Here is a 57,671-nt window from a genome sequence, read left to right as displayed (position 1 = left end):
AAAAGATACGCAGCCTGGAAAAAGAGATCAAACATTATCAGAAAGAAATCGAGATAAACAGTAAGAAACTGAACGATCTTCATACCGACAAAGAGGGTCTGGAACGCTTCGCCCGTGAAGAGTATTTCATGAAGAAGCCGAATGAAGACGTCTATATCATCAAAAAGAAATAATGAATCAAAAAGCAAGAACAATCATTTTCAGTATTGCCGGATTACTGATACTGGCAGGTGCAATCCTATTCCTGACCAAATGGTTTTTGGCTCCTTATCTGTTTGCCGTTGGAGCGGCAGGTATGGCAGTCTGCCACCTGACTCTCTCCACTAAAGATATGGAGTTTCGCGAACGCAGGTTACACCGTTTCAACGTGATTGCCTCCGTCCTGATGATCTGTGCATCCGGTCTGATGTTCAAAGATATGAAAGAGTGGATTATCTGCCTGACAATTGCAGCGGTACTGCAGCTCTATTCATCATTCGTTTCCGGAAAGCAACAAAAATAATCCCTTCCATTTTTCCCCACTCTGTTTTATAATGTGGGGAATTTCACCCACATATATGGGGAGATAACCCCATTGTAGTGGGGAACTTTACCCACCTAAGTGGGTATTATTCTCTACATAACTATAAAAAAAACGGAATGACATAAAAAAAGCCGTTGCAATATAATGCAACGGCTTTTTTGTATATCGTTAGATACTGCTTATTTTCCGGTTGAATAGCTTTTATTCAATAAGTCGATCAGCTCGTTGGTAATATCATAAGAGTCACCGGCTAACAGAATATTATCTTCAGCTGTATTGCTGAAAATCACCTGATATCCTTTTTCTTTATTGTACACTTTTAATTTAGAAACTACAGTGTCACGCAGTTGTTCGTTCAACTTCTGACGTTCCATCAGCAAATCTTGTGACAGTTTTGCATCCAGGTCTTTTAATTCCTGTTCTTTTTTCATCAGACGTTCCTGCTCCTGCTGAGCTCTTTCGCGAGTAAGGAAAGCGTTATTTTCCATTTTACGATAAAATTCCTGTACTTCGGTCTGTAAAGTCCGTGCCTGCTGTGTTACATTAGCACGTGAATTTTCTTCTTTTTTCAAGAGCTGTTCATTCAAGTCCTTGAAATAGTTATAATTAAGCAAAAGTGAATCTACATTGACATAGGCAATAGGAAGTAAGTTTATGGAATCACCTTCTCCTGATGCAAATGTTTTTGTAACTGTTGATTCTTTCTTGTCGGAGAATTGCATAACGAACAATATCACGACAGCCACCGCGAGCACACCATTAATTACGTAGTTAATGTTCTTCATAAAGTGTAAATTAAATCCTTATTTTATTCTTCTATTTCTTTTACTCTATCATATAGATTCTTTTGCTTCGCCTGTTCGCGGTCTTGTGTCTTGGCACAATGTATACCTTTTTTACCCAGTGCTCTGTTGCCTCCGACATGTGTATTCGGGAATCTTCCTCCCTTCTTGAATATCACTTTTATTGCAAGCAACACAACACAAATAACAAGAATTATGACCGTAAGCAATATCGTTGTAAGCATTTTCTCTATATTTGTGGACGCAAATATAAGAGTTTAAGTGATTATAAAGTATCTTTTTGGTATTTAATTCTACTTTTTTTCATACACAACTCGGAAAACGATCACATTATTAACTATATAGTAATAACTATAATATATTGTAACATTATGAAGATTACTGACTTAAAGCCTGAAATCGTTTGGAAGTTCTTCCATCAGGTAACACAAGTGCCCCGCCCTTCAAAGAAGGAAGGCAAAATGATCCAGTTTCTGGAAACGTTCGCAAAAGAGTATAAAATCGCTATAAAGAAAGATGCTGCAGGAAATATCCTGATGTCGAAGCCTGCAACGCCCGGAAAAGAGAACCTCCCGGTTGTTGTGCTTCAGTCGCATATGGATATGGTTTGCGAGAAAAATAACGGTACTGCACATGATTTTGACAACGATCCGATCGAAACAATTGTTGACGGTGACTGGTTGCGTGCAAACGGAACAACACTCGGTGCCGACAATGGTATCGGTGTAGCTGCCGAACTCGCTATCCTGGCTTCCGATGATATCGAACACGGGCCGATAGAATGCCTGTTTACGGTTGATGAAGAAACAGGCCTGACAGGAGCTAAAGCGCTTGAAAAAGGGTTTATGACAGGCGAAATCCTGTTAAACCTGGATAGCGAAGATGAAGGCGAAATCTTTATGGGTTGTGCCGGAGGAAAAGATACACAAGCTGTTTTCCATTATGAACCGCTTGCCACTTCCCCCAACATGCAATATTTCCGTATTGATGTGAAAGGCCTGAATGGCGGTCACTCCGGTGGCGAGATCCATAAAGGACTGGGTAATGCCAATAAGATACTGGTTCGTTTCTTATTCTTAATGCAGCAGCAGTTTGATTTTGCTCTTTGTTCTATTGACGGAGGAAACCTGCGCAATGCGATTGCCCGCGAAGCACATGCTGTAGTCGGTTTGCACCCGGAAGATAAAGAGAAAGTACGCGTTATGCTGAATCATTTTGCTGCTGACGTTGAAAATGAGCTGAAACATGTAGATCCGAATGTACAGTTGGTAATGGAATCGGCCGATCAGCCTGCAACACGCATCGATACTGAGACTACCCAAAAACTGATCTACTCGCTGCATGCCTGCCCACACGGTGTGATCGGTATGAGCCATGATATCGAAGGTCTGGTGGAAACCTCCACTAATCTGGCTTCAGTTAAAATGAAAGAAGGCAACACAATCGTGGTCGGAACCAGCCAACGCAGTTCCATTGAATCATGCAAGATCGCAGTTGCAAACCAGGTTGCTGCCACTTTCCTGCTGGCAGGAGCTAAAGTAACTCATGGCGATGGCTATCCGGGATGGGCGCCGAACCCGGATTCTAAAATTCTGAAAGTAGCACAGGAATCTTACAAACGTCTATTCAACAAGGATGCCAAGATCATGGCTATCCACGCCGGACTGGAATGTGGTTTATTCCTCGAAAAATATCCTAATCTGGATATGATTTCTTTCGGGCCGACATTAAGAGACGTTCACTCTCCGAACGAACGGATCGAAATTAAGACCGTAGGTTTATGGTGGGCTCATCTTTTGGAATTATTAAAAAGCATCCCGGCAAAATAAACTTTAATATTTCACGTTATAGAAAGAGGATTAACACTTTGACCGTGTTTTTCCTCTTTTTTTATGTTAATGCCTGAAAACTTTCTTTATAAATGGTTTGTTTATTGAGAAACAAGAACACAAAGGCATATATTTTAACATTCAGAGAAAATGAAAAAGATTACCGCGCCGTTGCTCATAGTATTTACCATATTACTCAACCTGTTGGCTGGATGCGACGGGCTGGACGAAAACTATTCGACCAATCCGAATCATCGGTTGAGTTTCTCTACGGATACATTATCATTCGATACTGTTTTCACAACTATTGGTTCAGCAACGAAACAATTCATGGTTTACAACAGAAACGACCAACCACTAAACATTGAGAGAGTTATTCAAGCATCACCTGCTACCAGTGGGTTCCGCATTAATGTAGACGGACGTAAAGGAGACAACTTCGATAACGTTCGGATAGCCGGCAAAGACAGTCTGTACATCTTTGTAGAAGTAACTGTCAATCCGAACGGAAAAGATCAGCCACTATTGGTTCAGGACTCGATCGTATTCTTCTTTAACGGGGTTAAACAATCCGTTCTGCTGGAAGCATGCGGACAGGATGTCAACCTGATCAAGGGGGGAAAAGTATTGACGGAAGATACTAAACTTACTGCCGAACGTCCCTACCTTATATATGACAGTCTGACTATCGACGAAGGTGTAACCGTAGAGATTGAAGAAGGAGCAGGTTTCTACATGCATGACAAAGCTAAAATAATTTCAAAAGGAACTATCATAGCCAATGGCACGATGGATAAACCGATCGTTTTCCGTGGCGACCGTCTTGATTTCATATTGAATGATCTGTTACCCTACGACCGGACACCCGGACAATGGGAAGGTATTATATTCAAACAGGAAAGTTTTGACAATGTATTTAATAATGTAATAGTACGCAACGGAAACAACGGCATTTATTGTGAACCTTCTGATCCGGAAAAGTCAAAACTGAAGATCAACAATTCACAGATTACCAACATGGACGGTTTTGCTTTCAAAGCGATCAACAGTAATATAGAAGCGACAAACAGTGAGTTTACAAACGCTACAGCTGACGTCGTTTTACTAGCAGGAGGCAAATACAGTTTCACTCATTGTACAATTGCCAACTACATGACTCTAAAGAAACGAAACTCACCTTCTGATGGGAAAGAAGATAATAGCTATACATTAAGCCTCCTCACCGACTACAACTCTGTATCATATAATATGGAACAGGCCTATTTTGATAATTGCATAATAGATGGAAACCACTCTGCAGGAAAGAATCTGGAAAGCGGAGAACTGAGAATTAAACTTGGAACGATTTTGCAAAGCAACAATCAAAATTATCAGTTTAATCACTGCGTTATAAAATTGCAGGAGATGAAAGACGACAAGTTCAAAGATATCATCTTTGTCACAGAAAAAGATGAAAACAAGATGGAATATAGAATGACAGGCGGAGATAAGAATAAATATATGTATGATTTCCGTCCTGACAAAGAGACAACACCCGGTGTCGGCAAAGCTGATCTCTTTGTTACACAAAAGTATCCTATCGACCGTTATGGCGTTAACCGTCTCACAAACGACGGCCCCGATATCGGTGCTTACGAATATGTACCAAAGGAAGAAGACAAATAAAAACAATCAGATATGATCAAAACCTTAACTATCATTATTTACGTTTTATCATTCATCACGCAGCCCATAAGTGCCCAGCTTGATTTCAGAGTGATGAGCTATAATGTCGAGAACCTGTTCGACACCAACGATAATCCGGATAAAAACGATAATGATTTCCTTCCAACCGGAAATCGCCACTGGACACGCGGACGTTATTATCACAAACTTCAACAGATAGCCAAAGTAATCAGTGCTGCCGGCGAATGGAGCACTCCGGCTTTGGTCGGACTCTGCGAAGTGGAAAATGACTCTGTATTGATTCACCTTCTCAACCGGACACCGCTAAAGATGCAACATTATCACTATTGTATGACGCACGGCTCCGACACCAGAGGTATCAACACGGCTCTCCTTTACCAACGGGATAAATTCGGATATATAGGACATCAGGAGCATCCGGTAATCTTTACCCGCAAACAACATAAACACACCCGCAATATCCTCCATGTATGGGGAAAAGTTTTGACTTCGGATACATTAGATATCTTCGTCTGTCACCTTCCCTCCCGCTACGGTGGAGAAAAAGAAAGCGAAGCAGACCGCTTTGATGCCGCCCGTACTTTGCGAAACCTTTGCGATTCGCTGATGCAAATCCGTGCGACTCCGCAATTACTTATCATGGGAGACTTTAACGATACGCCCGAAAACAGCAGTATCACCCGGATTCTATCCGCACACCCCGTTAGCACAGCCCCCGACGCATCTTCCCTTTATAATCTTTTTGCAGACCGCCATACGCTTAATTTCCCGGGAACTCATAAATACCAGGGAGAATGGAGCCAGCTCGACCAGATCATCGTCTCCGGAAATCTGATCGATAAAGAATCACGTATGTACGTCATCCCCGAAAGTATCCGGATATTTACTCCCGAATTTCTATTCACCAAAGACAAAACCTGGCACGGCAATCGTCCGGCACGCACCTACTACGGTTTCAAATATGAAGGAGGCTATAGCGATCATTTACCCCTTATTACCGACTTTTTACTATCTTTGCCTATCGAAGATTGAATAAAAAGAAGATATGAAGATACATCATATATTGGTAGGATTCTGCTTTTTAACCGGAATTACAACCGTCACAGCGAAAGCTCAACAACTTAGAAAGCCAATGGATATTCCTGTCCTTTTAAGTGGGAATTTCGGAGAACTGAGAAGCAACCATTTCCATTCCGGAATAGACTTCAAAACACAGGGCGTAGAAGGGAAACCGATCCATTCCGTACAAGACGGATATGTCTCGCGTATCTCGGTCAGCCCGTGGGGATACGGAAACGGTTTATATATCACCCATCCGGACGGAACGACGACCGTTTACGGTCATTTACAAAAATTCTCCGGCAAAATAGCGGCTTACGTCAAAGAAAAGCAATACGAACAGGAAAGTTTCAATGTAAACCTGACGCTCACACCGGAAGAACTACCAGTAAAAGAGGGTGAGCTAGTTGCCCTGAGTGGAAATACAGGAAGTTCCGGTGGCCCGCATCTTCACTTTGAAGTACGCGACACGGAAACAGAAGAGCCGATGGACCCGATCGATTATTATAAAGACCTGATACAAGACACTCGTCCTCCGCAAATACAGGGAATCATGGTCTACCCTATGCCAGGAAAAGGTGTAGTAAACGGTAGCCGGCGGAAACTGGAACTTAAACCGGTAACGGCAAAAAACGGCAAGCAAACACTGACCGGCAAAATCGAAGCATGGGGTGAGATCGGCCTTGCCGTAAAAGGATACGATTACATGGACAACACCACTAATATATATGGTATCAGGGATATTACACTTATGGCCGACAGCCAGGTGATCTTCCGAAGTGACCTGAATCGTTTTGCCTTCGATGAAACCCGGTACCTGAACAGTTTTACCGATTTTGAAGAATGGAAAGAGCACCGTTCGTTCTATATAAAGAGCTTTGTCGATCCGGGCAACCGTCTCCGCTTTATCGAAAGCGTCAAACGGGGAATCCTGACAATCGACGAACCGCGCACCTATCATCTGACCTACCGCCTGGCGGATGCCTTCGGCAACACGACGCAACTATCCATCCGGATAGAAGGGAAAGAACAGCCAATTCCTGAAATTGATACAGACAACACGGAATTATTCCATTGGTGGAGCGACAACCGTTTCGGAGCTAAAGGAATCCGGCTGGCAATCCCCAAGGGAAATCTTTATGACGACCTGTATTTCCGTTACACGGTCAAAGAAGACAGCACCGCTTTAGGAGCAACACATACATTACACAACAAACCGGTCGCCCTGCATAAATCGGCCAAGTTATCCTTACGGCTACAAACCGATACGCTTGAAAACAAACAACAATATGGAGTCGTACGCATACTGAACGGGCGCAGATCGTGGACAGGAGGAGTTTACCGCAACGGATGGATCGATGCCGACATCAAAGAACTGGGAACTTACTCACTCGGACAAGACATTGTACCTCCTACCATTACCCCTCTCAATCCGGCGACATGGGTTAGTAAACAAGCCATTTCGTTCAGGCTATCCGACAATCTGAGCGGCGTACAAACCTATCGGGGAGAAATAGACGGACAATACGTTCTTTTTGAGATGAATAGCCGTTCCGTCATCACTTACCACTTCGACAAAGAGCGCCTGACAAGAGGAAAACACACATTGAAACTGGATGTAACAGATGCCTGCGGAAATCAATCATCTTATACATATCCGTTTACGTGGTAAAAAAGAACTTTTCTTTTTTCTTGAAAATAAGGACACGAGCCATTGTTTAAATCAATTAATTTGTATCTTTGTTTTCTCGATAACTTAAGAAATAACATATATATTAAATGCAAGATATTTGGGTATGGAAAACAACGAACTGTTAGAAATGGTAAGAAGCAAAGCGCAAAGCTGGCTTACTAAAAGTTATGATGCCGAAACAAAAGCACAAGTTCAGGCTCTGCTGGACAACGAAGACCCGACAGAACTGATCGAATCGTTCTACAAAGACCTTGAATTCGGAACTGGAGGCTTAAGAGGTATTATGGGAGTAGGTACCAACCGTATGAACATCTATACTGTAGGTGCTGCCACTCAGGGACTGTCAAACTACCTGAAAAAAGAATTTTCAGGACTTGACCAGATCAAAGTCGTTATCGGCCATGACTGCCGTAACAACAGCCGCAAGTTTGCCGAAATATCGGCAGATATCTTCTCTGCCAACGGTATTAAAGTGTACATGTTCGAAGATCTTCGTCCGACTCCGGAAATGTCTTTTGCAATCCGTAAACTGGGATGTCAGAGCGGTATTATCCTGACAGCTTCCCACAATCCGAAAGAATATAACGGCTATAAAGCTTACTGGGACGACGGCGCACAGATGATCGCTCCGCACGACCGTAACACAATTGCCGAAGTTAACAAGATCCGTAATGCCAGCGATATCAAATTCAAAGGCAATAAGGAACTGATCGAAATTATCGGTAAAGAAATAGATAATCTGTATATCGACGCTTTGACTACAATTTCCCTTTCACCGGAAGCAATCAAACGTCATCACGATATGAAGATCGTTTACACTCCGATCCACGGGACAGGTGTACAGATCATTCCGGATACATTGAAAGCATTCGGATTCACAAACGTAATCCATGTCCCCGAACAGGATGTGGTAAGCGGTGATTTCCCTACAGTTGTTTCTCCGAACCCGGAAGAACCGGCTGCTTTGGCAATGGCTGTTGAAAAAGCAAAAGAAACAGATGCCGACCTGGTACTGGCTTCAGACCCGGATGCCGACCGTGTAGGTGCTGCCGTTAAGAATAATGACGGCGAATGGGTATTGCTGAACGGTAACCAGACAGCCTTGATGTTCGTTTATTACCTGATCACACGCTGGAAAGAACTAGGCAAAGTAAACGGTAAGGAATACATTGTAAAAACAATCGTTACAACCGAACTGATCCGCACGATAGCAGAACGCAACGGCGTTGAATTATACGACGTTTACACCGGTTTCAAATGGATTGCCGACGTAATGAAGAAAAACGAAGGCAAGAAGAACTATATCGGTGGCGGTGAAGAAAGCTACGGTTTCCTTTGTGAAGACTTCGTTCGCGACAAAGATGCTGTTTCTGCATGTGCTATCCTGGCTGAAATTGCCGCATGGGCCAAAGACCAGGGCATCACAATGTACCAGTTATTACAGAACATCTACGTACAATACGGTTTCTCAAAAGAAAAAGGTATCTCTGTTGTAAAGAAAGGCAAGAGCGGTGCTGAAGAAATCGAAGCAATGATGAAGAACTTCCGTGAAAACCCGTTGCAGGAAATTGCAGGTTCTAAAGTGTCTTTGTTCTACGATTACGCTTCACTGAAAGGTTACAGCTATATTGACAAGGAAACAATCACTTTGGATATGCCGACAACTTCCAATGTGCTGCAATATTTCACAGAAGACAACACGAAAGTTTCCATCCGTCCTTCCGGAACAGAGCCGAAGATCAAATTCTACTGCGAAGTTCACTCTAAGGTGAAAAGCCTGGAAGATCTGCCTGAAGCAGAAAAAGCGGCTGAAGAAAAGATCAACCAGATCAAAGTATCTCTGGGCATCTGATCAGAGAGTTGATTTAAAATATAACGGGGCAGGAAGTATTACTTCTTGCCCCGTTTCTTTTTCTAAAGATTATCCTTTCCAAAGCAAAGGGGTAAAAGGGAAGCCGCACTCGGGGCCACCATCACATCCTTCGTCCCGCAAAGCAATACTTTTACAGGTTTTCCATATCGTTGCTCCGTTTCGAGCAATACCTGCCGGCAAGCACCGCAAGGCGAAATACTTTCCACCTGCTTTCCTCCCGTTGCCGCAGCTATTGCCAGAGCAATGACCGGAATATCCGGATACTGGTGTCCGGCATGGAATAAAGTAACCCGCTCGGCACATAATCCGGAAGGATAAGCGGCATTTTCCTGGTTACTTCCCGTCACAATCGTACCGTCAGCCAGCAAAGCCGCGGCACCGACATGGAATTTGGAGTAAGGCGCATACGATTGTTCCGTCGCTTTCAATGCGGCATGAACCAAAGGTAGTTCTTCATCCGGCACTTCATTCAGGGGATAAACAGTAATCTTAGTTTCCAGTCTGATTTCTTTCATAGGATCAATTATTAGATAAACAAAGATAGTAAATTTGTATCTTTGCCGGATAAATTACAAATAAATCCATCTCAGGATATGCAAATCTCTTTACTCACACCCGATAAAGACCCGATGGGCGCGGCTATTTCCGATTATTATGCAAACGGAAAAGCAACTAAACTCCGTGTATTCTCTTCTATGTTCGATGAAGATGAGATCCCGGTGAAACAATTATTCCGTAACTTCGATGAAATGCCGGAGGCAGAGCGAGAAGCGCTCCGCATAAGTACGGGTAAAATCCTGGACGTGGGAGCCGGTAGCGGATGCCACTCGCTAGCCCTGCAGGAAATGGGAAAAGAGGTAAAGGCTATCGATATATCCCCGCTTTCAATAGAAACCATGCAGAAAAGAGGTGTGAAAGACGTTGCCCTGCAAAACTTCTTCAGCCAACAATTTACCGGTTCGTTCGATACGATCCTGTTATTGATGAACGGTTCGGGAATTGTCGGCAGGATCGCTAATCTTCCGATCTTCTTTCAAACGATAAAAAGACTGCTTGCTCCGGGTGGATGCGTTCTAATGGACTCTTCAGACCTGCGCTACCTGTTCGAAGACGAAGACGGAAACCTCGATATCGACCCTGAAGACGATTATTACGGCGAAGTAGATTTCCGTATGCAATACAAAAACATCAAAGGCGATAGCTTCGACTGGCTGTACATAGATTTTCAAACGCTCAGCCTTCATGCTGCCAACAATGGGTTTAAAGCGGAGATGATAAAAGAGGGGGAACATTTTGACTATCTGGCCAAAATCCACCGGATATAGACTAGTATTTTATAGATTATTTTGAAGTAATATATCCCCAGCTTCATTATCTTTGCGAAAATAAATACTTTAGAGGACTCATTTTATGAAATTAACGATACGGATTATTTGCCTGTTATTTTTTATTACAACATTCGCGGAAGCTGCTACCCAGCGCAAAGTACCTTCCTACGAAAAGTATATAAAAACCTATAGCGACTTGGCCGTACAACACCAAAAGAAATATAAAATCCCCGCCAGTATCACACTGGCACAGGGGCTTCTCGAATCCGGAGCCGGACAAAGCGACCTGGCACGGCGTTCGAACAACCATTTCGGCATCAAATGTCATTCCGACTGGCGGGGTGGACGCGTTTACCATGACGACGACCTGCGCGGCGAATGCTTTCGCAAATACAAACGGGTGGAAGATTCATACGAAGACCATTCCAAGTTCCTGCTACGTTCGCGCTACGAACGGTTGTTCGATCTGAAAATAACAGACTATAAAGGCTGGGCCAGAGGTCTGCAAAAATGCGGTTATGCTACCGATCGCGCTTATGCCAACAAATTAATCAAAGTGATCGAAGATTACGAACTCTATCGTTATGACACGGGTAAAGGGCATAAAATATCACAAAAAGAAAGAGAAAAACAGAAATATCCTAAACTGAGATACACCATATACAGGACATTCGGCCTGTTGTATGTATATGCCAAGGAAAACGACAGCTTCGACCGGATCGCACAAAGCCTGGACTTTAAGGTCAAAGACCTGAAGAAGTTCAATGAAGTACCCGAAGACTTCCCGTTGCAGAAAGGCGATATCGTCTATCTGGAAAAGAAGAAAAAGAAGGCCGACAAGCCTTATTACGACCATGTTGTACAGATCGGAGAATCTATGCATAGTATCTCCCAGAAATACGGAATACAAATCAAGAGCCTGTATAAGATAAATAAAAAAGACAAAGATTACATTCCTGAAGAAGGAGATGTACTAAAACTTAGATAAGTAAGACAAAAAAATAGTATCTTTGCGGCCAAATACGTAAAAACAATGAGTGACCAACGTTACAACCTGCGCGGTGTATCCGCTTCAAAAGAAGATGTTCACAATGCAATAAAGAACATCGACAAGGGAATATTCCCTAAAGCATTTTGTAAGATCATCCCCGATATATTAGGCGGTGATCCTGAATATTGCAACATTATGCACGCTGACGGAGCCGGAACAAAATCATCCCTGGCTTACATGTACTGGAAAGAAACCGGTGACTTGTCTGTGTGGAAAGGTATTGCACAGGATGCACTGATCATGAACATCGACGACCTGCTGTGCGTGGGCGCAGTCGATAATATCCTTGTTTCATCCACCATCGGACGTAACAAGCTCTTAATTCCCGGAGAAGTTATCTCGGCAATCATCAACGGTACAGACGAACTGCTGGCCGAATTGCGTGAAATGGGCGTTGGCTGTTATGCCACCGGCGGCGAGACTGCCGATGTAGGCGACCTGGTTCGCACAATCATTGTAGACAGCACCGTGACCTGCCGCATGAAACGGGCAGACGTTGTTGACAACAGCCGAATAAAGGGTGGCGACGTCATTGTCGGCATGGCCTCTTATGGACAAGCCTCTTATGAAAAAGAATATAACGGCGGAACAGGCAGCAACGGTTTGACCTCTGCCCGTCACGACGTATTTGCCAAATATCTGGCTGAGAAATATCCGGAAAGCTATGATGCTGCCGTTCCCGACGAATTAGTTTATTCGGGCGGGCTGAAGCTGACCGACAAGATCGAAGAACTGGGTATCGATGCCGGTAAACTGGTATTATCCCCCACCCGCACATACGCGCCGGTAATCAAAGTGTTACTGGACAAACTGCGTTCTGAGATCCACGGGATGGTACATTGTTCAGGCGGTGCACAAACCAAAGTAATGCATTTCGTAGAAAACAAGCGTGTGACAAAGAACAACCTGTTCCCTGTCCCACCCCTCTTCCGTATCATTCAGGAACAAAGCGGAACCGACTGGAGCGAAATGTATAAAGTGTTCAACATGGGACACCGCATGGAAATATACCTGTCGCCCGAACATGCAGAAGAAGTGATCGCGATTGCCAAAAGCTTCAACATTGATGCACAAATTGTAGGCTTCGTAGAAGAAGCGGATAAGAATGAATTGATTATTGAAAGCGAAAAAGGTCGCTTCATATATTAATCTGATAAATGGCTGATAATATATTAGGAAGACTAGACGGACTGGTAAGCCGTTTTGAAGAGGTCGGAACACTTATTACCGACCCGGCAGTGATTGCCGATATGAAACGGTTTGTTAAACTCAATAAAGAGTACCGCGATCTGGAGAAGATCGTGGCTACCCGAAACGAATATGTCAATACACTGAATGGCATAAAAGAAGCACGGCAGATGCTTGACACGGAGCAGGATCCCGAAATGAGGGAGATTGCGCGCGAAGAGCTCGAAGCCTGCAATGCCCGTATCCCGGAACTGGAAGAAGAAATCAAACTGCTGCTTGTTCCGAGCGATCCCGAAGACGACAAGAATGCGATCGTTGAAATACGTGGCGGAACGGGAGGCGATGAAGCTGCCCTTTTTGCCGGCGACCTCTATCGCATGTACATGAAATACTGCGAAACCAAAGGTTGGAAAGTCGCCTTGTCGAGTTGTAGCGAAGGTTCATCGGGCGGATACAAAGAAATCATTTTCACCGTTAGCGGTGAGAAAGCATATGGCACACTTAAATATGAATCGGGCGTGCACCGTGTTCAACGTGTGCCCAGTACCGAAACCCAGGGACGTGTTCATACATCTGCTGCCACGGTAGCAGTACTTCCCGAAGCGGATGAATTTGATGTTGAAATCAACGAAGGTGAAATTAAGTGGGATACTTTCCGCTCAGGTGGTGCCGGTGGACAGAATGTGAACAAGGTAGAGTCGGGCGTACGTTTGAGGTATGTCTGGAAAAATCCGAACACCGGCGTAAGCGAAGAGATCCTGATCGAATGTACGGAAACGCGCGACCAACCGAAAAATAAAGAACGGGCCCTTACACGCCTGCGTTCTTTCATATATGACAAAGAACATCAGAAATACCTCGACGACATTGCCAACAAACGTAAGACAATGGTTTCGTCGGGCGACCGATCCGCGAAGATCCGTACATACAATTACCCGCAGGGACGTATTACAGATCATCGTATTAACTACACGATTTACAATCTGTCTGCTTTCATGGACGGCGATATACAAGCCTGCATCGACCAACTGACTGTTGCCGAAAATGCAGAACGCCTGAAAGAAGCCGAATTATAACAATTTCATTATTTGACACGAAACAAGATGAACAAGCAACAATTATTCGAGAACATCAAAAAGAAACAATCCTTCCTTTGCGTCGGATTGGATACAGATATAAAAAAGATCCCGCAGCATTTACTTTCTGAAGAAGATCCGATCTTTGCTTTCAACAAAGCGATCATCGATGCTACCGCCGATTATTGCGTAGCTTACAAACCGAACCTGGCTTTCTACGAAAGTCTGGGCGTAACAGGTATGCTTTCTTTCGAAAAGACTGTCGCTTACCTGCGCGAGAACTATCCGGATCAGTTCATCATTGCCGATGCAAAACGCGGTGATATCGGTAACACATCCGAAATGTATGCCCGCTCTTTCTTCGATCATATCAAGGTAGATGCCGTAACGGTTGCTCCTTATATGGGTGAAGACAGCGTGAAACCGTTCCTGATCTATCCGGAAGCCTGGGTGATCCTACTGGCATTGACATCGAACAAAGGCTCACAGGATTTCCAGATGACAGAAGATGCCAACGGCGAACGTCTGTTCGAAAAAGTACTGAAGAAGTCGCAAGATTGGGCTACCGACGAACAAATGATGTATGTTGTCGGTGCTACGCAGGGAAAAATGTTCCTTGATATCCGTAAGTATGCCCCCAATCATTTCCTGCTGGTTCCGGGTGTCGGAGCACAGGGAGGCAGCCTTCACGAAGTGGCTCAATACGGGATGAACGACGAATGTGGCCTGTTGGTCAACTCTTCCCGTGCGATCATTTATGCTGATAAATCAGAAAATTTTGCCTCATTTGCCCGCAAAGCAGCAGGGGAAGTACAGCGTGAAATGGCAGGATATCTGCATGATAAGGGAATTATTCCCTGCAAAGCATAGGCTATCCCAATTATTTTCACCATTTTTGCAAACTGCTTTATTCTTAGTGGAGCAGTCTCAATTCAAATACAATTAACAAAATAAGTAATGGAGTTATCAGCCCAACAAATAGCGGACTTTCTTGGCGGAACCGTGGAAGGCAATCCTGAAGTGAAAGTCAGCAACTTCTCAAAAATAGAAGAAGGACAACCCGGAACATTATCATTCCTGGCCAATCCTAAGTATGAACAATATATCTATAATACGGAAGCTAGCATTGTACTGGTGAATAACGACTTTTCTCCGGCTGAACAAATTACAGCAACTTTGGTTAAAGTTGAAAATGCATACGCTGCTCTTGCCATGTTACTCAACCTGGTAGAACAGTCGAAACCGAAAAAAGCCGGAGTATCTTCGGCTGCCTTTATTGCAGCCTCGGCTACATTGGGAGAAGATTGCTATGTCGGCAATTTTGCCTATATCGGAGAAAACGTAAAGCTGGGTAAGAACTGCCAGATATTTCCTAACGCATACATCGGTGATGGTGTTACCATTGGAGATAACTGCATCCTCTACCCGCATACAACCATATACAACGGATGTAAAATCGGAAACAACTGTATCCTGCACGCCGGTTCGGTGATCGGTTCGGACGGTTTCGGTTTTGCTCCCGAAGGAGAGAATTACAAGAAGATCCCGCAGTTGGGTAATGTTGTCCTGGAAGACAATGTCGAAGTGGGAGCCAATACGACCATCGACCGTGCCGTAATGGGCTCGACCATCATTCATCGTGGCGTGAAGCTGGACAACCTGGTTCAGATTGCCCACAACGTTGAAGTAGGCGAAAATACAGTAATGGCAGCCCAGGTAGGTATCGCCGGATCGGTAAAGATCGGTAGCCATTGTATGTTTGGCGGACAGGTCGGCCTGGCAGGACATATCCATATTGCCGACCATGTGGTATTCGGTGCGCAATCGGGTGTAATCAGCGACATCAAGGAAGCCAAAACGGTATTAGGTGCCCCGGCCATCGACGCGAAAAACTTCATGCGCTCGAGTGCCGTATTCAACCGCTTGCCGGATATGTACCGCACACTCGGACAGTTGCAACGCGAGATCGAACAATTAAAGAAAGAAATCAATAAATAATATACGTATGCAGAAACAAAAGACGCTAGCCAAGAGTTTCTCGATGCAAGGTAAAGGCTTGCATACCGGACTGGATATCCAGATAACGTTCAATCCGGCACAGGAAAACCACGGGTACAAAATTAAACGTGTTGACCTGGAAGGACAACCTGTTATCGATGCACTGGCAGAAAACGTGGCCAGTACACAACGAGGCACTGTTCTCTCTAAGAACGGTATCCAGATCAGCACTGTTGAACACGCAATGGCAGCTTTATATGCCTACGAAATCGACAACTGCCTGATCGAAGTAAACGCTCCCGAATTCCCTATCCTGGACGGTAGCTCACGTTTCTTCACCGAAGAAATTCAGAAAGCCGGCATCGTTGAACAGAACGCGCCGAAAGATTATTACATCGTAAAACATAAGATCGAAGTAAAAGACGAAGAGACAGGTTCTTCACTTATCATCCTTCCGGACGAAAAGTTCAGTGTAAACGTACTGATCTCCTTCGACTCTCCTGTATTGTCCAATCAGTTCGCCACCCTGAACGACCTGAGCGAGTTCCCGACCGAACTGGCTGCTTCACGTACATTTGTCTTTGTCCGCGAAGTGGAAATGCTCCGTCAGAACAACCTGATCAAAGGAGGCGACCTCGACAATGCAATCGTTATCTACGACCAGAAGATGCCGCAGGAAACGTTGGACAAACTGGCTGACGAACTGGGCATTCCTCATAAAGACGTGCACGAGTTGGGCTATATCAACAACAAACCGTTGGTATTCGACAACGAGCCGGCACGCCACAAACTGATCGACGTGCTGGGTGACCTGGCTTTGATCGGCAAACCTATCCGCGGACGCATCATTGCCACCCGCCCGGGTCATAAGATCAACAACCAGTTGGCGCGTATGATCCGCAAAGACATCAAATTAAACGAAGTACAGGCTCCGATCTACGATCCGAATGCAGAACCGATCATGGATATTAACCGTATCCGCGAACTGCTTCCCCACCGTTATCCGTTCCTGCTGGTCGATAAGATCATCGAGATTGGCGGTGACTATATCGTCGGAATTAAAAATATCACAACGAACGAACCGTTCTTTACCGGACACTTCCCCCAGGAACCCGTTACACCGGGCGTACTGCTGGTTGAAGCAATGGCACAGACAGGTGGTTTGCTTGTATTGAATTCTGTTGACGAACCGGAACGTTATTCTACTTATTTCATGAAGATAGATGGCGTGAAGTTCCGCCAGAAGGTAGTGCCGGGAGATACATTGATCCTGCGTCTGGAACTGCTGGCTCCTATCCGCCGCGGTATCTCCACTATGAAGGGTTACATCTTCGTGGGCGACAAGTTGGTTTGCGAAGCTGAATTTATGGCTCAGATTATCAAAAATAAATAATAATAGAAAGAAGAAGGCAATGAATCAATCCCCTTTAGCAGTCGTACATCCCGAAGCAAAGATCGGTCAGAATGTAACGATAGATCCTTTTGCAGTGATTGAAAAGGATGTAGTAATAGGCGACAATTGTCACATTTATTCACACGCAGTCATTCTCGACGGGGCCAGAATAGGAAACGGTTGTTCCATCTTCCCGGGAGCTGTAATTGCCGGTATTCCACAAGACCTGAAGTTCAACGGAGAGCAAACAACCGCAGAAGTAGGTAACAATACCACTATCCGCGAGTGCGTTACGATCAACCGTGGAACAGCGTCGAAGGGTAAAACCGTAGTCGGAAACGATTGCCTGATCATGGCATACTCTCATATCGCTCACGACTGCGTACTGAAAGATCATATCATCATCGGGAATGCTTCCCAGATAGCCGGAGAAGTGGAGATTGACGATTTTGCTATTGTCAGCGGCGGCAGCCTGGTTCACCAGTTCACCCGCATATCCAAGCATGTGATGGTTCAGGGCGGTTCCCGCATCGGAAAAGACATTCCGCCTTATACCCTGATCGGCCGCGACCCGATCGTTTACTGCGGTATCAATATCGTAGGATTACGTCGCCGCGGATTTACCAACGAGCAGGTCTTCCTCATCCAGGATATCTATCGTACATTATATACCCGCGGACTGAACAACACGGAAGCATTGAAAGCGATCGAAACAGAATACGAACCCAGCGTAGAAAGAGATCTGATACTCAACTTTATCAAGACTTCTGAACGCGGTATCGTAAGAGGTTCCATCGACGAGTAAACGATAGGAAAAACAAACGATTTCAGAGGGCTGTCAACTCCTTGCGGGGTTAACAGCCCTTTTGTTTTACATTACTCAATTTGCAAACTTCTTTTTTTATATCGTTATATGTTGGTTTTGATATTTTTTACTACTTTTGAACCAACAAAAAACTAAAAAGACTATGGTATTTAGATTCCTCATTCTATCAGACGAAGTAGATGACTTCAAACGCGAGATCAAGATTGACGCGGAAGCTACCTTCCTCGATCTCCACGACGCCATCCTGGATTCGGTTGGTTACACGAAAGATCAAATGTGCTCTTTCTTTATTTGTGACGACGACTGGAGCAAGAATACGGAAATTACATTGGTTGAAATGGACACCACTTCAGAAGTGGATAATTATATAATGGGTGATACCCGTCTGGAAGAACTCCTTGAGGACGAACACCAGAAACTAATGTTCGTTTTCGACTATATGACCGAACGCGCTTTCTTCATGGAACTTCGTGAAATTGAGCCGGGTAAAGACCTCGACCAGGCAATTGTCAGCAAATCGATCGGTCTACCTCCCACTCAGACTGTCGACTTCGACGAGTTTGACGCTAAAAGTGCGACGACTGATATCGGTGAAGATTTCTACGGTGATTCTGAATACGACATCGACGAACTGGATAAAGGCGGTTTCGAAGGCTTAGGCGACGGGCCGATGGAAAATCCGTACGACGACGAGCGTTTTTAATTAATGAATTCCCTTGTCATATTACTAGGGCCGACAGGAGTCGGAAAGACGGAACTGAGCCTGCGCATAGCAGAACATTTCGGTTCGCCTATCATTTCCTCCGACTCCCGTCAGCTATATAAAGACCTGCCTATCGGTACAGCTGCCCCCACCCCGGAGCAAATGGCAAGAGTAAAACACTATATGGTCGGCACACTCGACCTGACAGACTATTACAGTGCCAGCAACTTTGAAGAAGACGTTATCTCCCTGCTTAACACACTTCACCAGACGACCCCTACGGTTGTCATGACCGGTGGTTCCATGATGTATATCGATGCCGTATGCAAAGGGATCGACGACATTCCAACCGTTACCCCCGAAATACGTGAAGCCATTTACGCCCAGTTCGAACGCGAAGGCCTGGAGCAGATCCTTGCCGAACTGAAGGAAGCAGATCCGGTTCATTACGACGAAGTAGACCGCATGAACTACAAGCGGGTAATCCATGCCGTCGAAATCTGCCGCATGACCGGAAAGCCTTATTCTTCTTTCCGTACCAATATAAAGAAAGAGCGTCCCTTTAAAATCATCAAAATAGGATTGACCCGCGATCGTGACGAGTTATGCGACCGTATCAACCGCCGTGTCGACCAGATGATGGCCGACGGATTACTGGAAGAAGCCCGCAAAGTATATCCTTACCGCCACCTTAACTCACTCAACACAGTCGGCTACAAAGAACTGTTCAACTATTTCGACGGAGAATGGTCGCTTGACTTTGCCGTAGAAAAAATCAGACGCAACTCCCGCGTTTACGCCCGCAAACAAATGACCTGGTTCAAACGGGACGAAGAGATTGAATGGTTCCATCCGGAAGATGAAACAGAGATCCTGAATTCTATCGAGAAAAAGTTATAAAACCAGACTTCGACATCTGACACATCCATACTTATACCAAATCTCTGCCTTCATCCTTCACCAAAGGCTAAAAGCTATTTTATATTTTAGTGAATAAATAATAATCCAGGAGTAAGTTCTTACGGAACTATGGTTTATTTGTGGCAAATATATGAAATATTTATTTAATCATGTTTCATTATTAAAAAATACACACATAAAGAGGAATGTTTTTTAACACATTCTTATTTATAACTCTGAAAAAGCCCTACTATTTCTCCCCTCAACTCAATATTCATTGGCTCTAGCAAGATAAATTCCATCTAAAGGAAGAGTTTCGCCATAGTTCCGTAAGAACTGTGGTTTACATAAATCCTAAATGCCAAATCTAAAAGGTAAACACCGTTTTGGTTCATGGGAAGGGAATATTTAAACATCAAATATTATTTTTAATCTAAATTTCCATGCGAAAAAAATTAAACTTAGTTAGCTTTATTCTACTGGTGGGAACATTAGCTTCCCCAGGAACAACTTTTGCCGGGACTACACCGGCAGAGCCTAATACCAGTATTTCCCAACAAACGGGAAGAGTGACATGTGTTGTGGAAGATGCCCTAGGCCCTGTAACCGGAGCATCTGTGATCGTGAAGGGGACAACAACAGGCAATGTATCCGATACCGACGGTAAGGTTGTTTTAGAAGGCCTAAAACGCGGAGACATCATTCAGGTTTCTTTCGTCGGTTACATCACACAAGAGATTCCCTATACCGGACAGGCAAATATCAAGATCGACCTGAAAGAAGATTCTCAAGCTTTGGAAGAAGTTGTTATCGTTGGTTACGGCGTTCAGAAAAAAGAAAGTTTAACGGGTGCTTTGCAAACCCTGAAAGAAGAGAAACTGACCGACATTACAACCCCTTCAGTTGAAAACATGCTAAATGGTAAGGTATCAGGAGTGTACGTAGCCCCGGGTTCCGGACAGCCGGGTTCAAGCGGTGCAGTTGTGGTACGCGGTAAAGCGACATTAAGTGGTTCGACAGCTCCACTTTGGGTAATCGACGGTGTGATCGTTGGAGACGGTGCCGGATTACTGAATCCTTCGGACATTGAAACTATGACTATCCTGAAAGATGCTGCTTCTACCGCCATCTATGGTTCGGAAGGGGCAAACGGTGTTATCCTTATTACAACCAAAGCGGCCAAGAGCGGCAAGATACAGATAAACGCTTCTGCCAAACTAGGTATCAGCACGTTGAACAACGGGAAACTGGAAATGATGAATGGAGCGGAACTATATGACTACTACGCCTCTTTCAACAATCCGGAAATGGTTGCTTTCCCTCGCTGGAACTCGGAATTGCGTAACTCCAATTTTGATTGGTGGGATCTGGCCACACAATCCGGTTTTACACAAGATTATAACATATCACTCTCAGGAGGAAACGACCAGCTTAGTTCATACTTCTCTGTCGGATACTACGACGAAGAGGGAGCTGTAAAAGGATACGACTATTCGCGCTACACCTTCCGCTATCGTTCAAACTATAAACCATTCAAATGGTTGACTATTAAACCTTCTGTTTCAGGAGCAATGCGTACGGTAGAGGATGCACAGTATTCCGTTACATCTATGTACTCCATGTTTCCGTGGGACAGTCCTTATAAAGAAAACGGCGAATTGGTTCCCGACCGTTACCAAGGATGGGTCAACAGCCAGCAGACAAACTACCTGAACGATCTTTCGTATGGCAATCATACTGATTATAAGACTTACGAGTTCCTTGGTAACTTGGATTTCGATATTAAGATTACAGATTGGTTGACATTCCGTTCAGTAAACAGTTTCCAATACACAAATTATTATTATCAATCATATAGCGATCCGCGAAGCAATGGAGCCTCCGGCGTAAATGGTCGTATCGAAGAATACCAAAGCAATACGAGCCGCCGCTATACCAACCAGTTGTTGAACTTCAACAAAATGTTTGGCAAACACTCGGTAGATGCCGTATTGGCTTACGAGTTCAAAGACTATCAAGGAAAAGCCATCAAGGCTATAGGAACAGGGTTCGCTCCTGGATTTGAGGTGCTGGATGTAACTGCCTTACCTGAAAAAGTGGGAGGAAGCCTAACTGAATCGGCAGTTCAATCTTACTTCTTCCGCGGAAACTACTCATACGATAACCGTTATGTGGCAGAGCTATCTCTTCGTCGCGACGGAGCATCCAACTTCGGTTCAGACGCCCGTTATGGTAATTTCTATTCAGTTAGTGGTGGCTGGAATATCAGTCGTGAACATTGGTTCAATGCAAAATGGGTAGACGCACTCAAAGTTCGTGCTTCATACGGTATCATGGGTAACCGCCCGGGTGATTATTATCCGCAATATGCCCTTTATTCAATTTCAGCCAACTATGATGGCATACCGGGTACATTGATCAGCCAAGTCGGCAATCCGAACTTAACTTGGGAAGAAACAGCCACATTCGGTATCGGCGTGGATGCCAACTTGTTTAATAACCGCCTGCGCATCGTATTCGATTACTATAATAAGTACACGACAGACGTACTTTACAAGACCCCGCTATCTGGTCTTACAGGTGTAACCAGTCGTTGGCAAAATATTGGTGAAATCAGTAACAAAGGTATCGAACTTACTATAGGTGGTGACATTATCCGCACTAAAGACTGGAGCTGGAGCCTCGAAGCCAACGTGGGACACAACAAGAATACAGTAGAAAAGCTGTATGGAGACGATCCGAATATGGAAGTCATTATTGGCGGTGGTATCGGTATTGCCGGTGAAGCATCGAAAATTCTGAAGGTAGGCTATAGCAGTGACGCATTCTATGTAAAAGAATGGGCTGGCGTAAACCCGGAAAACGGAGCTCCGCAATGGTACACTACCGCAGAAGACGGCAGCCGTGTCATAACAGATGATTACACAAAGGCCGACCTTGTGATCAGCAAACCATCTACACCGAAACTGTTTGGTGGATTCAGCACCTCATTAAGCTGGAGAAACATTGATCTGAATGCCGTATTCGGTTTCTCTCTCGGTGGTAAGATCTATAACTATTCCCGTCAAGAATATGATGCTGACGGTACTTACACCGACCGCAACCAGATGAAATTGAAAGATGGATGGAATCGTTGGGAAAAACCTGGCGATATCGCAACACATCCTGTTCCATCTTATAATAATCAATCAAAAGCAAACAGCCCTTCCAGCCGTTATCTGGAAGATAGCGATTATCTGAAACTGCGTTCGCTTACTATTGGCTATAACCTAAGTCTGCCCAAGTATTACATCCAGAATATGCGCATCTTCTTTGCTGGTGAAAACCTGTTCACAGTCACCGGTTATTCGGGTGTAGATCCGGAAATACCAGCTAAAGCCAATGACGACGGAACAATTTCTGTTATCGGCTCTGCCGGTCCTTCAGTTTATCCGTCTACACGCAAATTCATGTTCGGTCTTAATTTAACATTCTAAACTAGCTAATTAAATATGAAAACTAATATAAAGAAATTCTTTCTGGCAACTGTTTGCATAGGAACACTGTTGACTTCCTGCGATATCGAACGATTGCCTAATGGAAGCATGGCGGCCGAAGACATAACTTCGGACCCGAATAAAGCACTCGACGGCTTAGTGCGTGGCGCCTATGCCCAATTGAAAACATGGTCTGACCCGATGCACCGCCTCGGTGAATATGCGGGCGACAATATGATGATTCGAGGCTCATCCACGGATGCATTCTACGAATTCATCTCTTTCTCTCGTACTGCCGAGAATTATCGACTGGATGCCTTCTGGAATTCAGGCTACAAAGCCATAGCCCAGACTTCCAACATCATCAAAATGATTGAAGAAGGACAAAGCGAAGACATAGACAACAAGTTGGGCGAATGCTACTATATCAGAGGTATGATGTATTTCTACCTTACTCGTGCCTACTCCCGCCCTTATTATCAAGCGCCAAATAAAAATCTGGGGGTACCTATCGTCAACGGAACACCAGATGATCTTGAGAATTTGCAATTACCAGACCGTTCAACGGTTGAAGAAAGTTATGCACAAGCTATTGCCGACTTGCGCAAAGCAGAAAGCATGCTGACTATCAACGAAGGTCCGGCCTACGCATCCATCGGAGCTGCTCAAGCCATGTTGTCACGCGTATATTTATATATGAGCGGTACTTATTCAAATCCTAACACACAATATGCAGACTCGGCTGTTTACTATGCTACGCAAGTAATCAACTCCGGTGTTTATCAGTTGTTACCACATAACGAGTTTATGAACTACAACACCTATACACCGGAAAACAATAAAGAGTCTATCTTCGTTGTAAAACGGGTAGCTTCCGAATTCTCCGGCTTCGACCATTATTACGGCATCGGTGGTATGTATGCCAATATCGGCGGTATGGGTTGGGGCGAAATGTTCGCCAGTGCCAAATATATTGACTTGCTGAACGAAACAGGCCGCAACGACTGGCGTCCTGACCGGAAGAAGATTGTAGATGCACGTGCAAACTTCATTGAGCCACAGTATGTGATTGATGATAACGGCAAATACACAGAAGTTTTCCGCTTTATCAAGAAAGTATACAACGCAAGTGGTGAACACACAAACTTCAACTACGTGCAAGCAACTTTAAACAAGAACGGCAACCAATACAGCTGTACGGAAGTTGTTGAAGGAGAAGAAAAAACTTATCCGATGACTGTAGTAGACGAAGCACAGCAAATCTACTCGATATCTTATTCTGACGGAGAAACCTACACAGGTGTTATCGACTATCAGATGTCGTTAAACCGTGTTTATCCCGAGTTTTATATCACAAAATGTTCGCGCGAAGGTGAAGACTCACATCTTCATTCTCCAATCATCTCCCGTTTGGGCGAAATCTATCTTAACCGTGCGGAGGCATATGCTAAGCTAGGACGTTACAGTGAAGCATTAGCCGATCTGAACACTATCCGCGAGCGTTCTATCCCCGGTGCCGGTTATTCATCTCTGGATGCAAACAATGCCTCCACGTTGATTGACAAAGAGCGTCAACTTGAATTGGCTTATCAGGCCGAACGCAGTTTTGATGTATTCCGCAACGGCGATACATTGTACCGCCGTTATCCCGGTCCTCACGAAGCAACGAAAGATATACCGGCTACCGACTACCGCGTTACGTTCTATATCTCGCAGGACGCCATTAACTCCTACCCAAGTGGTAGCACGTTGACACAAAACCCAACGAATAACAGTGGTGTGATACTGAACTAAATTATATGATAAAGACTCGAACGAGAAAATCACTTTTCAACGTAAAGTGATTACATCTCAACGAATTACGCTGAAGCTCCGTGTTTTGAATAAATAATATTCTTATATGGAACTTCAGCGTAACTATTCAATTAGAAAGAAGTTCTACTCTTGACGAAAGACGAATCTGTTTACTAAAAAACCAACTTGCCTCCGGTTTGAAACAAAAAATCAGCCATTTTGCCTCCGGTTTGAAACAAATTCAGCTCAAACTTGCCTCCGGTTTGAAACAAATAAGTATATTTGCATCTGTATACCAACCAGATAGACAATCATGTTCAAAAGAGATATCTTAACAAACCTGGAAGAATGGGCAACAGACAGCCACCGAAAGCCACTTATCCTGCGTGGAGCAAGGCAAGTAGGTAAAACTACTGTTGTAAACGAATTCGGCAGACAGTTCGACAATTATTTACCATTAAATCTGGAAAAGCAGGAAGCGTCCAGGTTATTCGATTTGCCTGTTCCTTTAAAAGACTTAATGCCTCTTTTGTTTGCTCATTGCGGAGTCGTACGCAAAGAAGGACGTACGCTACTCTTTATCGATGAAATACAAAACTCGGCAAAAGCAATCTCGCTGTTACGCTATTTTTATGAAGAGCTACCCAATATATATGTAATAGCAGCAGGTTCTTTATTAGAAAACATAGTAGACATACACAGCTCTTTTCCGGTAGGACGCGTTCAATATCTGGCATTACGCCCTTGTTCTTTCCGAGAGTTCCTGCAAGCCATCCACGAAGAAACATTATTACCAGTACTGGCACAACCGGAAGTTACATCTGCGTTCCATGAACGATTGATGAATTTATTCAATATTTATACTTTGATCGGCGGGATGCCGGAAGTAATACAACTATATGCCGAAAGAAGGGATATTTTATCTCTCAACAACATTTATGAAACACTGTTGCAAGGATACAGAGATGATGTAGAAAAATACACGACAGGGAAACTCTTACCGGATGTCGTACGTTTTATTTTGAAAGAAGGTTGGCATAAGGCAGGACAAAGTATTACATTGGGTGGTTTTGCCGGGTCATCCTACAAAGCACGCGAAGTAGGAGAAGCATTCCGGTTATTAGAAAAAGCGATGTTACTGGAATTAGTCTATCCGACAACAGCAACAGATGTACCGGCTACATCTGAAATTAAACGTACGCCTAAACTGGTCTGGCTAGATACCGGGTTGGTTAACTATGCTGCCCAGATACAAAAACAAGTATTAGGAGCCAGCGACATTATGGATGCTTGGCGAGGGATGATCGCTGAACAAGTTGTTGCACAAGAGTTACTGACACTAACTAACAAAGTAAGTCAGAAACGGAACTTCTGGGTAAGGGGGCAAAATGATTCCAGCGCGGAAGTCGATTATATTTGGGTACAGGATTCCAAAATATTTCCTATCGAAGTAAAATCAGGGCATAATGCCCACTTGCGCTCACTTCATTCTTTTATGGAGCGCTCTTCCCAAACCGTTGCTTTCCGGGTATGGTCGCAACCTTATTCGGTCAATGAAGTAAAGACTGTTCAGGGGAAACAATTCCGGTTAATTAATCTACCCTTTTACCTGGTAGGAGAATTATCCAGGATCATATCAACAAAAGTTTTTTAAAATAAATCCTTCAATCCTTCAGCTATACGCTAAACAACTGATTATATAACATTTATGGCTGAAGGATTTATAAGTAACATGAAGGAAACGGTTCTACTTTTAGAATAATGCTTCATATTCATGCCTAATATCAACATCTGTTTTAGTTCATTCCTTCAAGAAAAGGTAAGTCAGGGCCAGTAGATAATAGTTGGATAGATAATGGCTTCTTATTGTGAAAGTTAGCACCTTTTTATTGTTTGTCAGCTGTCGAACGCTTGTTCGACTACTGTGAAACAAGCGTCCGACAGATGTGGTACAAGCGTTCGACAGTTGACAAACAGAAAAGAAGAAAAGACAATTGAACTAAAAGCTCTGCACTCATGCGTTAGAATAAAATATGTAAACAGATAACCGGCCGGGGGCTACTCGCCTTTTCCATAATACTGGAAGCTACCGTTTATGAATAAAAAAACTCAAAAATCAAGATAATTCCTTCAGCCAAGCAACTTTCCTTCAGCCATATATCAATGATTACCAGATATATATTCACAATACTGAAGGATTGAAGGATTTATTTTGAAAAACTTTTGTTGTATGATTTGAGCTAAGCTATCCCAAGTCTGACACAGAATCGTAAAGCTTAATTCTTTATTTTCAATTAATAGCTCATTTACTTTCTCTTTTATTTGTATTTCCAAACACTTCTCTCTACTTTTGCCCTTGTACTCCGGCGAAGCGTTGCCGTTCAGTGCATCTTATTGATAACGAGAAGCGTTTTAAAGATATTATCCTATTGTTGAAACTTCGACACTTTCATTAGATCTGGATAATAGACAACAGAACGCTCACGTTCCTTTTCTTGTTATATATGCTCGTAGGCATTTTATATGTCTATACATATCAAGATAAAGGGCGTGGGTTGTTGTTTATATCAGATCTAAGGGCAGTCGAAGGCCTCAACAATAGATATATCAACAGTTCCTACGCCTTCTTTATTTTTATAACATCCACTCCGGGAATTGATGGATACCTAAATCTGTCGCTTATGGGCTAATTACAGAAAGAACCAATACTCTATTAAAAAAGGAAAGGCAAGGCTTCTTGCCTAAGAGGTAAAATTTCTCAGTATTAATATTAAAATAACAAGAAATGAAAATAAGATTACTAACAATATTTGCACTATTTCTAGTGGTAACAAACATGGGGTGGGCAGAAACTTCAACATCTATATATGTAAATGGAAGTTCCGGAAACGATACTAACAATCCAGGTACCGACGCTAGTCCTGTTAAGACCATAGCAAAAGCTATAACACTGGTTAGTGAAGGCGGCACAATATATTTGGCCACCGGAGAATATACTGATGACATAGACATTAGTAAACCATTAAACCTGGTTGGTTTAGGGACTAACAAACCGACTCAGGAATCTACATCGAGCCAAGATGCTTATCTGACGGGTAAAATAAAAATCACAAAAGCAGGGTCGACAACCATTAAAAATGTGAAGATGGTTCGGGCTGCAGATGATAGCAATACAGCTCATAGTGCAGGTACTGCTCAGGCAGAAATACCTGTTGGTGGTATCGAACTAACAATTTCAGATTGTTGCTTCATTAATAATAAACCAGGAACAGATAATGGGGGAGCAACTAGTAATTGCTGTATCTATGCCTATCCCGAAGCAACCAATTGTACTCTTTCCATTAATAACTCTGATTTTTATTTGAATGATAAATATCAAAGGTGTTTTAATGACGGATCTAAAGGTCCTGTTACCTTTAAAATGGAAAACTCAAATATTATAGGTAGTGAAGACTCTGGAAAAAGTGACCATAACCGTCCTCTTGCTTTTTACAGCCCAAATGCAACAATAGATATTATAAATAGTGTGATCTCTGTTCAACATGGTTACGGCATAACATTTGCTGAAGATGAAATGAAATGTACAATTGATAATTCTGAGATAAAAGGATATGCAGGATTGTATATATTCAATAATAATCATGACATTCAAATAAAAAACAACTCGATAATATCAGGAAGGACTCTTTATAGTGGAACTTCTGATAATTTTGGGGCCATTGTGTTTGAAGGCAGCCAAGGATGTAATCTATCAGTTACAAACTCAATAATAACAAATGAATACGGAAATGATGCTAAAGCTTATATGTGGCCCATTTTATTTAATAATGTCCCAGATGGAAAGCTGTATGCAGACAAAAACAAAGTGATACTTGACCACTCACGGATCAGAACGACTGGTCAAAATACTCCTTATTTAATTGAGTATAATTCAAATACCGATAATCAGGTTATCATGGGAAATGATAATATTTTCTCTTATAATTGGAATGGCCTAGTTTCTAAAGGAAATACAGAAGCTTTGAATAGTGATAAGGAATGTATTTATACTTTAGACAAAGGTAGTGTTGTCGGTAATGCTGCTTCAGATATTAAATCATTTCTAAGTAATACTAAAATTGCGGATAATGATCAAGTAATCTTCCCCGAAGGTACTTTCGAATTACCTCAAACATTCACTCTCGATAAATCCCTGACAATAGAAGGTGCTGGCAAAGATAAGACAACTATCAAAGGTCATATCGAAGTTAATCCGAAACAAGGTGAAACAGCTACTCTTACCGCTAAAGGTCTTACATTAGAAGGGAATAATAATAATTTTGGGCATGGTATCATCGGTATTACCGGTAATGGTACAGGAAAAGTGAATCTTACCGACTGTAAAATATCAGGAGGTACATTGAAAGGACAAACAGCCGCAGTCGGTGTCCGTATGGAATCTGCCGGAGCGGAATTAACAATGAAGAATACGGATATCGATGTTTATTATTACGGATTAGGGCTACGCGAAAAGAACCAAAAAGTAACAATAAATGGCGGCTCCATAACCGGCCGCGCTGCAATTATGACATCTGCTGGCAACTTAGGAGGATATTTAGATCCCACCGGAACATCTATTACAGCAACGGGAACCACCTTCATCGGAAAAACAATAGCTAACGGAGAAGGCGAAAGTTATGGTACGATTGTCCTACAGGAGAAATACAATGGCGTAAAGGGAGAGTTTACGAATTGTACGATAGAAACAGTGCCAGGTATCGATAATGGGAAAGATGCAGAAAAGCAAATGTCTGCTTTATGTGTTCGTTCTTATGGGAATACGCTTAACTTCAGCGGCAGCAAGCTGTTTGCTACCTATGCAGAAAATAATATTGCCAGCATAAACAGTAAAATACATGCTTCCGTTATTCAGTTAGGATGGCATGATGCCGACTTTAAGGGGGATGATGCATCGACTCCATCGCAAAACACAATAGTGTTAACAAACTGCGAACTGAAAGCCAAAGAAGGAGAAAAGTATCTGGTAACTACTTTCCGTCGCGATATCAATCAACAGTATGATGCTTTAACCATCAACGGTACTGCTTATTCTGTTAATGCAGGAAATGTATTGAAACTGTATCAGGTAGATAAAAATGGAAAATTCGTAGATGATAATGGCAAGGTAATCTCTCAGGTAAAAGACCTGGCCTCATTAAAATCTGCTATAGCCAGTGCTTCTGATGGCAGCACAATCCATTTAAGCAATGATATAACCGGCATTACAGAAAGCGATCTTCCGATTGAAATAAAAAAAGCGATTACACTGGAAGGAAATGGATATACACTGTCCGGAACATATACGTCAGGTGGAGGAACGGCTCTTAAGCATCTTTTGGATATAACATCCAATGACGCCGTAATCCGTAATCTAACCGTAGAAAAAGCTTTCCGCAGCGGTATTAATGTAACCGGAGTTACCGGCGTAATACTGGAAAACATTATATCCCGTAACAACGCCAGTGTCGGACTGACGGTAAACGGTTCGAAAGTAACCGCTACTAATCTGACAACCAGTGGCAATGGTTGGAAAGCTGGTGTAAATGTTGATAAAGGACAAAATGTAACCAGTGAACCGATATTTACCTTCTCTAACAGTTCGTTCGGTGAAGCAGTTGCAATCTATTCTGATTTGGCAGATGCTCCGCTTTCCTACGTTGTTGCTCCAGCCAATAGCGGATGGACGAAACATACGAACCAGGGAGATAATAAGAAAACTATCTGGAAAATAGATGCTTTTGTTCCTACAATAGCAACTATCCCGGAGATAAAAGTGAATATGCTTGAAGCAGGACAGACTTTATCGTCGGTACTCCTTGTTAAAGGAGTTGCTCAATATAATAATGTAGCAGTTGCGGGTACGTTCAGTTGGAACAATCCGGCAGAAGTAATTAAAGCAGGAAACAACAACTATAAAGTACTCTTTACACCTTCCGACCTGATAAAGTATGCTATCACTGAGTGCGAAGTATCTATCGAAGCCAAACAGTATTATACTGTGACGACCGGAGTATGTCAGAACGGTAAAGTCTCAATTACAAACGGAAATATCAATAACCGTTATGCAGAAGGAACAGAATTAACCCTGACAAACACACCGGATGCCGGCTATCAGCTGAAAGCAGGTTCTTTAGCCGGTAAAATGACTGTTACCGAGGATAAGGTAATTACGGCAGAATTTGAAGCAATCCAACAGACTGTAACGCTAAGGGTCGATGGCGGCAACGGAAGTATTTCCGTGAACGGCAAAACTGATTACGGTGGTTCTGTCACTGTACAACAAGGAAAAGAAATAGTCGTACAAGCTATTCCTAGCAGTGGTTATGTCTTAGAATCTCTTTCATGTACAGGAGGAAAAGTAATCAGTAAGGATGCCGTTACGGTTGATAAAGATTTTACTATTACAGCTAAATTCAAAGCATTGCCACCACAGGAATACAGTGTTCAAGTAACTTCTCCCGAACATGGCAAGATATTACTGTTCGACGATAAAGGTAATGCAATTGCCGCAGGCTCTTCTGTTACAGCAAATTCAACAGTAAGTGTTTTGGCTGTTGCTGACGAAGGATATCAACTGCAAGCAAACTCTTTGAAGAATAACAGTACAGAAATAACAAACGGCTCTATCTCCGTAACAGCAAATGCAATTATTACAGCAGAGTTTAATATACAGCAGTTCGAGGTTAAATCATCTATTCCATCAAACGAAGGTTCCATCACTTTAACAAAAGGTCAAAGTGGAAATTTTACATCTGGAAATGTAGATTATGGACAAATGATGAAAGCAACTGTTACCCCTGCTGATGGTTACAAACTCCTCACTCTGCTTGTCAACGGCAAAGAAATACCTAACGGTGGTAGCTTCACAGTTAAAGCGGCAACTACTGTAAAGGCGGTCATGCGCAAACTGGCAACAATCACAATCGATGAAACAGCTCAAACATACGTTTACGGTGGCACGGAAAAAGCGTTTGTTGTAAAGACTACGCCGGCCGGGATTGGCGGATTTACGGTTACTTACAGCGGTACACCTAAAGATGTAGGTTCATACAATGTAACAATCAACCGTAAAGCCGATGATACATACGCAGCTATCAATAAGACAATCTCCGGTGGATTAGTTATTACTCAAGCGGAAATGAAGGGGGTTGCTATTCCGACAGCAACGGAAGGGAATTTGTCCAATAATGAAGAAGCTAATGGTGGAAAATATGAATGGAGTGGTGGAGAAAACTCTGATCCCATCCGGGATGTTATCTTTACCCCGTCAAATCCAAACTATGCACCAATAACTTTCTCCATTCCAACAGGAAAAGGAGAAGCAAAAAAAGTTTCTTTCGAGTGGGAAAGTTTAGCCACTCGCTCCGCATTACTTAAGACCTCAGAACCAGCAGGAAGTCTTCAGATTAGAAAACAAGGAGAAGGTTCCATTATCATTCTGAACGGAAATAGCAAGCTCAATAGTGGCGATCTTTACGCAACACAAAAGATTTGTTTGAGAGCTATCCCCGGAGTAAATGCTTCTGCAAATGTAACCTGGACGGTTAGTGGAGGGAACGAGACAGTAGGTAATGAAGTTACTCTAACGCTAGGCACAGGCGATAATATCGTAACAGCTACTTTTGCCCCTAAAGGAGAACCTAGAGATCCAAACATCAGTGGTGAGCTAACCTACAACGGTAGCATACAAGTTCCAACTATCACCGGTGGTGCAGACTGGCAGATTACATTCAAACAAGGTAATCAGATAATCCAGAATCCAACCGATGCAGGTGAATACAATATTATAGGTAATTATCCAGAAAATGCCAACTATAAAGCGGTTACCGATAAAAACATCGGAACGTTTACCATCAAACCGAAAAAGGTGACAGCCACTGTTACGGCTGCTTCCTCTATCCTGCAAGGACAATCATTGGCACAATCCGTCATTACCGGTACAGCCGATGCCGACGGAACTTTTGAATGGAATACGGATACAAAGAACACTCCGATAACAACGGCAGGAACACAGAATAATCAGCCCATCAAATTCGTTCCGACAAGTACGAATTACGAGGAGTTAACCGATGGTCTCTCTACCTCAGTAATCGTTACTGAAGTAAAAGGTTTAACGCTTCGTACACTCAACCTCACCGTTACAAATCCGGATGGCGGAACTGTTACGATGAAACTGAACGACCAGGAAGTAGCTTCCGGTGCAACAGTAACAAAAGATGATAAGATTACGGTCACAGCATCTCCGAACAGCAACTACACCTCAACAGTATCTGTCACCGGTGCAACGAACACAGAAGGAGTCTATACCGTAGGCGATGCGGGCAATGTAGAAGTAAAAGTAACCTTTACTCAGAAGTCTACCCCGGGCGGCGATGATGATGGCGGCGATGACGAACCGGGTGTTGTAACAATTACCGGCGTCGTACTCGATTCATCTTCTAAAACTCTGGCCGTAGGCGAAGAGTTTAAGCTGACAGCTTCTGTGAAACCGGCCGAAGCCGATCAATCTGTCACCTGGTCGAGCAGTGATGAAACGGTTGCCACCGTAAAGAAAGGAACAGTGAAAGCATTGAAAGCAGGTAAAGCAACCATCACCGCTACTGCTTCCGACGACACACATTATGCTGAATGCGAAGTAACCGTCAGCGTTGCAACCGGTATCGACGAGCTGATAGCATCTACCCGTGTTCTGGGTTGCGATGGCTATATCATGATCGAACCGATGGCCGCTATTGAAACGCTGGTTACTGATATGATGGGACGAATCTTCTATCATGGCCGGCTTACAGAGAAGATGCAAATTCCTGTATCCGAAGGCGTATATCTGGTTCGTTTGGCAGACCATGATAAAGCTATTACTGTTAAAGTAATAGTCAGATAAATCAATACTATTCAGGCTACAACACCAAAACCTTGACTAGTTACGCTGAAGTCCCATAAAAACTCATCTATTCAACTCACGGGACTTCAGCGTAATTTATTAATACTTGCAAACTAGGATATTGCTAAATTATCACTATATTTGCCTATCAAGATATATAAAGTAAGTATATGGACAATACCTATATTAATGAATTTCACAAAGAATGGATAGAAAGCACTCGTCAGTCAATCGAATCTTGGAAGAAGCAGCCTATATCTGTGGAGGATGTAAGGAAGCAGCAGGAGATCTTGAACCGACAGAGGGCTATAAGAGAAGGCAAGTTAAAGAGCTAAAACAGTTTGCCACAACTAATAATCTATGGCTCGACTTCCCCAATTCTACCATTACATATATGGCAAAAGGTGGAGAGAATGAAGTATTTTTTAATGGCACTACTTCTGTTATCAAACTTAACAACTTTGATTATGCAGGAGACGACCTAACTAACTTCTTTATAAGGATTGAAGCCCACAACCTGTTTTTTAGTAATATCCCCTATGAAATGATAGGCTTCACTTATAACAGTCAGCAGGAATTCTGTGCCGTACTGGTTCAACCATATGTCAGAGCAAGCCGGGAAGCGACAGAAGATGAGATCGCGACTTATATGAAAGCATTAGGTTTTACGATGGACTATGCTGATGAATTCCATAATAAAGAGTATGAAATATTTGATGCTGTCCCAAACAATGTGCTCTATGGGATTGATAATAAGCTATACTTCATAGATACCCAAATTAGACTAAAAACGAACGCCCCCCACTGATGCCAATTATTTCTTAAACACCAAATAAACAGCTGCAACCAACAGCAAACAAGCCAGCGCATGATTCCACTTAAAGGATTCTCCCTTAAAAGCGATCGTACTGAAAGCGATGAAGACGACTAACGTAATAACCTCTTGTATCACTTTTAGTTGTATCAGGTTGAACGGGCCACCATTCTCACGGAATCCCATCCGATTGGCGGGAACCTGAAAACAATATTCAAAGAAAGCAATCCCCCAGCTAAACAAGATAACACCGATCAACGGCAGACTCTCAAACCAACTGAACTGCTGCTTCATCTTCAGATGACCGTACCATGCCAATGTCATAAAGACATTCGATACGACTAATAACAGAATAGCATAAAATCCCTGCATAATTTATTTCTTTTTTTGAGGAAGATAATCGTGTTGTATATTCGACATGCTGTTCCAGATACTGTAACGAGCCTCCGGATTAATCGCTTCCAGCCGTGCCAGTACCTCTTTCATATCCGAACGGCTGGAACCGGATTCGTAAGGGCAATTCTTGATCTGTTTGCGGTAGCCTTTCCAGGCTGCAATACGGATCAGTTCCTTTTCTTCCACCAGACACATCGGACGGATAATCTCCATCTCGAACTTATCCATCTTCAGGCGAGGAGGCATCGTCCCGAAAGCTCCCTGATGCGTCATATTCATCAGTAACGTTTCAATAATATCATCCTGATGATGACCGAGAGCGATCTTGTTGCAGTTCTGCTTTTTAGCAATATCGAACAGCGCTTTCCTACGTGTCCAGGAACAAAGGAAACAAGGAGACTTGCGGGTGTCGGTCGATGCATCGAAGCTCGTTTCGTGCACAATAAACGGCAAGCCGTGTTCATCGGCACAACTCTTCAGATATTCCATATCCGAACTATAAGGGATATTGGTCATCACAATATGAGCGACAACCACTTCAAAGCGGGGATGGTATATTTTAGAACGCCGTCCCAACAGATCGACCAGGGCTAAAGAGTCCTTCCCGCCCGACAATCCGATCAAGATACGGTCGCCATCGGCAATCAGGCCATACTCATAAATAGCCTTTTTCACCTTCTCCTCTACTTTCCGGAACAGGAGCTCTTCTGCAGTCAACTTTGCCATATTTATTCTAAATCGGGCACAAAAATAGATATTTATCCAATGAATTGTATGCCTAACTAAAAATATTATTATCTTTGAATCAGTATAATTATATTACAACTAGAGAAAATGAGCCGGTTATCTAAGAAACTGTTTTACACAATTGGAATTACATTACTTTGCTGCAGCCTGCAGGCACAAAGCCTGGACCAGGCTAAAAAACTATACAATGACGGACAATACGCCGAAGCTAAACCAGCATTTGAAAAGCTGGTGAAACAAGCTCCGAGTAACTCTTCCTACAATCATTGGTATGGCGTTTGCTGTTTTGAAACGGGCGACCTGGCCGGTGCGGAAAAACACCTGAAAGTAGCAGTAAAACGAAAAGTGCAGGATGCTTACCGCTATCTGGCGGATGTTTACTATCAGACCTATCGTTTTGACGAAGCCGCCGAGATGTTGGAGGAATACATCGAACTGCTGACTAAAAAGAAACAAGACACGCAGGCATTCGACAACCAACTGTCGCTGGCAGAGAACGCCCACCGCATGATGGAAAAGACCGAAGATGTCCAGATAATCGACAGCCTGGTAATGGATAAAGAGAATTTCCTCGCAGCCTACACACTGAGTGAAGAAAGCGGAACACTGACTTCATTCAAAGATTTCTTCCAGACAAACGAACCGGAATCCTCCACGGTCTACATGAACCAGAAGGGGGATAAGATATATTATGCACATGCCACGGACAACGATCGCTATTGTCTCTTCACCCAATCCAGATTAATGGATAAATGGGGAGACGAAAAACAATTGCCGATGAACATCAACAGCAATGATGACGACAACTATCCGTTCGTCCTGTCTGACGGCGTAACGATCTATTACGCCTCCAAAGGAAACGGTTCGTTAGGCGGATACGACCTGTTCGTCACCCGCTATAACATCAACTCCGATACCTATCTGGCTCCGGAACAGTTGAGTATGCCGTTCAATTCGCCGTTCAACGACTACATGATGGTGTACGATGAGACGAAAGAACTGGGATGGTTTGTTTCCGACCGCTTCCAACCGGAAGACAAAGTATGTGTCTACCTCTTCATTCCCAACAACGAACACAGTCGCGTGGAAAGTGACGACATCGAAGTGAAACGCGCCCGTGCCGCCATCACCTCCATACAGGATTCATGGAAAGCTGGAAGCGATTACACGAATCTCATCGAACTGGCTCACAAGGAAATACCCTATGGAGAAGTGAAGATAGACAAAGACTTCGAGTTTGTGATAAATAACAGTCTGGTTTATTATAAACTGGATCAGATCAAGAGCCCGGAAGCAAGAAGTTATTACGAAAAAGTTGTTTCGCTGAACAAACAGATAAAAGAACTGAACGATAAGCTGGCCGACCTCAGAGCCTCCTATTCTTCCGGGAATAGTGCCAAGAAAGAAGAGTTGAAGCCGACAATCCTCAATGCGGAAGAGCAGCTGAACGACCTGCTCAGCCAACCTGAAGGTTTGGAAAAGAAAGCCCGTAACACGGAGATAAATTATTTAAAGAGTAACAGATAATTCAACCACTACTATTATGATTTGGGAAGTAACCATTATTGTTTTTTTAATGCTCGTAGCCATCGTGCTTATCCTGTTGGAGATATTCCTTCTGCCGGGTATAACGATTGCCGGAATCGGAGGATTCCTTTTTGCCGCCGCCGGTGTTATTTATGCTTATTCGGTCGGTGAAACGGCAGGACATATCACATTATTCCTGTCACTGGCAACTTTCGGCGGAGCATTTGTATGGTTATTACGTTCCCGGTCGTTTAACAGGGTGGCCCTGAAAACGGATGTCGACTCGAAACTGACCTCCAGCCGCGACCTGGGTATCGAACCCGGTGATGAAGGCGTCACGCTCTCCCGCCTCGCTCCCATCGGTAAAGCCCGCTTCAAGGGAATTACAGTTGAAGCGAAGTCGATGGACGAGTTGATAGACGAGAATACGGAGGTCGAAATCGTACGTGTAGACGGTTATAATGTGTTGGTAAAGAAAAAAGAACAATCAGATATTCACGCTTAATTATATTTATATGGAAGAATTGAACTATTTGCCTTTTATCCTACTGGGTGCAGCGGTCTTGCTGCTGGCAATTTTCTTTTACTATGTGCCGTTCCTGCTCTGGATCTCGGCCAAGGTTTCGGGTGTTAACATTTCGCTGATACAGCTGTTTCTGATGCGTATCCGTAATGTTCCTCCCTATGTTATTGCCCGTGCTATGATCGAAGCGCACAAAGCCGGTCTCAAAACATTGACTCGTGATGAACTGGAAGCGCACTACCTGGCTGGCGGACATGTTGAGAAAGTGGTTCATGCGCTGGTGTCTGCTTCCAAAGCAAACATCGACCTGCCTTTCCAGATGGCTACTGCTATCGACCTGGCCGGCCGTGATGTATTCGAAGCCGTTCAGATGTCGGTTAACCCGAAAGTGATCGACACACCTCCTGTGACTGCTGTTGCAAAAGACGGTATCCAGCTGATCGCCAAAGCCCGTGTTACCGTTCGCGCCAATATCAAGCAGTTGGTGGGTGGTGCCGGTGAAGAAACGATCCTGGCGCGTGTCGGTGAAGGTATCGTATCTTCCATCGGTTCATCCGAAAGTCACAAGACTGTACTGGAAAACCCGGATTCTATCTCCAAACTCGTACTGCGTAAAGGGCTGGATGCCGGTACGGCTTTCGAAATCTTGTCTATTGATATCGCGGATATCGATATAGGTAAGAATATCGGTGCATTCCTTCAGATGGATCAGGCGCAGGCCGACAAGAATATCGCCCAGGCTAAGGCTGAAGAACGTCGTGCAATGGCTGTTGCCCTTGAACAGGAAATGAAAGCGAAAGCCCAGGAAGCCCGTGCGAAGGTGATCGAAGCAGAAGCAGAAGTACCAAAAGCAATGGCGGAAGCTTTCCGTTCAGGAAATCTGGGTATCATGGATTATTATAAAATGAAGAACATCGACGCGGACACTTCTATGCGCGAAGCCATAGCAAAGCCAGCCAATGCTCCTTCAAAACCGCTTAAAGACTAAAAAATGAGAGTTATTCCCGAATCCGAATTAATCATAAATGCAGATGGAAGCGCTTTCCATCTGCATCTTAAGCCGGAGCAGCTGGCAGACAAAGTAATCCTGGTCGGTGACCCCGACAGGGTTTCAACCGTTGCTTCTTACTTCGACACACAGGAGTGCGAGGTTTCCAGCCGGGAATTCCACTCTATTACCGGTAGGTATAAAGGAAAGCGCATCACCGTTGTTTCACATGGTATCGGTACGGATAATATCGATATCGTTCTGAATGAACTGGATGCCTTGGCTAATATAGACTTTGCACCCCGCACGGTTAAGCCGGAGTTCAAACAGCTTACCTTGGTTCGCGTCGGTACATCCGGCGGACTTCAGCCGTTCGTACCTGTCGGCACGTATGTTGCTGCCGGGAAATCGATCGGTTTCGACGGGGTTATTTATTTTTATGCCGATACTGAACGTGTCAGAGATACCCGTTTTGAAGCCGAATTGAAAAAACAGCTGGACTGGAAGCTATCAGGCCTCTCCCCTTATGTGGTCTCTGCCGATCCGTCTCTGATAGAGCAGATCACGAAAAATGATATCATCCGTGGCGTAACTATTGCCGCCAACGGTTTCTATGGCCCGCAAGGCCGTGAACTCCGTTTACCGCTGGCCGACCCGCAACTAAACGGGAAGATCGAAGCGTTCGACTACAACGGACAGAAAATAACCAATTTCGAAATGGAAAGTTCATCCCTGGCCGGTCTGGCCGCACTCATGGGACACCGTGCCATGACTGTCTGCTGCATCATCGCAGGCCGTGTCGACAAGGATATGAACACAAACTACAAAGGCTCTTTAACGGGGCTGATAGAAACAGTGTTAGAACGTATCTGATTATGAACCGGGAGAAAACAATAATAGATTCATTGGAATGGGGAAAGGCAATTTCCAATAAAGAGGAAAAGCTGAAAGTTGCCGTTAAGATAGCTTCGATGGTTAAGGACGGGGATATAATAGGTGTCGGTTCAGGCTCTACGGCTTATCTGGCCCTGCAGAAGATCGCCGAACGTATCCGGATGGAGCAGCTTCATATCCGTGCAATCCCCACTTCGCAGGAAATTAAAATGGCTTGTGCCCAACTGGGTGTTCCCCTCACGAGCCTGTTGGAACATAAGCCGGACTGGACATTCGACGGTGCGGACGAAATAGACTCTAATCATAATATGATAAAAGGGCGTGGCGGGGCTATGTTTAAAGAGAAGCTACTCATAAGTTCCAGTCCGCGGACTTATATTATTGCCGATCCGTCAAAGATGGTCTCCAAACTGGGTTCCCGTTTTCCCGTTCCGGTTGAAATATACCCGGATGCCCTGACGCATGCCGCACAGGCACTCGAATCCCTCACCCCGAAAGAAATGAAACTCCGGATGGCACAGGGAAAAGACGGCCCTATCATCACTGAAAACGGAAATCTGATCCTGGATGTCTGGTTCGACAATATTCCCGACAACCTGGAGAATTCGATCAAGTCTATAACAGGCGTTATAGAAAGCGGACTTTTCATGCATTATGAAGTACAGATACTCAGTAGCGAAAACCTATAAAACAAAACGCCTCTTGCAAAAGACTTATCCGGTCTGCAAGAGGCGTTTCTTTTTACTTATGTATCTTATTTCATAAATCCTTGATCCTTTAATACTTTCAGTAGGACTTCCGAGAAATATTCATTATTCTTCTTTGTATAACGAATATCGGTAAACACTTGTGCCAGCGTTTCCTTATTATTTTCCTTCACAAACTGCTTATTGACTTCCAAAGCTTCCTTTGCACAATACAATTCATCTATCGAAGCCGGCGTATAATCCACATATGTCTCCTGATGGACAACAGCAGCCAACGGCAAACGTTCTACCTGTTCCGGCAGCGGTTGAGCCGGGTAACCGACAGTTACCGTTACAATGGGAACGACCAGACGGGGCAATGACAAAGCATCAATAATCTTATCTGCATTATAAGCTGTCGTACCCAAGTAACAGATACCTAAACCTCTCTCTTCTGCCGCATCACAGAAACTCTGGGCGAATAGCATCGCATCGATTGTTGCCGCAATAAAAGTTTGCAGATTATCGAAGCCTGCTTCGGCATTGCGTTGTTCGGCCCATTTCACAAAACGGTTGGCATCAGCACAGAAAGTCAGGACGACCGGAGCTGTCGTAATCATCGGCTGGTTGAAATGTGCCGGAGCCAGCTTCTCCTTATTTGCCTGGTCACGGGTAACGACCACACTGTACAACTGCATATTTCCGGTATTGGATGCACGGGCAGCCACTTCCAGCAGTTCATTCAACAACGGTTCGGAGATATCCTGTGTCGTATATTTGCGGATAGTTCTCCTGTTCTTCATTATATCTATCATATCTATTTTTTATAACGTATCAATAACAAAGTCCCAGCAACCAGATCGGCAACTTATTGTTCTGACTTTTAGGTTGACCATAAATAGCAGCAAAGGCATTTTCCACATCCTTAATCTGATCATAGTCCATCAAAGGATCGCCTACCATAAATATATATTTATCATTTATGTGGAAGTTATTGTTATTAAGCAAACGGACGGATGCAAAGTTAGATAATTGATCGACAAAAAATGTCTCCCCCAGTATCACACGATCGTTCAGACCATCTTCGAAAGCTACCAAAAGATTCGTATTTCCCAGATAAGTCTTCTGAAGACGATCCGATACCGGTCCTTCCGTTGCCTGATAATGCCGTATACATACCGCAGCTTTCAGATATTCAAAATATTTCTTCGACTCTGTATCATCCAACTTCAATTTAGCCGCAATATCAGCCAAACGAGGTACATTGGGTATCAGGTCGGATATCATCATCATCATTCTTTTGATATCTTTCAGCTCCGCATACTCGATCGGATAAACGGCCGGTGCATCGACTTCTATCGCATCCCTCACACGATCCTGCAAAAAGAACGGATAAGCATCAGGATCATCCCAATAAAACGGATAACAACCATGTTCGAGATAATTACGGAACACAGGTGCAACAACAATCTGATCGTTCACATTCCTTGATATCTCTACATGATTTTCCAACAGATCATCCAACGGGATAGGAGAAAGATCCAAAAGACACTCATAGGAAAGATACTCGCGGAACGACATCGTATTCAACGTATAGCAGGATGCATCCTTCAATCCTTTCGTAACTTTCGAAATAGGAAGCAAGGATGACGCGGCAAACACGATATGCAGATTCGGGCAACGCTCCTGCAATTTCTTCATTTCACTGAGCCAATTCGGATAACGATGTACGCCATCCATAAAAAGATGGGTTCCCCCCGCCTTATGGAACTGAAGGGCCACATTGATCATCTTTTCCCTTTGAAAGAGAATACTGTCCAGATTTAAATATAACGCCTTATCTGAATCATCGAAAGCCTGCTTGATCCGTTGCAGCAATAATGTTGTTTTACCTACTCCCTGTGAGCCAAAAATTCCAATCAGACGATCATCCCACTGTATCTGCTTATAAAGATATCGCTGAAAATTGCATCTTATCCCCTTCAGTAATTGCTGATGGTTTAATTGGTATATGTCCATAAACTAAACTATTTGTTACAAATGTAATACATTATGCCAAAAACGAAGACCGGATATAGTAAGAAAATGTTCTTTATAAAAAACATTTTTTTTAAACATAATGTTTTCAAGGACTCGTTGAATGGAGATAATCATGTACATTTGCATGATAAAACCAATAAGAGAATGGACAAATCGAAAGTTTACTTTACGAATCTTCGTACGACTCCCTCCAGTAACCTGCTGGATAAAATGGAACGGCTTGTAAAACGTGCCGGCATTACAAATATTGATTTTCAGAACCAGTTCGTGGCTATCAAGATCCATTTCGGAGAACCGGGCAATCTGGCTTACATTCGTCCCAATTATGCCGCCCGTATGGCAACCTTGCTCCGCTCATTGGGGGCAAAACCTTTTCTTACGGACTGTAATACATTGTATTCGGGCCGGCGTGCTAATGCCGTGGATCATTTGGAAAGTGCTATGGAAAATGGGTTCAATCCTATTTCAGCCAAATGTGATGTAATCATCGCAGACGGACTGAAAGGAACAGAATGCCGTGAAATAGAAATAAACGGTGAATACTGTAAAGCTCCTAAGATCGGATCGGCTATTGCCGACGCTGATATTATTATCAGTATGAATCACTTCAAAGGACATGAACAGACCGGGTTTGGAGGTGCACTTAAAAACCTGGGAATGGGATGTGCCAGTGTTGCGGGCAAGCTGGAACTGCACGGAGCCTCCCAACCCCGTATCGATCTGGAAATGTGTAAAGGTTGTAATATCTGTGTAAAACATTGCCGCCACGAAGCTATCCACCTGGATGAAAACAGGAAAGCAGTAATCGATTATGACAAATGCGTCGGTTGCGGACAATGTGTGGCTCTTTGTCAATATGACGGTGCCGTACTCGGTTCATGGGATACTTCGGTAAACTTAAATTGTAAAATAGCAGAATACTCACAAGCCGTATTGCAGGATAAGCCTCATTTCCATATCAGTTTCATTATGAATGTATCTCCCGAATGTGATTGTTGGAATCATAATGATGCGGCCATCGTCCCGGATCTGGGTATTGCAGCTTCATTCGATCCGGTTGCTTTGGACAAGGCTTGTGCCGATATAGTCATCAAAGCCCCGATCCTGGAAACAGGCAACCGTCTTTCAGAAACACCTCATCATGATCACTTGGAAGGTTGTGACAAATTCCATATCATGCACCCGGAAACCAACTGGCAGGCCGGACTGGAACATGCTGAAAAAATTGGAATCGGAACTCAGGAATATGAACTAATAACCGTATAAGGATATATAATTTTATGATCAATCAGGATACTATCTGTGCCGTATCGACAGCCCCCGGAGCCGGAGGAGTAGCTGTGATCCGTGTATCCGGCACTGACGCCATAAGAATTTGTGACACGATCTTCGTTCCCAAAGTCGAAGGAAAGAATCTTCAGAGCCAGAAAGCTTATACCTTACGCTACGGTAGTATCCGTCGCGAGGAAGAGTTGATCGACGATGTACTTGTCACCCTCTTCCGCGCCCCTCATTCGTTTACAGGAGAAGACACCGTCGAGATCACTTGTCATGGTTCGGTTTATATCCAGCAACAGATCCTTCAGTTACTGATAGAAAAGGGATGCCGCTCTGCTCTTCCCGGTGAATATACGCAACGGGCTTTCCTGAACGGGAAAATGGATCTGAGCCAGGCGGAAGCTGTAGCCGACCTGATCGCATCCACATCTGCCGGAATGCATAAACTGGCCATCAACCAGATGCGCGGAGGTTTCAGTAACGAACTGACCAAGCTGCGCAGCCAGCTTCTCGACTTCACCTCCCTCATCGAATTGGAACTTGATTTCAGCGAAGAGGATGTGGAGTTTGCCAACCGTAACAACCTGAAGCAACTGGCTACCGGCATCGAACAACTGATCCATAGACTGGCTGATTCATTCAGTGTCGGGAACGCCATCAAAAACGGCATCCCTGTCGCTATTATCGGAGAGACAAATGCCGGCAAATCGACACTTCTTAACCTACTCGTTGGCGAAGAGCGGGCTATCGTCTCCGACATACACGGTACGACACGTGACGTAATAGAGGACACGATTAATCTTTCGGGAGTGACCTTCCGATTTATCGATACGGCCGGTATCCGTGAAACCAACGACACCATTGAGAGCCTCGGCATTGAACGCACATTCCAAAAGTTGAGCCAGGCTTCCATCGTCCTTTGGGTAATCGACCTGAACACTCCTGCGGAACAGATTGAAGAACTGGCTAAAGTAATCATCCCGAAAGCCGAAGACAAAAAGGTCATTCTTGTTTTCAACAAATCCGACCTGCTCTCACCTGCTGAACTGGAAGCCAAGCAACAGTTACTGAATACGATACCTGCCGACCGCTTGTATATTTCAGCTAAACAGCAAACAAATACCGAAGTCCTCAAGCAGCACCTTATCCAGGCTGCCGCCTTGCCGGAGCTCTCGCAAAATGATGTCATCGTCACAAACATCCGCCATTACGAAGCCCTGACCAAGGCCCATGAAGCGATACTGCGTGTGATAAATGGTCTCGACCTGAATATCTCCGGCGATTTCCTAAGCCAGGATATCAGGGAGTGCATGCATTATTTAGGCGAAATCACGGGACAGATCAGTAATGACGAGATTTTAGGGAATATTTTTGAGCGGTTTTGCATCGGAAAATGACCCCTTCAAACTAACTTCAACTAACTTGCAATAACTATAAGGAAGCTCCTCATTATGAGGGGCTTTCATCATTTTAACACTTCAAGTTACCAATTCCTTATTTGAAGATATTTTAGCTATTATTGTATTCTAATTCTACCTCGGGACTTCAAGGTGTACGAATTTGCGTCATTTAGCGTAGCATATTGCATACTAATGAGACGCTATGAGAATCTTCGTAATCGTAATGTAATGTATAGCATGAGACACGGTGAGACACCATGAGACAGAGTGAAACACTTTTGGCGAAATAAAAAGATATTCAACATGGAAATTCAGAAGAGATGTTTATGGTGTGGCAAACAATATATTGCACATAAGATGACTACTAAATACTGTAGTCACCAATGTAATTCTGCGGCCTACAAAGATGCCAAAAGGAATGAGCGACTAATTGAGATGGAAAGGAACGACAACTTAAAACCCATTATAGAGGTGAAAAAGTTTAGTGACAAGCCTTATCTATCTCCTAGCGAAGTTGGCATTCTTTTGGGCTTGAGTCGTGCATCTGTTTACAGATATATGGCTAGTGGTGATTTGAATGCTCTTCAGTTGAAAGGAAAAACTCGTATAAGGCGATCTGATGTTGAGAAGATGTTCGAAAATTCAAGCGAATATTCTAAACGTGGTCATACGGTTTCTGCCGCTATTACAAATTATACTCTTGATGAAATTAGCGAGAAGTATAATATTGACCGAAGAACCATTCAAAGGAAATGCGAAGAATTTGGTATAAAGAAAGTCTTCGTAGGACCCAAAATATATTATGATAAGGAATTAGTGGATGAGAAGTATGCAGAACTACTTCAACCCATTGACACTTCACTCTACTATACAGCTGATGAAATGTCAGAGAAATTTGGCATTAGCTATACTGCCGTAATAGCTTTTGTCAACAGGCACGGTTTTCCAAAAATCAAACGGCACAAGAATGTTTACTATTCCAAGTATGCAGTAGATGAATATGTTGAGAACAAAGAAAAGGTCGATCCTGATTATTACACCTATGATGAGATTTCAGCAAAGTATGGCTTCAATAAGATTAATATCAGTTATTATGTAAATCAGTATAAAGTTGAGACCTTAAAGAAAGGAAGACGTAACTTTGTTTCAAGGGAATCTTTCGACAGAGCTATTCTAGAGCATAAGGACGGAGTATCTCAAGCTTCTTCAGCAATCACCACTATCAAGTCTCAAATATTTAAAGAAATTGATGAGAACGAAATTCCCGATGGATATTGCGATGCTGACCAAATAGCCAGTGAATACGGGCTAAGAAGACCTACAGTTTGGAGACTTACACGAGAGAACAATATTCCAAAGATTTCTATTAGTGGCATCAATTACTATGAGACAGCCAGTGTAATGGTATTCTTCTCAAAATACAAAAATACTGAAGAAGTTACAGAATGGATTTCAGCAGGTGAAGTTGAATCATTATTTGGTTTAAAAGGTGATGCAAGAAGGCATTTCGCATCAAGACATAATATACCCTCTAAAGTCGTTTTTGGTAAAGCTTACTACTCTAAGGAGCATATTGAAAACGCCAAAAACAATAAATTCAACAACTCAGAGAACTACTATTCTATACCTGAAGCCATGGAAAAATACAAAGTTAAGCGAGAGGTCGTTTATGCCGCCATACGCTATAATAAGGTAAAGAAGTATCGACTAGGAAAACAAGTCTATGTTTTGAAAGAGGATTTCGATAATCTAATGAATAATAAAAAGCAATAATCGAACTTACTTCCAGTTACTTCAACTTATTCAGAACTGATTACGTGCTGATTTCAATCTATAAAGAATCATATTGGAATTTTGCCCCAGAAATAAAATTATAAATAATAAAACTTATTCAATATGCAGTGTTGTAAGACAATTACCCTCCGCTCCAAGCTACTGAAAAATGGTATGCTTTCTTTCTATCTGGATTTCTATCCGGCATATAGAGACAAACTCACGATGAAAACTATTCGTCATGAATTTCTTGGCATCTATATCTATGCCAATCCAAAGAATCAACGAGAAAGACTATTTAATCAATCTATGACTGAAAAGGCAGAGGTTATTAGATGCCGCCGTTATGATTCCATCATCAATGAACGCTATGATTTCTTTGACAAGAGTCATCAGAATGGCGATTTTCTTGAATATTATAGACGTATTAAAAAGAATAAAAGCCCCAAATGGGAATTCGTATATGCACATTTTGTAAAATTTGTCGATGGCAGATGTACTTTTGGTGATGTTACAGTAGAACTATGCCGTAAATATAGAGATTACCTCCTTACAGCAAGAAATCTGAGAAATAATCGTCCATTGAGCAAAAACTCTGTTGCAGGTTATTGGTCAACTTTCAGAGGATTCCTAAATATTGCATTTCGTGATAAGATGATAAAGGACAATGTCAATGATTACCTTGATAAAATAGATTATGAGCCAGTGGAGAAATCCAGTCTAACCCTAGGTGAGCTGAAAAAGCTATACAAAACTCCTTGTGATATAGATATATTGAAAAAGGCTTCCATATTCTCCTGTTTAACCGGATTAAGACGCAGTGACATCATCAATCTCGAATGGAAAGACATTCGCCAGTATGCTAATGGCGGTTGGTATTTAGACTTTGTCAGCGTCAAGACACGGCAACAGAATATCATTGCCATAAGCGATGGTACTCTTGAAATGATTGGTCCAAAAGGCGAAGGCAAGGTATTCAAAAGTTTTAAAGCCACCATGACACAATATCCGCTAAAAGATTGGCTTAAAACCGCAGGAATAAAAAAACATATCACCTTCCACCTTGCAAGACATAGAATTTTGTCTTTTGCGCTATGAATAAGCAAGTTGCAAGAAGAATTTTCGCGACAGGTAACGATTTAGAAACGAGCGGACTTCGTTGGTCTGCTTAATTCTTGCATCAAATAAAGAGCGACTTAACTTGGTGTAAAGTTACTAAAATATCTCCGTATTACCTACATTTTCAAATACAATCTTTTCCTTGATTACATTTTCGATAGCAAACATAGTATTTGAAATTCCATTCCGCTTTATAAACATTTGTTCATTAATAGTTGTATATTTGCATAATATAGGATGTGCCTCAGCAATTCAAATCCCATTTGTTTGCATTCGGCTTTAACTATATTTGTGATGTAAAACTAATAAGCGTAAATATGCCCAGACCAAAAAGAAGAAGAATGATGGCGACTCCGCCTGTGGTCGAAGGGTTCAGACCTTTCGGTGTGCCGATTACGGATGTAGAGCCGATTGAACTTCTCTTTGAAGAATATGAATCAATTAAGCTGACAGATTACGAAGGCTTAACACAAGAGCAGGCAGCCGAGAGAATGAATGTTTCTCGCCCTACTTTTACGCGCATATACGAGAAAGCTCGTAAAACTATTGCTCAGGCATTCGTGGAAGGGAAAGCGATTATTATAAAGGGAGGTGATTTTCATTCGGACGATCACTGGTATCGTTGTGAAGATTGCAGTCAGGTAATTGTTTCCAAAGAAGAAACAGATACCTGCAATCATTGTCATTCAAAAAAACTTCATAGTTTAACCCGTTGTTGCAAAGATATGGATTGTGAGGGCGGTATATGTATTTGCGTTCAATGCGATACAGAAATCCCGCACGAGAAAGGGAAGCCATGTAAAGAGCATCAATGTCCGAAATGCGGTTCAAAAATGATGCGTAAAGGGTGTTATCACCATCAGCTATACCTGAAAAGTCAGGGGAAGAAATGAGGGTGGTTATTCTCATAGACAATACACCTAATCCTCATACGGATTTACAAACAGAACATGGATTAAGTATCTATTTTGAGGTCGATAATCGCAAATGGTTAATGGATGTTGGTGCCTCCGGTAAGTTTGAAGACAATGCCGCGAGATTAGGTATAAGCATTGCAGATATTGATTGTTTGGTGTTATCTCATGCCCACCGAGATCATACAGGCGGATTGGCAAATTTCATCAAACAGAACAGTAAAGCAAAAATATTTATCTCATCTCACATTGCAGGAAATTATTATTATTCCACACGCAGAGGGTCGAAACGAGATATTTCACCGGATTATTCCATTGTAGAAAATAATCCCGAACGGTTTGTCTTGGTCGATACAGATATACGACTATCTGAGAGTGTAATGTTGCACTGTAATATTCCTGTATTATTCGGCACGCCGAAAGCGAACCGGACATTGCTTGTAAACGATTTGCCGGACGATTTCCTGCATGAAATGGCATTATGTATCGATACGCCTCAAGGAGACATAGTTCTTTCGGCATGTACGCATTTGGGCATACTGAACACGCTTTCGGCTTGCCAATGTCAGGATTTGTACGCATATATCGGAGGAACACACTTGATTGACTCCGATGCAGAAAATAAATATGAAACAGACGAGCAGCTTACTGAAATAGCATATAAAATCAAGTCATTATATCCACAAATGAAACTTATTACCGGTCATTGCACAGGAATAAATGCTCAAAAAATCTTATCGGAAACACTCGGCGAGAAATTTATCTCTTTTTACAGCGGATTTATAATAGAAATATAAAAAAGGCACTTCATTCTGTAGTGCCCTTTGGGAATATTTTTCGATAGTTTAAAAATCGCAAAAATAGTTATCAATTATTTCGTGGTTGTTTCCCTGCGATCGCAGATACCATTGTTATTCGCATCGACGAAATTGGCTGCGCGTCCTCCGTTACCACGACCACTGCCATTACGTAATCCTTGCCCTGCGTTTCCACCACGTCCTCTACCTTGTCCTATGGCTTGATTCCCACCGCCTCTTCGTCCACTTCCGTTGCGTAATCCCTGTCCTCTACCGCTTCCGTCTTGCAGACCTTTCCCATTACCTACCTTGCAAGTTCCATTCTCATAACTATCGCACACCCCGTTATTGTTGGCATCAACAAAACAAGTCCGGCGTGTTTGTGTAGTTTGCGTTTGACTTTTTGTTTGAGTATTCTGTGCCGAAGCAATACCAATTGTTGCAATTAATGCAAATAATGATAAAATCAGTTTCTTTTTCATGACTAAAATTTATTAATGTTTATACTGGTTTAAAAATTTCTGTTTCTGCGACCATGACCTCGCCCGTTATTACCTCCATGCCCTCCTTGCAATGGAGTTTCTCTGAAAAGAGGCACAAATACAGTTTTTAGTTTATTCTTTTGTTCAGGATTGCATACCGAATTTAATTCCAGATAAAAATTTACTGTTGCATCCTTTAATTCTGCATGTAACACACCTATCTCTTTAGATATTTCCTTCAATCTTACCGTATCCGGTTGTTCCGCCTGAAGTTCAATAAAAAGCTCTTCTTTAGATCGGTTTATTGAACCGATGATTTGATTTGCATTTTGCCGAAATGCTCGGCTACTTTGTCTGAACACCTCCATTTGATGATTGTCAAAACCCAATGTCTGTTTGAAATACATACCATTTAGGGGTTGAGTGTCAGGCTCAAAAACAATATTTTCATCCTCCGTTTTTACTTGCCTGTTATTGTATATAATCGTAGCTATTGTAGCTATATTCAGCACGGCAAGAAAAGTAATTACGATCCAAAGTATTTTAGTTTTATTCGTTATCATCTGCCGTATATATTGATAGTTGTTCTATATAATTGTCGTTTACAATAAGTCCTGCATAATTGGGCGAAGGATTCTTGTATGTACTGCCGATTTTAATACCAGTAAAAGCGATAATTGCAATGCCCGCAACAACAGCAACACTCGGCCATAATCTTGCCCTTTTCGGCATTGGAATTTGTTCCCTTTCAAGATTTTCGATACGGGCTAAAATTCTGCTCTCCAGAAATGGCGATGGTGTTATCGCTTTTTCGTCTTCAATGTATTTGTCGATCTTTTCCATTTTCATATTTCTATTTTTTAGACAAATCTTATTTACGGTTTCTTATGGCTGATGAGAGTTTTTTGTTGAGATTCGCTTTTGCCCTCAATAATAGCTGTTCTACCGCGCGTTGAGAAATCTGCATGATTTCGGCAACTTCTTTTTGTGGAAGCTCATCATATCTTGTCAAAACAAACGCAATACGTTGCTTTTCGGGAAGTGAATCTATCACTTTTCGTATTTCTGCTTTTTCCTCCGCCTCTTCAAGTTCCTGCTGCGGATTTTTACGTTCATCGGCTTTGCCGAATAAGTTTTTCAATAATTCATCACCAAACTGTAAAAAGCTCCTGCGTTTCTTTTGAGCAATAAAATTGAGAGAAGTATTAACCGTGATGCGGTATAGCCACGTCGATATTTCCGATTCTCCGCGAAATTTATCTTGGTTTTGATAAATCTTAATAAAAACCTCCTGTGTAATATCTTCGGCATCTTCACGGATATGGACAAATCCAACAGCTATACGGAAAACCATAGGATGGTATTTCTCCACCACTTCGGTAATATTGATTCTGTTTTCCGTCTTTTTTTCCATATAGAAGTTAGATCACAATTTTGATGAAAATCTTATTGCTTGGTTGCAAAAATAATCATTATATTGAACAAATGTTCACATACAAGAGGGTTAATCAACAAAAAAAGCCCCCCGATTCGATAGGGAGGCTTGCGATATAATATTGTTATCCAATTATATAAACAGGTTTACATTGGCATCATCGGCGCGTTCCATGTAAGTTGCTACGCCGCCTATGGTTGCATGATCGAGCAGCTCTTCACGTTTTACGCCCATCACATCCATTGACATCTGGCAGGCGATAAATTCCACGCCGTTGGCAATCGCCTGATCACGAAGTGACTCCAGTGAGTCAATGCCGTGACGCTTCATAATCGAGCGCATCATGCGGCTGCCTATTCCCATCATGTGCATCTTCGAGAGCTTCAGTTTCAGCGAACTCGACGGCAGCATCATGCCGAACATTTTTCCGAAAATATCTTTTTCAACTTTGGGTTTCTTCACTTTTTTGATGACGTTCAACCCCCAGAAGGTAAAGAAGATCGTTACTTTTTGCCCAGTCGCGACGGCGCCGTTGGCAAGTACAAAAGTAGCCAATGCTTTATCAAGGTCATCGCTGAACATTATCAATGTTTTGCCTTTTCCATCGCACGAAGTGATAGTTTTGCAGGCTTTAGACGAGCCTTTTTCGATCACGACCGTGAATTTGCCCTTCTCTTCCGTATTGGATATGAGTTGATTCCCCGTAGTATTGCACCATGCCTGAGCATCACGGGCAAAACCGACATCGGTGGCAACCATTTCGATACGTTCTCCTTCGCCAATAGAGTCGATAGCTTGTTTAATCTTCATCACAGGGCCGGGACAAGCCAATCCGCAGGCATCTATTTTAACTGTTTTAATCTCCATTTTCGCAATTTGCTGGTCGATATTATCTGTTTTACAAGCCGGTGCTACGACCGTAGGCTCGGTGCGTTTAACCGGAGCCACCGCCGTAGAGTAGGTCTTGTAACCGCCCGATAGATTTTTTACATTCGTATAGCCGTTCGCCACGAGAATTTTCGTAGTAAGGTATCCGCGCAATCCGATCGCACAATAGATAAGTATCGGTTTATCGGTCGGGATTTTACTGAGTCTGCCACGCAACTCATCCACCGGAATATTCACAGCTCCAGGGATCATTCCCATAGCACATTCATCTTTTGTGCGGACATCAAGAATCACAACTTCATCACGGTTAGCGTTTTGCATCTCTCGCCATGTCATAGCAGGCATTACGCCACTGATTATGTTACTTGCAACATATCCCGCAATTGCAATCGGATCTTTTGCCGATGAGAATGGCGGTGCATAGGCGTGTTCTACTTTAATAAGATCGTAAATTGTTCCGCCATTTTTGATAAGCAGTGCGATTTGGTCAATACGTTTATCCACACCGTCATAACCGACACATTGTCCGCCCAGAAGTTTCCCAGTCTGCAGGTCGAACGTAATCTTCAAGCTTAATGGCAACGCATCGGGATAATATCCTGCGTGCGAACCCGAATGTGTCCACGAACTGCGGTAAGGAATTTCCATTTGTTTGAGGCGTTTGGCAGCAAGTCCTGTCGCAGCAACGGTCATATCGAAAACCTTAGCGATGCAAGTACCAATCGCACCTTCATATTTCGTGATGTTACCTGAAACCATATTGTCGGCAACAATACGCCCCTGACGGTTGGCAGGATTTGCCAGATAGTTAAGCCACGGTTTGCCTGTCAACGGATGCGGAAATTCAACGGCATCGCCCACAGCATATATATCCTTTGCAGAGGTTTCGAAATATTCATCCACCCATATTCCGCCTGTTTCGCCTATTTTAAGTCCGGCGGCTTTCGCAAGTGTTGTTTCAGGACGCACGCCTATTGATAGGATTACAATATCGGCAGGGATTGTTTCACCGCTTTTGAAATGAACATCTAATCGGTTCCCATTTTTTGAAAATCGCTCTACGCTCTGTTCAAGATACAGTGCAACTCCTTTTTGCAGTAAGTGTTGATGAACTTGCGCAGCCATCGAAAAATCAATGGGAGCCATCACCTGATTGCCCATCTCGACAATAGAGACAGCAGCTCCGGCATGTTGGAGATTTTCGGCCATTTCCAGTCCGATGAAACCCGCCCCGACTACGACTGCTTGCTTTACCTCGTGTGTCGTAATGTAATTCTTGATTTTATCCGTGTCATTGACATCGCGCAGCGTAAAAATACCATCCAAGTCAATTCCTCCCAATGGCGGACAAACGGGATTCGCTCCGGGCGACAATAAAAGTTTGTCGTAATTTTCAGAGTATTCCGTACCGTCAGCTTTGCGAATTTTAACAGATTTTGCAGTTGAGTCAATTCCAATAACCTCGTTTTCAATACGAACATCAACATTGAATCGACCACCAAACGATTGGGGTGTTTGCAGGAACAATTTTTCGCGTTCTGCAATAGTTCCGCCAATGTAATACGGCAATCCGCAGTTTGCATATGATATATATTTGCCTTTTTCGAGAAGAATGATCTCTGCCGATTCATCAGCTCGACGGATACGTGCTGCGGCAGTAGCTCAGCCTGCTACTCCGCCAATGATGATGTGTTTCATTAATTTAATCAGTTTTGAACATATGTTGATAATTGTGATGGCAAATATAATTATTTATTACCTTTTTATAGAGGTGTAAACAAAAAAGCTACAAATATTCGTAGCTTTTTGATATTTACCATAAGTTTATTTACTCATTCGTCCGATTGCGCAACTTACATAAGACTTTGCTCCGGATTTAGCGACAGCATTGTAGTTGTCATTTTTAAATTTCTCTAATCTTATCTATAATTCTCAAGACATCATCAGAATCACATTTGATAAATTTCAAACACTCTATACCTTTTTCGGTAAGAGTAAAGTACATTTTGCGTTTATCATCCTTACCGATCTTGCGCTTGATGAAACCCTTCTTTTCTACCGAGGCAATTACTTTTGAAGAGTTCGATGATGAAAGCCCGAGAATTTCCGCTATTTCTCCCGAAGAACATTTCTCAAATTTAGAAATAGTACACAATAACATACCTTCATTAAGCCCTATGCTGTATTTTGACTGGAAATGAATTTCAAAATCGTTGATAGAACGAAATATATCTCTAATTCTACATAATGCTTCCATAATTCGATTAGTTTTTCTTTACTGCGCCCATAGGACAATACTTAGTGCATTTACCGCATTCGATACATTTTTCCGGGTCGATTCTTGGCAATCCGTAGCCATCCTGAGTAATTGCATCTACCGGACATACTCTCAACATAGGGCATTTATGGTTCTGAGGACATCTGTTTTTATCTACTGTTAAAGCCATTTTTCGTTTATTTATTGAGTAAGACTTTGTCTATCGCCTCCTTGAATGAAGCCTTAGGCATGGCTCCTTGTGCCATTTGCGGAGCACCATCCATCGGAACGAACAGAATAGAAGGAATCGAACGAATGCCAAATGCTGCTGCCAACTCTTGTTCTGCTTCAGTATCTATTTTATAGATATATATTTGATCGCCATATTCAGCGGCAAGTTCTTCTAAAACAGGTGCAATAGTCTTGCATGGGCCGCACCATGACGCATAGAAGTCAATTATTGCCGGCTTGTCACCCAAATACTTCCACTCCTGCGGATTTGCTTCATAGTTAGCTACTTTTGTTAAAAAATCTACTTTCGTTAATTGAATCGTTTTCATATTATTTTCTTGTTTTTGATTAATGCTGTTTGTCTGTTTCGGTTGTCTGCCACAAGAGATCACTCCTGCCATAAGCAGTAAAAGTATTCCTATCTTTTTCATCCTTTATATTGCTCTATCTGATCTTTATATACCTGTGTTTTCGTTTTCTTTGGTTCGGTTGAGCACCCGCCCGCTCCGCAGCACGAGACATTGAATATACTTTGTAAAAGAAACATTCCCGCCAACATCAAAAACAAGTACTCTTTTGACACTACGGCATATATTCCAAAGCCTACGCCTGCCAGCAGGCGAATGATACGCACGGCATCCCAATTATTTAGATATTTTCTCATTTTTCTCTTTTTTAAATGAACTGAATACTAAACCGCCCATCATTGCGCCCCACAACGCACTCATTGTCGGAGAGGATGTAATCGGGCAGCTACCGCTGCTGCATCCAACAAATCTCCAATACAAAAATCCGCCTATTATTCCGACCACAACCCCAAGCAAGGTGAGCCAGTTTCGCTTGATTAAAACAATGATTTTATCCATATTAAACTCTATTTTCTCTATTTTGTGAATTTATAACGCACAAAGATATGTATTATTTTCCAATGGAAGAAATATCCAATAGAAAATAACATTCAGAAAACAGAAAACAGTGCTGAATAATAAATATTTCGGCACTGTTTCTGTATTGATAATCTGCTTATTAATCTCCTAATTTAATTATGCGATTGTCAATTTCTCCATCTCCGCTTTTCTGCGGTTTGTTTGCCTTATAAGAATTGAAATTGAATGTTAGCCCCAGCCATACCATACGAGTTTGGTTTTTACTGTAGTTATCCAACTTATAAACCGCATTGTCCGATTCTATATTCCATTTGCGAGTATTAAAAACATCGGTCATTGTCAGACTGACTGAAAGTTTATTGTCAAGAAACGAGCGTCTTACGGAAATGTCGGCGTAGTATATTTCCCCTAAACGAAATTGTGGTAGTGATAACGGAGAATTGTAATTCAGGAAAATCTGTACTTCCGTTCTCTTTTCGGGCTTTATTGTAGTTTTCAAACTACCAGTCCATGCAAAGTCGTCTGTACTTAAATCAATCTCGTTGTATTGTCCTGTCGAGCGTGTATGAAACACAGAGAATGCAGGATTTACAGATATATATTTATTGAATTTGTATGTAATGTCCAAATCTGCGCCAATTTTATTCTGACGGCTACCGTTGACGTATGTCAGCATCAACTTGTCAGCATCCGATAGCATGGAAACCTGTGTTATATAATCTTTTGATATACTTGCAAACAAATTTGTACGAAGTTGGAAGCTGTTTTTAATCAGTGAATAATTCAGCTCCACCTTGTCTTGTATTTCGGGAACAAGGTGCTTGTTTCCTGTTTCATAAGTTGTTTGATCGACTACACTGATAAATGGATTGATCTGTGGGTATGTCGGACGTGTTATGCGGCGATTTATGCTCAATGCGATATTTTGAGAATCATCTAACGTATATTTGAGTTGAGCGAACGGAAAAGGGAACCAGTATTCATGGTATATGCGTTCATTTGATGATGCCTGAGTAAGTTCCGATGTGTTATACTCCAACCTTGCACCAATTTTATACTCCAGCTTCTTTGACAGTTTGTCCGAATACATAAGATAGGAAGAGTATATATACTCCTGATATTTCAGATCGTTACTAAATGCGGGGTCTAATATCCATTCATCCGTTCCCGTATTCAGATCATAGAATTTATAATCAAAATTATTGTATTTAGAGAGCCCTTTCAGTCCAAACTCAATTTTCCCTGTTTTTGATACCGATTTCAGATAGTCGGCCTGTACTGCCATATTGGTAGGATCGCCACCTCCGGTAGATTTCTGCAATAAAATATCTTCGATATAATATTCGGCAGGGCGGCGTCCGCGATTTCTGGAGTAAGATGCATCGAAAGAGAGCTCGTGTTTGCCTTTTTCAAAGATATGCTTGTATGAGAATGTTGTTTCAAACATTCGCCTCAAATGATCAATGTCGTTCAAAC

51 protein-coding genes (1 of these 51 running past the window's edge) are annotated in these 57,671 nt (G+C 42.8%); 33 read left to right on the top strand and 18 right to left on the bottom strand.

The window, feature by feature from the left end:
* On the top strand, nt 1–173 hold the 3' portion of the coding sequence (locus HMPREF1212_RS25560) for an FtsB family cell division protein (RefSeq protein ID WP_028727041.1). The gene continues 133 nt to the left of window position 1, outside the view; 173 of the gene's 306 nt are visible here — the last part of the coding sequence; its start codon lies off the left edge, out of view; the stop codon is at nt 171–173.
* Nucleotides 173–502 carry a hypothetical protein gene (locus HMPREF1212_RS25555; RefSeq protein ID WP_028727040.1) on the top strand — a complete coding sequence of 110 codons (330 nt, stop codon included), beginning with the start codon at nt 173–175 and terminating at the stop codon, nt 500–502. Before HMPREF1212_RS25560 ends, HMPREF1212_RS25555 begins: the two co-directional genes overlap by 1 nt.
* Nucleotides 503–702: 200 nt before the next feature.
* Here the strand turns inward: HMPREF1212_RS25555 and HMPREF1212_RS25550 are convergent, their stop codons facing one another.
* Nucleotides 703–1,308 carry an OmpH/Skp family outer membrane protein gene (locus HMPREF1212_RS25550; RefSeq protein WP_028727039.1) on the bottom strand — a complete coding sequence of 202 codons (606 nt, stop codon included), beginning with the start codon at nt 1,306–1,308 and terminating at the stop codon, nt 703–705.
* 23 nt (nt 1,309–1,331) lie between these two features.
* Nucleotides 1,332–1,550, bottom strand: coding sequence for a hypothetical protein (locus tag HMPREF1212_RS25545; protein WP_028727038.1), 219 nt, complete (start codon nt 1,548–1,550; stop codon nt 1,332–1,334).
* 147 nt (nt 1,551–1,697) lie between these two features.
* On the opposite strand from HMPREF1212_RS25545, the gene HMPREF1212_RS25540 reads away from it, so the two are divergent.
* From HMPREF1212_RS25540 to HMPREF1212_RS25520, 5 genes are all read left to right on the top strand, one after another.
* Nucleotides 1,698–3,155, top strand: coding sequence for an aminoacyl-histidine dipeptidase (locus tag HMPREF1212_RS25540; protein ID WP_046151666.1), 1,458 nt, complete (start codon nt 1,698–1,700; stop codon nt 3,153–3,155).
* Between the two features lie 150 nt (nt 3,156–3,305).
* The gene (locus HMPREF1212_RS25535; RefSeq protein ID WP_046151665.1) at nt 3,306–4,820 is read left to right on the top strand and encodes a right-handed parallel beta-helix repeat-containing protein; all 1,515 of its coding nucleotides are present in this window, start codon (nt 3,306–3,308) and stop codon (nt 4,818–4,820) included.
* Between the two features lie 12 nt (nt 4,821–4,832).
* Entirely contained in the window at nt 4,833–5,873 is a 1,041-nt protein-coding gene (locus HMPREF1212_RS25530; RefSeq protein WP_046151664.1) for an endonuclease/exonuclease/phosphatase family protein, read from the top strand.
* 13 nt (nt 5,874–5,886) lie between these two features.
* Entirely contained in the window at nt 5,887–7,572 is a 1,686-nt protein-coding gene (locus HMPREF1212_RS25525) for a M23 family metallopeptidase (protein ID WP_046151663.1), read from the top strand.
* A 124-nt stretch (nt 7,573–7,696) separates the two neighbouring features.
* Nucleotides 7,697–9,445 (top strand): phospho-sugar mutase, encoded by a 1,749-nt coding sequence (locus HMPREF1212_RS25520; RefSeq protein WP_046151662.1) that lies wholly within the window; start codon nt 7,697–7,699, stop codon nt 9,443–9,445.
* A 62-nt stretch (nt 9,446–9,507) separates the two neighbouring features.
* Here HMPREF1212_RS25520 and HMPREF1212_RS25515 read toward each other — a convergent pair whose 3' ends face one another.
* Nucleotides 9,508–9,981, bottom strand: coding sequence for a cytidine deaminase (locus tag HMPREF1212_RS25515; protein WP_046151661.1), 474 nt, complete (start codon nt 9,979–9,981; stop codon nt 9,508–9,510).
* A 78-nt stretch (nt 9,982–10,059) separates the two neighbouring features.
* On the opposite strand from HMPREF1212_RS25515, the gene HMPREF1212_RS25510 reads away from it, so the two are divergent.
* The 15 genes from HMPREF1212_RS25510 (at nt 10,060) to HMPREF1212_RS25440 (ending at nt 34,927) form a co-directional block, all read left to right on the top strand.
* The gene (locus HMPREF1212_RS25510; protein ID WP_046151660.1) at nt 10,060–10,791 is read left to right on the top strand and encodes a class I SAM-dependent methyltransferase; all 732 of its coding nucleotides are present in this window, start codon (nt 10,060–10,062) and stop codon (nt 10,789–10,791) included.
* 85 nt (nt 10,792–10,876) lie between these two features.
* Nucleotides 10,877–11,782, top strand: a complete 906-nt coding sequence (locus HMPREF1212_RS25505; RefSeq protein ID WP_046151659.1) for a glucosaminidase domain-containing protein — start codon at nt 10,877–10,879, stop codon at nt 11,780–11,782.
* 45 nt (nt 11,783–11,827) lie between these two features.
* On the top strand, nt 11,828–12,994 hold the full coding sequence (locus HMPREF1212_RS25500) for an AIR synthase related protein (RefSeq protein ID WP_046151658.1): 1,167 nt from the start codon (nt 11,828–11,830) through the stop codon (nt 12,992–12,994).
* 8 nt (nt 12,995–13,002) lie between these two features.
* Complete coding sequence (prfA, locus tag HMPREF1212_RS25495) at nt 13,003–14,109, top strand: peptide chain release factor 1 (protein WP_028727028.1); 1,107 nt, start codon at nt 13,003–13,005, stop codon at nt 14,107–14,109.
* Between the two features lie 27 nt (nt 14,110–14,136).
* Nucleotides 14,137–14,979, top strand: a complete 843-nt coding sequence (gene pyrF / locus HMPREF1212_RS25490; protein WP_046151657.1) for an orotidine-5'-phosphate decarboxylase — start codon at nt 14,137–14,139, stop codon at nt 14,977–14,979.
* An 87-nt stretch (nt 14,980–15,066) separates the two neighbouring features.
* A complete protein-coding gene (gene lpxD, locus HMPREF1212_RS25485; protein WP_046151656.1) occupies nt 15,067–16,107 on the top strand; it encodes a UDP-3-O-(3-hydroxymyristoyl)glucosamine N-acyltransferase in 1,041 nt (346 codons plus the stop codon).
* Between the two features lie 7 nt (nt 16,108–16,114).
* Nucleotides 16,115–17,500 carry a bifunctional UDP-3-O-[3-hydroxymyristoyl] N-acetylglucosamine deacetylase/3-hydroxyacyl-ACP dehydratase gene (locus HMPREF1212_RS25480; protein ID WP_046151655.1) on the top strand — a complete coding sequence of 462 codons (1,386 nt, stop codon included), beginning with the start codon at nt 16,115–16,117 and terminating at the stop codon, nt 17,498–17,500.
* Between the two features lie 19 nt (nt 17,501–17,519).
* Complete coding sequence (lpxA, locus tag HMPREF1212_RS25475; RefSeq protein ID WP_046151654.1) at nt 17,520–18,305, top strand: acyl-ACP--UDP-N-acetylglucosamine O-acyltransferase; 786 nt, start codon at nt 17,520–17,522, stop codon at nt 18,303–18,305.
* A gap of 163 nt (nt 18,306–18,468) precedes the next feature.
* Nucleotides 18,469–19,029 (top strand): IS1096 element passenger TnpR family protein, encoded by a 561-nt coding sequence (locus HMPREF1212_RS25470; RefSeq protein ID WP_028727023.1) that lies wholly within the window; start codon nt 18,469–18,471, stop codon nt 19,027–19,029.
* Nucleotides 19,030–19,032: 3 nt separating this feature from the next.
* Nucleotides 19,033–19,929 carry a tRNA (adenosine(37)-N6)-dimethylallyltransferase MiaA gene (gene miaA, locus HMPREF1212_RS25465; RefSeq protein ID WP_046151653.1) on the top strand — a complete coding sequence of 299 codons (897 nt, stop codon included), beginning with the start codon at nt 19,033–19,035 and terminating at the stop codon, nt 19,927–19,929.
* A 443-nt stretch (nt 19,930–20,372) separates the two neighbouring features.
* Nucleotides 20,373–23,405: a SusC/RagA family TonB-linked outer membrane protein gene (locus HMPREF1212_RS25460; RefSeq protein ID WP_046151652.1), complete on the top strand. Its 3,033-nt coding sequence runs from the start codon at nt 20,373–20,375 to the stop codon at nt 23,403–23,405.
* 15 nt (nt 23,406–23,420) lie between these two features.
* Nucleotides 23,421–25,199, top strand: coding sequence for a RagB/SusD family nutrient uptake outer membrane protein (locus HMPREF1212_RS25455; RefSeq protein ID WP_046151651.1), 1,779 nt, complete (start codon nt 23,421–23,423; stop codon nt 25,197–25,199).
* Nucleotides 25,200–25,512: 313 nt separating this feature from the next.
* Nucleotides 25,513–26,853 (top strand): ATP-binding protein, encoded by a 1,341-nt coding sequence (locus HMPREF1212_RS25450; protein WP_046151650.1) that lies wholly within the window; start codon nt 25,513–25,515, stop codon nt 26,851–26,853.
* Nucleotides 26,854–27,984: 1,131 nt separating this feature from the next.
* Nucleotides 27,985–34,119 (top strand): InlB B-repeat-containing protein, encoded by a 6,135-nt coding sequence (locus HMPREF1212_RS25445; protein ID WP_082099995.1) that lies wholly within the window; start codon nt 27,985–27,987, stop codon nt 34,117–34,119.
* 205 nt (nt 34,120–34,324) lie between these two features.
* Nucleotides 34,325–34,927 (top strand): putative polyvalent protein kinase domain-containing protein, encoded by a 603-nt coding sequence (locus tag HMPREF1212_RS25440; RefSeq protein ID WP_046151648.1) that lies wholly within the window; start codon nt 34,325–34,327, stop codon nt 34,925–34,927.
* A gap of 6 nt (nt 34,928–34,933) precedes the next feature.
* On the opposite strand, the gene HMPREF1212_RS25435 is transcribed toward HMPREF1212_RS25440, so the two are convergent.
* Both HMPREF1212_RS25435 and HMPREF1212_RS25430 read right to left on the bottom strand, forming a co-directional pair.
* Entirely contained in the window at nt 34,934–35,305 is a 372-nt protein-coding gene (locus HMPREF1212_RS25435; RefSeq protein WP_028727018.1) for a DMT family protein, read from the bottom strand.
* Between the two features lie 3 nt (nt 35,306–35,308).
* The gene (locus tag HMPREF1212_RS25430) at nt 35,309–36,055 is read right to left on the bottom strand and encodes a tRNA 2-thiocytidine biosynthesis TtcA family protein (protein ID WP_046151647.1); all 747 of its coding nucleotides are present in this window, start codon (nt 36,053–36,055) and stop codon (nt 35,309–35,311) included.
* A gap of 108 nt (nt 36,056–36,163) precedes the next feature.
* Here HMPREF1212_RS25430 and HMPREF1212_RS25425 point away from each other — a divergent pair, with 108 nt between their 5' ends.
* The 5 genes from HMPREF1212_RS25425 to rpiA are packed head-to-tail and all read left to right on the top strand — an operon-like array spanning nt 36,164 to nt 40,697.
* Nucleotides 36,164–37,603 carry a tetratricopeptide repeat protein gene (locus HMPREF1212_RS25425; RefSeq protein ID WP_046151646.1) on the top strand — a complete coding sequence of 480 codons (1,440 nt, stop codon included), beginning with the start codon at nt 36,164–36,166 and terminating at the stop codon, nt 37,601–37,603.
* A 16-nt stretch (nt 37,604–37,619) separates the two neighbouring features.
* Nucleotides 37,620–38,108 carry an NfeD family protein gene (locus HMPREF1212_RS25420; RefSeq protein WP_046151645.1) on the top strand — a complete coding sequence of 163 codons (489 nt, stop codon included), beginning with the start codon at nt 37,620–37,622 and terminating at the stop codon, nt 38,106–38,108.
* A 10-nt stretch (nt 38,109–38,118) separates the two neighbouring features.
* Complete coding sequence (gene floA, locus HMPREF1212_RS25415) at nt 38,119–39,114, top strand: flotillin-like protein FloA (RefSeq protein ID WP_028727014.1); 996 nt, start codon at nt 38,119–38,121, stop codon at nt 39,112–39,114.
* Between the two features lie 3 nt (nt 39,115–39,117).
* Nucleotides 39,118–39,987: a nucleoside phosphorylase gene (locus HMPREF1212_RS25410; protein WP_046151644.1), complete on the top strand. Its 870-nt coding sequence runs from the start codon at nt 39,118–39,120 to the stop codon at nt 39,985–39,987.
* Between the two features lie 2 nt (nt 39,988–39,989).
* Nucleotides 39,990–40,697 (top strand): ribose 5-phosphate isomerase A, encoded by a 708-nt coding sequence (rpiA, locus tag HMPREF1212_RS25405; protein ID WP_046151643.1) that lies wholly within the window; start codon nt 39,990–39,992, stop codon nt 40,695–40,697.
* A gap of 65 nt (nt 40,698–40,762) precedes the next feature.
* Here rpiA and HMPREF1212_RS25400 read toward each other — a convergent pair whose 3' ends face one another.
* Nucleotides 40,763–41,509: a nitroreductase family protein gene (locus HMPREF1212_RS25400; protein WP_046151642.1), complete on the bottom strand. Its 747-nt coding sequence runs from the start codon at nt 41,507–41,509 to the stop codon at nt 40,763–40,765.
* A 19-nt stretch (nt 41,510–41,528) separates the two neighbouring features.
* Entirely contained in the window at nt 41,529–42,713 is a 1,185-nt protein-coding gene (locus HMPREF1212_RS25395) for an AAA family ATPase (RefSeq protein WP_046151641.1), read from the bottom strand.
* A 165-nt stretch (nt 42,714–42,878) separates the two neighbouring features.
* On the opposite strand from HMPREF1212_RS25395, the gene HMPREF1212_RS25390 reads away from it, so the two are divergent.
* From HMPREF1212_RS25390 to HMPREF1212_RS25365, 6 genes are all read left to right on the top strand, one after another.
* On the top strand, nt 42,879–44,000 hold the full coding sequence (locus HMPREF1212_RS25390; protein WP_046151676.1) for a DUF362 domain-containing protein: 1,122 nt from the start codon (nt 42,879–42,881) through the stop codon (nt 43,998–44,000).
* Between the two features lie 17 nt (nt 44,001–44,017).
* A complete protein-coding gene (gene mnmE / locus HMPREF1212_RS25385; protein ID WP_198293312.1) occupies nt 44,018–45,409 on the top strand; it encodes a tRNA uridine-5-carboxymethylaminomethyl(34) synthesis GTPase MnmE in 1,392 nt (463 codons plus the stop codon).
* Between the two features lie 306 nt (nt 45,410–45,715).
* Nucleotides 45,716–47,185, top strand: coding sequence for a helix-turn-helix domain-containing protein (locus HMPREF1212_RS25380; RefSeq protein WP_046151639.1), 1,470 nt, complete (start codon nt 45,716–45,718; stop codon nt 47,183–47,185).
* Nucleotides 47,186–47,308: 123 nt separating this feature from the next.
* The gene (locus HMPREF1212_RS25375; RefSeq protein WP_052725126.1) at nt 47,309–48,283 is read left to right on the top strand and encodes a tyrosine-type recombinase/integrase; all 975 of its coding nucleotides are present in this window, start codon (nt 47,309–47,311) and stop codon (nt 48,281–48,283) included.
* A 338-nt stretch (nt 48,284–48,621) separates the two neighbouring features.
* Entirely contained in the window at nt 48,622–49,197 is a 576-nt protein-coding gene (locus HMPREF1212_RS25370) for a DUF134 domain-containing protein (RefSeq protein ID WP_082099994.1), read from the top strand.
* Nucleotides 49,152–50,015 carry an MBL fold metallo-hydrolase gene (locus HMPREF1212_RS25365; protein WP_198293311.1) on the top strand — a complete coding sequence of 288 codons (864 nt, stop codon included), beginning with the start codon at nt 49,152–49,154 and terminating at the stop codon, nt 50,013–50,015. Before HMPREF1212_RS25370 ends, HMPREF1212_RS25365 begins: the two co-directional genes overlap by 46 nt.
* Before the next feature lie 74 nt (nt 50,016–50,089).
* Here HMPREF1212_RS25365 and HMPREF1212_RS25360 read toward each other — a convergent pair whose 3' ends face one another.
* The 11 genes from HMPREF1212_RS25360 to HMPREF1212_RS25315 form a co-directional block, all read right to left on the bottom strand.
* Nucleotides 50,090–50,497, bottom strand: coding sequence for a DUF6520 family protein (locus HMPREF1212_RS25360; protein WP_046151637.1), 408 nt, complete (start codon nt 50,495–50,497; stop codon nt 50,090–50,092).
* Nucleotides 50,498–50,526: 29 nt separating this feature from the next.
* A complete protein-coding gene (locus HMPREF1212_RS25355) occupies nt 50,527–51,060 on the bottom strand; it encodes a periplasmic heavy metal sensor (RefSeq protein WP_046151636.1) in 534 nt (177 codons plus the stop codon).
* Complete coding sequence (locus tag HMPREF1212_RS25350; protein ID WP_046151635.1) at nt 51,047–51,346, bottom strand: hypothetical protein; 300 nt, start codon at nt 51,344–51,346, stop codon at nt 51,047–51,049. The genes HMPREF1212_RS25355 and HMPREF1212_RS25350 overlap by 14 nt, the downstream gene beginning before the upstream one ends.
* Nucleotides 51,347–51,368: 22 nt before the next feature.
* Nucleotides 51,369–51,911 (bottom strand): RNA polymerase sigma factor, encoded by a 543-nt coding sequence (locus HMPREF1212_RS25345; RefSeq protein WP_046151634.1) that lies wholly within the window; start codon nt 51,909–51,911, stop codon nt 51,369–51,371.
* Nucleotides 51,912–52,064: 153 nt separating this feature from the next.
* On the bottom strand, nt 52,065–54,464 hold the full coding sequence (locus HMPREF1212_RS25340) for a DsrE/DsrF/DrsH-like family protein (RefSeq protein ID WP_232430226.1): 2,400 nt from the start codon (nt 54,462–54,464) through the stop codon (nt 52,065–52,067).
* A 259-nt stretch (nt 54,465–54,723) separates the two neighbouring features.
* Nucleotides 54,724–55,077 (bottom strand): MarR family winged helix-turn-helix transcriptional regulator, encoded by a 354-nt coding sequence (locus tag HMPREF1212_RS25335; RefSeq protein WP_046151633.1) that lies wholly within the window; start codon nt 55,075–55,077, stop codon nt 54,724–54,726.
* Between the two features lie 7 nt (nt 55,078–55,084).
* The gene (locus tag HMPREF1212_RS26830; RefSeq protein ID WP_082099993.1) at nt 55,085–55,267 is read right to left on the bottom strand and encodes a DUF362 domain-containing protein; all 183 of its coding nucleotides are present in this window, start codon (nt 55,265–55,267) and stop codon (nt 55,085–55,087) included.
* A 7-nt stretch (nt 55,268–55,274) separates the two neighbouring features.
* Nucleotides 55,275–55,709, bottom strand: coding sequence for a thioredoxin (trxA, locus tag HMPREF1212_RS25330; RefSeq protein WP_369800865.1), 435 nt, complete (start codon nt 55,707–55,709; stop codon nt 55,275–55,277).
* Between the two features lie 26 nt (nt 55,710–55,735).
* Entirely contained in the window at nt 55,736–55,972 is a 237-nt protein-coding gene (locus HMPREF1212_RS25325) for a hypothetical protein (RefSeq protein ID WP_046151631.1), read from the bottom strand.
* A complete protein-coding gene (locus HMPREF1212_RS25320) occupies nt 55,953–56,174 on the bottom strand; it encodes a DUF6132 family protein (protein WP_046151630.1) in 222 nt (73 codons plus the stop codon). The genes HMPREF1212_RS25325 and HMPREF1212_RS25320 overlap by 20 nt, the downstream gene beginning before the upstream one ends.
* A gap of 160 nt (nt 56,175–56,334) precedes the next feature.
* Nucleotides 56,335–57,671 (bottom strand): outer membrane beta-barrel family protein (locus HMPREF1212_RS25315; protein ID WP_232430225.1); only part of this gene is annotated, 1,337 nt, incomplete at its 5' end.

Origin of the sequence: Parabacteroides sp. HGS0025, from assembly GCF_000969845.1 — a bacterium.
Classification (GTDB): domain Bacteria; phylum Bacteroidota; class Bacteroidia; order Bacteroidales; family Tannerellaceae; genus Parabacteroides; species Parabacteroides gordonii.
This window is presented reverse-complemented; position numbering and strand designations above follow the sequence as displayed.

Coding starts and splice junctions, on each gene's coding strand:
- HMPREF1212_RS25515 (WP_046151661.1), bottom strand. CDS start 9,981: ATGAAAGAAATCAGACTGGAAACTAAGATTACTGTTTATCCCCTGAAT.
- HMPREF1212_RS25525 (WP_046151663.1), top strand. CDS start 5,887: ATGAAGATACATCATATATTGGTAGGATTCTGCTTTTTAACCGGAATT.
- HMPREF1212_RS25430 (WP_046151647.1), bottom strand. CDS start 36,055: ATGGCAAAGTTGACTGCAGAAGAGCTCCTGTTCCGGAAAGTAGAGGAG.
- HMPREF1212_RS25390 (WP_046151676.1), top strand. CDS start 42,879: ATGGACAAATCGAAAGTTTACTTTACGAATCTTCGTACGACTCCCTCC.
- HMPREF1212_RS25445 (WP_082099995.1), top strand. CDS start 27,985: ATGAAAATAAGATTACTAACAATATTTGCACTATTTCTAGTGGTAACA.
- HMPREF1212_RS25380 (WP_046151639.1), top strand. CDS start 45,716: ATGGAAATTCAGAAGAGATGTTTATGGTGTGGCAAACAATATATTGCA.
- HMPREF1212_RS25450 (WP_046151650.1), top strand. CDS start 25,513: ATGTTCAAAAGAGATATCTTAACAAACCTGGAAGAATGGGCAACAGAC.
- HMPREF1212_RS25410 (WP_046151644.1), top strand. CDS start 39,118: ATGAGAGTTATTCCCGAATCCGAATTAATCATAAATGCAGATGGAAGC.
- HMPREF1212_RS25510 (WP_046151660.1), top strand. CDS start 10,060: ATGCAAATCTCTTTACTCACACCCGATAAAGACCCGATGGGCGCGGCT.
- HMPREF1212_RS25505 (WP_046151659.1), top strand. CDS start 10,877: ATGAAATTAACGATACGGATTATTTGCCTGTTATTTTTTATTACAACA.
- HMPREF1212_RS25355 (WP_046151636.1), bottom strand. CDS start 51,060: ATGATAACGAATAAAACTAAAATACTTTGGATCGTAATTACTTTTCTT.
- HMPREF1212_RS25345 (WP_046151634.1), bottom strand. CDS start 51,911: ATGGAAAAAAAGACGGAAAACAGAATCAATATTACCGAAGTGGTGGAG.
- HMPREF1212_RS25395 (WP_046151641.1), bottom strand. CDS start 42,713: ATGGACATATACCAATTAAACCATCAGCAATTACTGAAGGGGATAAGA.
- HMPREF1212_RS25320 (WP_046151630.1), bottom strand. CDS start 56,174: ATGGATAAAATCATTGTTTTAATCAAGCGAAACTGGCTCACCTTGCTT.
- HMPREF1212_RS25325 (WP_046151631.1), bottom strand. CDS start 55,972: ATGAGAAAATATCTAAATAATTGGGATGCCGTGCGTATCATTCGCCTG.
- lpxD (WP_046151656.1), top strand. CDS start 15,067: ATGGAGTTATCAGCCCAACAAATAGCGGACTTTCTTGGCGGAACCGTG.
- prfA (WP_028727028.1), top strand. CDS start 13,003: ATGGCTGATAATATATTAGGAAGACTAGACGGACTGGTAAGCCGTTTT.
- HMPREF1212_RS25335 (WP_046151633.1), bottom strand. CDS start 55,077: ATGGAAGCATTATGTAGAATTAGAGATATATTTCGTTCTATCAACGAT.
- HMPREF1212_RS25400 (WP_046151642.1), bottom strand. CDS start 41,509: ATGATAGATATAATGAAGAACAGGAGAACTATCCGCAAATATACGACA.
- HMPREF1212_RS25520 (WP_046151662.1), top strand. CDS start 7,697: ATGGAAAACAACGAACTGTTAGAAATGGTAAGAAGCAAAGCGCAAAGC.
- floA (WP_028727014.1), top strand. CDS start 38,119: ATGGAAGAATTGAACTATTTGCCTTTTATCCTACTGGGTGCAGCGGTC.
- HMPREF1212_RS25435 (WP_028727018.1), bottom strand. CDS start 35,305: ATGCAGGGATTTTATGCTATTCTGTTATTAGTCGTATCGAATGTCTTT.
- pyrF (WP_046151657.1), top strand. CDS start 14,137: ATGAACAAGCAACAATTATTCGAGAACATCAAAAAGAAACAATCCTTC.
- HMPREF1212_RS25545 (WP_028727038.1), bottom strand. CDS start 1,550: ATGCTTACAACGATATTGCTTACGGTCATAATTCTTGTTATTTGTGTT.
- HMPREF1212_RS25555 (WP_028727040.1), top strand. CDS start 173: ATGAATCAAAAAGCAAGAACAATCATTTTCAGTATTGCCGGATTACTG.
- HMPREF1212_RS25370 (WP_082099994.1), top strand. CDS start 48,622: ATGCCCAGACCAAAAAGAAGAAGAATGATGGCGACTCCGCCTGTGGTC.
- HMPREF1212_RS25540 (WP_046151666.1), top strand. CDS start 1,698: ATGAAGATTACTGACTTAAAGCCTGAAATCGTTTGGAAGTTCTTCCAT.
- HMPREF1212_RS25470 (WP_028727023.1), top strand. CDS start 18,469: ATGGTATTTAGATTCCTCATTCTATCAGACGAAGTAGATGACTTCAAA.
- HMPREF1212_RS25480 (WP_046151655.1), top strand. CDS start 16,115: ATGCAGAAACAAAAGACGCTAGCCAAGAGTTTCTCGATGCAAGGTAAA.
- lpxA (WP_046151654.1), top strand. CDS start 17,520: ATGAATCAATCCCCTTTAGCAGTCGTACATCCCGAAGCAAAGATCGGT.
- rpiA (WP_046151643.1), top strand. CDS start 39,990: ATGAACCGGGAGAAAACAATAATAGATTCATTGGAATGGGGAAAGGCA.
- HMPREF1212_RS25530 (WP_046151664.1), top strand. CDS start 4,833: ATGATCAAAACCTTAACTATCATTATTTACGTTTTATCATTCATCACG.
- HMPREF1212_RS25425 (WP_046151646.1), top strand. CDS start 36,164: ATGAGCCGGTTATCTAAGAAACTGTTTTACACAATTGGAATTACATTA.
- trxA (WP_369800865.1), bottom strand. CDS start 55,709: ATGGCAGGAGTGATCTCTTGTGGCAGACAACCGAAACAGACAAACAGC.
- HMPREF1212_RS25455 (WP_046151651.1), top strand. CDS start 23,421: ATGAAAACTAATATAAAGAAATTCTTTCTGGCAACTGTTTGCATAGGA.
- miaA (WP_046151653.1), top strand. CDS start 19,033: ATGAATTCCCTTGTCATATTACTAGGGCCGACAGGAGTCGGAAAGACG.
- HMPREF1212_RS25350 (WP_046151635.1), bottom strand. CDS start 51,346: ATGAAAATGGAAAAGATCGACAAATACATTGAAGACGAAAAAGCGATA.
- HMPREF1212_RS26830 (WP_082099993.1), bottom strand. CDS start 55,267: ATGGCTTTAACAGTAGATAAAAACAGATGTCCTCAGAACCATAAATGC.
- HMPREF1212_RS25440 (WP_046151648.1), top strand. CDS start 34,325: ATGGATAGAAAGCACTCGTCAGTCAATCGAATCTTGGAAGAAGCAGCC.
- HMPREF1212_RS25375 (WP_052725126.1), top strand. CDS start 47,309: ATGCAGTGTTGTAAGACAATTACCCTCCGCTCCAAGCTACTGAAAAAT.
- HMPREF1212_RS25460 (WP_046151652.1), top strand. CDS start 20,373: ATGCGAAAAAAATTAAACTTAGTTAGCTTTATTCTACTGGTGGGAACA.
- HMPREF1212_RS25360 (WP_046151637.1), bottom strand. CDS start 50,497: ATGAAAAAGAAACTGATTTTATCATTATTTGCATTAATTGCAACAATT.
- HMPREF1212_RS25500 (WP_046151658.1), top strand. CDS start 11,828: ATGAGTGACCAACGTTACAACCTGCGCGGTGTATCCGCTTCAAAAGAA.
- HMPREF1212_RS25535 (WP_046151665.1), top strand. CDS start 3,306: ATGAAAAAGATTACCGCGCCGTTGCTCATAGTATTTACCATATTACTC.
- HMPREF1212_RS25420 (WP_046151645.1), top strand. CDS start 37,620: ATGATTTGGGAAGTAACCATTATTGTTTTTTTAATGCTCGTAGCCATC.
- HMPREF1212_RS25550 (WP_028727039.1), bottom strand. CDS start 1,308: ATGAAGAACATTAACTACGTAATTAATGGTGTGCTCGCGGTGGCTGTC.